Source organism: Pontibacter mucosus (assembly GCF_003054055.1).
Lineage (GTDB): Bacteria > Bacteroidota > Bacteroidia > Cytophagales > Hymenobacteraceae > Pontibacter > Pontibacter mucosus.
On the sequence record NZ_QBKI01000012.1, the window covers coordinates 1 to 57,671 of the forward strand.

At 53.1% G+C, this 57,671-nt stretch carries 53 protein-coding genes and 1 tRNA gene (1 of these 54 running past the window's edge); 28 read left to right on the forward strand and 26 right to left on the reverse strand.

Going from position 1 to position 57,671, the window contains the following annotated elements; genetic code table 11:
- Positions 1-136: 136 nt before the first annotated feature.
- Together C8N40_RS19395 and C8N40_RS19400 are read right to left on the reverse strand one after the other, a co-directional pair.
- Complete coding sequence (locus C8N40_RS19395; RefSeq protein WP_108213477.1) at positions 137-622, reverse strand: hypothetical protein; 486 nt, start codon at positions 620-622, stop codon at positions 137-139.
- Positions 623-630: 8 nt separating this feature from the next.
- On the reverse strand, positions 631-1,932 hold the full coding sequence (locus C8N40_RS19400; RefSeq protein ID WP_108213478.1) for a DUF5690 family protein: 1,302 nt from the start codon (positions 1,930-1,932) through the stop codon (positions 631-633).
- A 513-nt stretch (positions 1,933-2,445) separates the two neighbouring features.
- On the opposite strand from C8N40_RS19400, the gene C8N40_RS19410 reads away from it, so the two are divergent.
- From C8N40_RS19410 to C8N40_RS19420, 3 genes are all read left to right on the forward strand, one after another.
- Entirely contained in the window at positions 2,446-2,946 is a 501-nt protein-coding gene (locus C8N40_RS19410; RefSeq protein WP_108213480.1) for a DUF421 domain-containing protein, read from the forward strand.
- A gap of 74 nt (positions 2,947-3,020) precedes the next feature.
- Positions 3,021-3,356, forward strand: a complete 336-nt coding sequence (locus C8N40_RS19415) for a 4a-hydroxytetrahydrobiopterin dehydratase (protein ID WP_245905190.1) — start codon at positions 3,021-3,023, stop codon at positions 3,354-3,356.
- Between the two features lie 340 nt (positions 3,357-3,696).
- Positions 3,697-4,269, forward strand: a complete 573-nt coding sequence (locus C8N40_RS19420; protein ID WP_108213481.1) for an NADPH-dependent FMN reductase — start codon at positions 3,697-3,699, stop codon at positions 4,267-4,269.
- On the opposite strand, the gene C8N40_RS19425 is transcribed toward C8N40_RS19420, so the two are convergent.
- From C8N40_RS19425 to C8N40_RS22485, 8 genes are all read right to left on the reverse strand, one after another.
- Positions 4,262-5,218: an adenylate/guanylate cyclase domain-containing protein gene (locus C8N40_RS19425; protein WP_108213482.1), complete on the reverse strand. Its 957-nt coding sequence runs from the start codon at positions 5,216-5,218 to the stop codon at positions 4,262-4,264. The genes C8N40_RS19420 and C8N40_RS19425 overlap by 8 nt on opposite strands.
- Positions 5,219-5,252: 34 nt before the next feature.
- A complete protein-coding gene (locus C8N40_RS19430; RefSeq protein ID WP_108213483.1) occupies positions 5,253-5,534 on the reverse strand; it encodes a GNAT family N-acetyltransferase in 282 nt (93 codons plus the stop codon).
- A 16-nt stretch (positions 5,535-5,550) separates the two neighbouring features.
- Positions 5,551-6,174: an alpha/beta hydrolase gene (locus C8N40_RS19435; protein WP_108213484.1), complete on the reverse strand. Its 624-nt coding sequence runs from the start codon at positions 6,172-6,174 to the stop codon at positions 5,551-5,553.
- Between the two features lie 27 nt (positions 6,175-6,201).
- Positions 6,202-6,567, reverse strand: coding sequence for a cupin domain-containing protein (locus tag C8N40_RS19440; RefSeq protein WP_245905191.1), 366 nt, complete (start codon positions 6,565-6,567; stop codon positions 6,202-6,204).
- A gap of 376 nt (positions 6,568-6,943) precedes the next feature.
- Complete coding sequence (locus C8N40_RS19445; RefSeq protein ID WP_108213485.1) at positions 6,944-7,879, reverse strand: ring-cleaving dioxygenase; 936 nt, start codon at positions 7,877-7,879, stop codon at positions 6,944-6,946.
- 264 nt (positions 7,880-8,143) lie between these two features.
- Entirely contained in the window at positions 8,144-8,683 is a 540-nt protein-coding gene (locus tag C8N40_RS19450) for a YceI family protein (RefSeq protein ID WP_108213486.1), read from the reverse strand.
- A 263-nt stretch (positions 8,684-8,946) separates the two neighbouring features.
- On the reverse strand, positions 8,947-9,876 hold the full coding sequence (locus tag C8N40_RS19455; protein WP_108213487.1) for a lytic transglycosylase domain-containing protein: 930 nt from the start codon (positions 9,874-9,876) through the stop codon (positions 8,947-8,949).
- A 703-nt stretch (positions 9,877-10,579) separates the two neighbouring features.
- A complete protein-coding gene (locus C8N40_RS22485) occupies positions 10,580-10,807 on the reverse strand; it encodes a hypothetical protein (protein ID WP_146173607.1) in 228 nt (75 codons plus the stop codon).
- Positions 10,808-10,856: 49 nt separating this feature from the next.
- On the opposite strand from C8N40_RS22485, the gene cls reads away from it, so the two are divergent.
- Positions 10,857-12,329, forward strand: coding sequence for a cardiolipin synthase (gene cls, locus C8N40_RS19460; protein ID WP_211318150.1), 1,473 nt, complete (start codon positions 10,857-10,859; stop codon positions 12,327-12,329).
- Positions 12,330-12,991: 662 nt separating this feature from the next.
- On the opposite strand, the gene C8N40_RS23000 is transcribed toward cls, so the two are convergent.
- The 3 genes from C8N40_RS23000 to C8N40_RS22830 form a co-directional block, all read right to left on the reverse strand.
- On the reverse strand, positions 12,992-13,150 hold the full coding sequence (locus tag C8N40_RS23000; RefSeq protein ID WP_211318106.1) for a hypothetical protein: 159 nt from the start codon (positions 13,148-13,150) through the stop codon (positions 12,992-12,994).
- Positions 13,151-13,289: 139 nt separating this feature from the next.
- Positions 13,290-14,312: a rod shape-determining protein gene (locus C8N40_RS19465; RefSeq protein WP_108213488.1), complete on the reverse strand. Its 1,023-nt coding sequence runs from the start codon at positions 14,310-14,312 to the stop codon at positions 13,290-13,292.
- A gap of 273 nt (positions 14,313-14,585) precedes the next feature.
- Complete coding sequence (locus C8N40_RS22830) at positions 14,586-14,726, reverse strand: hypothetical protein (RefSeq protein WP_211318151.1); 141 nt, start codon at positions 14,724-14,726, stop codon at positions 14,586-14,588.
- 295 nt (positions 14,727-15,021) lie between these two features.
- Here C8N40_RS22830 and C8N40_RS19470 point away from each other — a divergent pair, with 295 nt between their 5' ends.
- Positions 15,022-16,245, forward strand: coding sequence for a serine hydrolase domain-containing protein (locus C8N40_RS19470; protein ID WP_245905192.1), 1,224 nt, complete (start codon positions 15,022-15,024; stop codon positions 16,243-16,245).
- Between the two features lie 645 nt (positions 16,246-16,890).
- Here C8N40_RS19470 and C8N40_RS22835 read toward each other — a convergent pair.
- Positions 16,891-17,067: a hypothetical protein gene (locus tag C8N40_RS22835; RefSeq protein WP_170114162.1), complete on the reverse strand. Its 177-nt coding sequence runs from the start codon at positions 17,065-17,067 to the stop codon at positions 16,891-16,893.
- Between the two features lie 315 nt (positions 17,068-17,382).
- Here C8N40_RS22835 and C8N40_RS19480 point away from each other — a divergent pair, with 315 nt between their 5' ends.
- Positions 17,383-19,506 carry a glycoside hydrolase family 97 protein gene (locus C8N40_RS19480; RefSeq protein ID WP_108213594.1) on the forward strand — a complete coding sequence of 708 codons (2,124 nt, stop codon included), beginning with the start codon at positions 17,383-17,385 and terminating at the stop codon, positions 19,504-19,506.
- Between the two features lie 347 nt (positions 19,507-19,853).
- Here C8N40_RS19480 and C8N40_RS19485 read toward each other — a convergent pair whose 3' ends face one another.
- Together C8N40_RS19485 and C8N40_RS19490 are read right to left on the reverse strand one after the other, a co-directional pair.
- On the reverse strand, positions 19,854-20,450 hold the full coding sequence (locus C8N40_RS19485) for a hypothetical protein (RefSeq protein WP_108213491.1): 597 nt from the start codon (positions 20,448-20,450) through the stop codon (positions 19,854-19,856).
- Positions 20,451-20,589: 139 nt separating this feature from the next.
- Positions 20,590-21,414, reverse strand: coding sequence for an MBL fold metallo-hydrolase (locus C8N40_RS19490; protein WP_108213492.1), 825 nt, complete (start codon positions 21,412-21,414; stop codon positions 20,590-20,592).
- 283 nt (positions 21,415-21,697) lie between these two features.
- Between C8N40_RS19490 and C8N40_RS19495 the strand changes: the two genes are divergently transcribed.
- A complete protein-coding gene (locus tag C8N40_RS19495; protein ID WP_108213493.1) occupies positions 21,698-22,696 on the forward strand; it encodes a hypothetical protein in 999 nt (332 codons plus the stop codon).
- Positions 22,697-23,400: 704 nt separating this feature from the next.
- Here the strand turns inward: C8N40_RS19495 and C8N40_RS19500 are convergent.
- The 3 genes from C8N40_RS19500 to C8N40_RS19510 all read right to left on the reverse strand — a co-directional run bounded on the left by C8N40_RS19500 (position 23,401) and on the right by C8N40_RS19510 (position 24,947).
- Entirely contained in the window at positions 23,401-24,123 is a 723-nt protein-coding gene (locus tag C8N40_RS19500; RefSeq protein ID WP_108213494.1) for an SIMPL domain-containing protein, read from the reverse strand.
- A 144-nt stretch (positions 24,124-24,267) separates the two neighbouring features.
- Complete coding sequence (locus C8N40_RS19505) at positions 24,268-24,603, reverse strand: hypothetical protein (RefSeq protein ID WP_108213595.1); 336 nt, start codon at positions 24,601-24,603, stop codon at positions 24,268-24,270.
- A gap of 68 nt (positions 24,604-24,671) precedes the next feature.
- Entirely contained in the window at positions 24,672-24,947 is a 276-nt protein-coding gene (locus C8N40_RS19510; protein WP_108213495.1) for a hypothetical protein, read from the reverse strand.
- A 203-nt stretch (positions 24,948-25,150) separates the two neighbouring features.
- On the opposite strand from C8N40_RS19510, the gene C8N40_RS19515 reads away from it, so the two are divergent.
- Positions 25,151-25,225, forward strand: a tRNA-Glu gene (locus C8N40_RS19515).
- A gap of 407 nt (positions 25,226-25,632) precedes the next feature.
- The gene (locus tag C8N40_RS19520; RefSeq protein WP_108213496.1) at positions 25,633-26,619 is read left to right on the forward strand and encodes a DUF1259 domain-containing protein; all 987 of its coding nucleotides are present in this window, start codon (positions 25,633-25,635) and stop codon (positions 26,617-26,619) included.
- Between the two features lie 9 nt (positions 26,620-26,628).
- On the opposite strand, the gene chrA is transcribed toward C8N40_RS19520, so the two are convergent.
- Positions 26,629-27,798 (reverse strand): chromate efflux transporter, encoded by a 1,170-nt coding sequence (gene chrA, locus C8N40_RS19525; protein WP_108213497.1) that lies wholly within the window; start codon positions 27,796-27,798, stop codon positions 26,629-26,631.
- 432 nt (positions 27,799-28,230) lie between these two features.
- Between chrA and C8N40_RS19530 the strand changes: the two genes are divergently transcribed.
- Entirely contained in the window at positions 28,231-29,484 is a 1,254-nt protein-coding gene (locus C8N40_RS19530; protein ID WP_108213498.1) for an amidohydrolase family protein, read from the forward strand.
- A gap of 61 nt (positions 29,485-29,545) precedes the next feature.
- Here C8N40_RS19530 and C8N40_RS19535 read toward each other — a convergent pair whose 3' ends face one another.
- Both C8N40_RS19535 and C8N40_RS19540 read right to left on the reverse strand, forming a co-directional pair.
- Complete coding sequence (locus C8N40_RS19535) at positions 29,546-31,195, reverse strand: DUF4091 domain-containing protein (protein WP_245905193.1); 1,650 nt, start codon at positions 31,193-31,195, stop codon at positions 29,546-29,548.
- Positions 31,196-31,274: 79 nt separating this feature from the next.
- Positions 31,275-32,120: a glycoside hydrolase family 16 protein gene (locus tag C8N40_RS19540; RefSeq protein ID WP_108213499.1), complete on the reverse strand. Its 846-nt coding sequence runs from the start codon at positions 32,118-32,120 to the stop codon at positions 31,275-31,277.
- Positions 32,121-32,477: 357 nt separating this feature from the next.
- On the opposite strand from C8N40_RS19540, the gene C8N40_RS19545 reads away from it, so the two are divergent.
- Positions 32,478-34,358 (forward strand): gamma-glutamyltransferase family protein, encoded by a 1,881-nt coding sequence (locus tag C8N40_RS19545; protein ID WP_108213500.1) that lies wholly within the window; start codon positions 32,478-32,480, stop codon positions 34,356-34,358.
- Positions 34,359-34,659: 301 nt separating this feature from the next.
- Here the strand turns inward: C8N40_RS19545 and C8N40_RS22840 are convergent, their stop codons facing one another.
- A complete protein-coding gene (locus C8N40_RS22840; protein WP_170114163.1) occupies positions 34,660-34,818 on the reverse strand; it encodes a hypothetical protein in 159 nt (52 codons plus the stop codon).
- Positions 34,819-35,018: 200 nt separating this feature from the next.
- On the opposite strand from C8N40_RS22840, the gene C8N40_RS19550 reads away from it, so the two are divergent.
- Positions 35,019-36,278 carry a PQQ-dependent sugar dehydrogenase gene (locus tag C8N40_RS19550; RefSeq protein ID WP_108213501.1) on the forward strand — a complete coding sequence of 420 codons (1,260 nt, stop codon included), beginning with the start codon at positions 35,019-35,021 and terminating at the stop codon, positions 36,276-36,278.
- A gap of 104 nt (positions 36,279-36,382) precedes the next feature.
- Here C8N40_RS19550 and C8N40_RS19555 read toward each other — a convergent pair whose 3' ends face one another.
- Positions 36,383-37,015: a DUF2911 domain-containing protein gene (locus tag C8N40_RS19555; protein ID WP_108213502.1), complete on the reverse strand. Its 633-nt coding sequence runs from the start codon at positions 37,013-37,015 to the stop codon at positions 36,383-36,385.
- A 368-nt stretch (positions 37,016-37,383) separates the two neighbouring features.
- Here C8N40_RS19555 and C8N40_RS19560 point away from each other — a divergent pair, with 368 nt between their 5' ends.
- From C8N40_RS19560 to rsgA, 4 genes are all read left to right on the forward strand, one after another.
- Positions 37,384-39,486, forward strand: a complete 2,103-nt coding sequence (locus C8N40_RS19560) for a copper-translocating P-type ATPase (protein WP_108213503.1) — start codon at positions 37,384-37,386, stop codon at positions 39,484-39,486.
- Between the two features lie 169 nt (positions 39,487-39,655).
- Positions 39,656-40,054: a hypothetical protein gene (locus tag C8N40_RS19565; protein WP_146173608.1), complete on the forward strand. Its 399-nt coding sequence runs from the start codon at positions 39,656-39,658 to the stop codon at positions 40,052-40,054.
- 82 nt (positions 40,055-40,136) lie between these two features.
- Positions 40,137-40,406: a hypothetical protein gene (locus tag C8N40_RS19570; protein WP_108213505.1), complete on the forward strand. Its 270-nt coding sequence runs from the start codon at positions 40,137-40,139 to the stop codon at positions 40,404-40,406.
- A 32-nt stretch (positions 40,407-40,438) separates the two neighbouring features.
- Complete coding sequence (rsgA, locus tag C8N40_RS19575; protein ID WP_108213506.1) at positions 40,439-41,506, forward strand: ribosome small subunit-dependent GTPase A; 1,068 nt, start codon at positions 40,439-40,441, stop codon at positions 41,504-41,506.
- Between the two features lie 42 nt (positions 41,507-41,548).
- Here rsgA and C8N40_RS19580 read toward each other — a convergent pair whose 3' ends face one another.
- Positions 41,549-42,361, reverse strand: coding sequence for a PepSY domain-containing protein (locus C8N40_RS19580; RefSeq protein WP_108213507.1), 813 nt, complete (start codon positions 42,359-42,361; stop codon positions 41,549-41,551).
- 245 nt (positions 42,362-42,606) lie between these two features.
- Between C8N40_RS19580 and gndA the strand changes: the two genes are divergently transcribed.
- From gndA to C8N40_RS19620, 7 genes are all read left to right on the forward strand, one after another.
- Positions 42,607-44,028 carry an NADP-dependent phosphogluconate dehydrogenase gene (gndA, locus tag C8N40_RS19590; RefSeq protein ID WP_108213509.1) on the forward strand — a complete coding sequence of 474 codons (1,422 nt, stop codon included), beginning with the start codon at positions 42,607-42,609 and terminating at the stop codon, positions 44,026-44,028.
- Between the two features lie 112 nt (positions 44,029-44,140).
- Entirely contained in the window at positions 44,141-45,649 is a 1,509-nt protein-coding gene (zwf, locus tag C8N40_RS19595; RefSeq protein ID WP_108213510.1) for a glucose-6-phosphate dehydrogenase, read from the forward strand.
- A 21-nt stretch (positions 45,650-45,670) separates the two neighbouring features.
- On the forward strand, positions 45,671-46,402 hold the full coding sequence (pgl, locus tag C8N40_RS19600) for a 6-phosphogluconolactonase (RefSeq protein ID WP_108213511.1): 732 nt from the start codon (positions 45,671-45,673) through the stop codon (positions 46,400-46,402).
- A 913-nt stretch (positions 46,403-47,315) separates the two neighbouring features.
- Positions 47,316-48,122, forward strand: a complete 807-nt coding sequence (locus C8N40_RS19605) for a membrane or secreted protein (protein ID WP_108213512.1) — start codon at positions 47,316-47,318, stop codon at positions 48,120-48,122.
- 164 nt (positions 48,123-48,286) lie between these two features.
- Entirely contained in the window at positions 48,287-48,478 is a 192-nt protein-coding gene (locus C8N40_RS19610; RefSeq protein WP_092104110.1) for a cold-shock protein, read from the forward strand.
- 196 nt (positions 48,479-48,674) lie between these two features.
- On the forward strand, positions 48,675-48,878 hold the full coding sequence (locus C8N40_RS19615) for a hypothetical protein (RefSeq protein WP_108213513.1): 204 nt from the start codon (positions 48,675-48,677) through the stop codon (positions 48,876-48,878).
- Between the two features lie 4 nt (positions 48,879-48,882).
- Positions 48,883-49,620: a PRC-barrel domain-containing protein gene (locus tag C8N40_RS19620; RefSeq protein WP_108213514.1), complete on the forward strand. Its 738-nt coding sequence runs from the start codon at positions 48,883-48,885 to the stop codon at positions 49,618-49,620.
- A gap of 816 nt (positions 49,621-50,436) precedes the next feature.
- Here the strand turns inward: C8N40_RS19620 and ppsA are convergent.
- Positions 50,437-52,872, reverse strand: coding sequence for a phosphoenolpyruvate synthase (gene ppsA, locus C8N40_RS19630; RefSeq protein ID WP_108213516.1), 2,436 nt, complete (start codon positions 52,870-52,872; stop codon positions 50,437-50,439).
- A 360-nt stretch (positions 52,873-53,232) separates the two neighbouring features.
- Here ppsA and C8N40_RS19640 point away from each other — a divergent pair, with 360 nt between their 5' ends.
- From C8N40_RS19640 to C8N40_RS19660, 5 genes are all read left to right on the forward strand, one after another.
- Positions 53,233-54,579 (forward strand): MBL fold metallo-hydrolase, encoded by a 1,347-nt coding sequence (locus tag C8N40_RS19640; RefSeq protein ID WP_108213518.1) that lies wholly within the window; start codon positions 53,233-53,235, stop codon positions 54,577-54,579.
- Positions 54,580-54,839: 260 nt separating this feature from the next.
- A complete protein-coding gene (locus C8N40_RS19645) occupies positions 54,840-55,496 on the forward strand; it encodes a Crp/Fnr family transcriptional regulator (RefSeq protein WP_108213519.1) in 657 nt (218 codons plus the stop codon).
- 369 nt (positions 55,497-55,865) lie between these two features.
- Positions 55,866-56,708: a sulfite exporter TauE/SafE family protein gene (locus C8N40_RS19650; RefSeq protein WP_108213520.1), complete on the forward strand. Its 843-nt coding sequence runs from the start codon at positions 55,866-55,868 to the stop codon at positions 56,706-56,708.
- A gap of 180 nt (positions 56,709-56,888) precedes the next feature.
- Positions 56,889-57,248 carry a hypothetical protein gene (locus C8N40_RS19655; protein WP_108213521.1) on the forward strand — a complete coding sequence of 120 codons (360 nt, stop codon included), beginning with the start codon at positions 56,889-56,891 and terminating at the stop codon, positions 57,246-57,248.
- A 266-nt stretch (positions 57,249-57,514) separates the two neighbouring features.
- Positions 57,515-57,671: the start of a TlpA family protein disulfide reductase gene (locus C8N40_RS19660; protein WP_170114164.1), read on the forward strand. The gene runs 479 nt beyond the window's last position; only the first 157 of its 636 coding nucleotides appear in the window; it begins with the start codon at positions 57,515-57,517; its stop codon lies beyond the right edge, outside the window.

The window sequence follows — 57,671 nt, forward strand, 5'->3', positions numbered from 1 at the left end:
TACTTATACTTATACTTATACTTATACTTATACTTATACTTATACTTATACTTATACTTATACTTATACTTATACTTATACTTATACTTATACTTTGCCGTGGCGTAGCAACCTCTAAAGTATGGTTTTGTTGAGGTTACTTTAATATCAGTTCCCTTGTCAGTAGAGTAAGCTTGTCCCCTGCCTTTTCCTGCAAAGCTAACAGGAAGTTATCAAGCTCCCCGTTTCTCCTTAGCTCCGTCAGGGGGTAAGACTTCTTAAAAGCCTCAGCCCTGATTACAAGAACAAAATCCCTTTGCACCGATTTGTAAAGTAATATCCCTCCGAAACACAGAAGCCCGAAAACCAGAAAGATGAGGTATCCTAAAGCCTTACCTCCCCTGAAGCCCAATTGGGCATCCATGACATTCAGAGGACTGAACATATTGGCTATGTAGAACCCCGCCGCAATTAATCCAACACCCATGACACCAACAGCGACAGGGTTGTTCACCAGGCTGCCTCTACGAATCTGCAGCTCAGCAATTTCGTCGTAGGAGAACTTTCTGTAAGCATACCTGCTTCTGAGAAGGGCTATACCGGCATCATCCACTCTAAGCTCGGCTGTCTCGTATTTTTTCATGCCTATACTTATACTTGCACCACTTTGGCAGTGCTCACAGGGTTGATTTTGTGCCTTTCATACTTCCTCCCGAAATAAACCATAGAGAAAACGGTCAGCAGTATACCTACGGCCGAGAGGCCCACCACACTGTTGGAGAAGAAGGTGACCCAGTTTAACTGCACCCGGAAGATCTCTTTGCTGAACAACACCCCTACGCTGCCCACATACCCGAAAGAGTCCGCCAGGTAAATCAGAAAGCCAACGTTTCCGGTAAATTTAAAAGTAGAAATGAGGCGGTCGAAGAACACGGCGTTGAAAGGGATGTAAACCATGTATAAGCCGAGTCCCACCAGCATCATCCACCAGATGGGCGTAATGGATGCAGCGGTAAAGAGTAAAGTGGACACGCCGGCAATCGTAAATCCTATCAGTATAAAAACATGCGCCGTTTGCAGTGCTTTGTAATTGTTTTTGATGAGCACCATGCTGCCGATCAACACCAAAATGATGAGCGTGATGGGCGTTTCAGTTTTCGAGAAAATGGCCGGCTGATCGAAATACCCCAGCTCTTTCCACATTTCGGCGCTGAAATTATCGCGGATGTCCCGGAAGATGGTTGCAAAGCAGTAGATGAGCACACAGGCCACAATGCCGGCAAAAAACTCTTTCACGAAGCCTTTCCTGTCTGCTTCGGTCATGACGGTTCGGGCGGCCCTGTGCTGGATGTCTTCTTGACTTGGCGGCGGGATTTGCTCCATCAGAAATACAAAAAGCAGGAGCGGCAGCGCGAACACCAGGCCAGTATAAAACGGCACCCAGAACTCCGATACCCCAAACTGCACCATCAGCCAGGCTCCCACCGACTTCACAAAACCGGAGGCGAAGATGAAACTGACCGCTAAGGTGGCCCCAATGAAATCGGTGCTTCTGCGGCCCTCCACATAGGAGAAAACGACTCCCCAGAGCATGCCCAGCGGAAAACCGTTGATGAAGAGAAAAGCAATGTTGTAAGGCGGCGGCACCAGGGCAAAAAACAGCCAGCTTAGCCAGGAGATACCGGTCAGGATAAGAATCACGCCTCCCCTTCCGGTTCGCCTCAGCTCTGAAATATACTTGATGCCGTAGAACTTGGCCAGCAGGTAACCCAGCACCTGGCTGATAACCAGCAGTGTTTTATAGCTATAGCCGGCTATCTCGAGCCCGTCGAATGTGGCCACCGTAAACGACTTCCGGAAGCCGAAGATCATGGTGTAGGTCAGGAAAACCACTACGGCCGCGTATAGCCCGACCTTTATGTGGCTGCTGTTTTTCTCTAAGGCTTTCGACATGCTTTTGCTACCGGGTATCAGGGTTAAAAATTCACCAATCCTTTAGTAATGTAGTCATTAGCGGTGAAAATCACCTAGTGCTCAAGGATAATTGTTTTGCTATATAGTATACTTTGTGCTATTAAAAGTATAAACCTGCCCTACTCCACTGAGTATCGCTCCACCCTCTCTACTTTGTCATCCTGAAAGGATCTTGGTGGCAATAAGCAAGGGCTTAACCTCTGGTGGCGGGGCCCCTCTTTTTCCACTTGCTGGCGCGGGTACGGATAATTTATTCCTCGTTTGGCAGGGATTAAGCGCACCCCAGGTTTTAGTATACTTCGCGCTATTCAAAGTATAAACCCTACTCCTGCCGCTGCGCTACCACAACCAGGGAAGTATGGAATCTGATTTACGTCGCCTCCGTACATAGGGCAGACTGCACCTGCTGCGGGTGCAGTCGAAAGAAAACACCAGAAAGCCGCCAGCAGTAGTGCCATAGGCTGCGGCACTACCCAAGCGGCTAACCAGAACATGGACATACTGAATATTAATCTCTCTGAGCTTTTAAAAATAGAGGTACCGGTTGCAGAACTGGTGCTAAGGGGATCGGTTTTATACCTGGGCATCTTGCTCCTGCTTCGCGTCATGCCACGCCGTACGGGTGGCGAAATGGCTACGATGGACCTGCTTTTTATCGTGCTGATTGCGGAGGCCACGACACACTCCCTTGGCGGCTACTCGTCTATTACGGAGGGCTTCATTGTAATTCTGACGCTGATTGCCTGGAACTTTACCCTCAACTCCCTGAGCTACTATATTCCGTTTGTAGAAAAGCTCGTGTCGTCCCCGCCGCTGCAGGTAGTCCGGGATGGCAGGTTGCTCCGCCGCAACATGCGCCGCGAGTTTTTGACCGAAGAGGAGTTGCTGGAGCATCTCCGCAGAGAGGGTATAGAAGATATCAAGGACGTCAAGTTTGCCTATGTGGAGGCGGACGGGCATATCAGTTTTATCAGCAAAAAAGGGAGTCGATAAGTAGATACAACCGACCTGGAAAAGTATAAAATAGCCGGCATTAGCGTAAAGAAAATCATACATCCATAAACCAGATGAAAATGACACTTACAGAGAAAAAATGCGTGCCGTGCGAAGGCGGCGTACCTGCCATTGAAGGTGCTGAAATAGAGAATTATACCTGCCAGTTGAAGAGCAAGTGGGATGTGGTGGATGAGAAAATGCTGCGACGCACGTTCACGTTTCCGGACTTTAAATCGGCCATGGCCTTCGCCAACCAGGTAGCCGCTATCGCCGAGGAAGAAGGCCACCACCCTGACCTGCACATTTCTTGGGGCAAGGTGGTCATTGAGCTGTATACCCATGCCATCGGCGGCCTGTCGGAAAACGACTTTATTGTGGCGGCAAAGATAGATGCGGTAGAGAAGTAAGCGGCGGGTTTATACTTTATCACCACCGTTGCACCGAACCCGCCCCTGCCCACTCGAGTTAGCAGGGCTGATTCCTTCTCATCATTTTGTCATCCTGAAAGGATCTTGGTAGCAAAAAGCAGAAGCTTAACCTCCCTTCTACCAAGTTTCTTAACAGAATGACAAATAGTTTGAAGGACCTGTGAGTAGAATGAAACAGCCCTACTCCAGGGAGGGGAATCGAATTACAGTTGCAGAAATTCCCCTCTTGGGTGAGGTTAGAAGTGAGGTTAATCGCAACCTGAACTTTATACTTGCCACAACTTAAAATCTTATTATAAATCACCTAAACACAACCATCATGATAAAAGTAGCAGTAATCATCGGCAGTACGCGGCCGGGCCGGAACGGGGAAGCCGTTGGCAAATGGGTATATGAGATAGCCAAGCAGCGCACCGACGCTACCTATGAACTGATAGACCTGCAGGAAGTAAACCTGCCGCTGCTGGATGAACCCCACTCGCCGGCCATGCAAAAGTATACCAAGCAGCACACCAAGGACTGGTCGGCCCTGATTGAGCCCTTTGATGCCTTCGTGTTTGTGACCGCAGAGTATAACCACGGGGTGCCGGCCGCCCTTAAAAACGCGTTGGATTTTCTGTACAAAGAGTGGAACAACAAGGCCTGCGGGTTTGTGGCCTATGGCAACACAGGCGGCGCCAGATCGGTGGAGCACCTGCGGGCAACGGTGGCCGAGCTGCAGATGGCCGATGTGCGGGAACAAGTGGCCCTGTCGCTTTTCACTGATTTCGAGAACTACAGCGTGTTTAAGCCTGCCGCCTTCCACGAGAAAAAACTGAACAGCCTGCTGGACCAGCTGGTAAGTTGGGGAACGGCCCTGAAGCAGGTGCGCGAGCAGAAAAAGGCTACGTAATTTTGGGCCTGGTGTACTTCGGGATGGCTTCGTAGGGCTTGCCGATTAGCTGTACCTCGTAGGAGTTACTCACGCCCTTCAGCTGCAGGTGGGCGCAGCCGTGGGAGTATGGCGGGTTTTTAAGCAACTTATAGGCCCTCTCCGAGATCACGAAACTGTTGTTCATTTCCTTGGTGGCGGCCTGCAGGCGAGCGGCAATGTTCACCGGGTAGCCCATCACGGTCAGGTTGTTGCTTAGCCCGATGCCCACGTTCCCCACCACCACCTGCCCCACATGCACGCCAATGCCCACTTCAAACGAATGCTGAAAGTATGGCCGCATGTAGGTGTTATTGAAAATCCTGATGTCGTCCAGAATCTTCAGGCCGGCCAGCACCGCCCCCTCGGTGGCCTTTTTGATGGTGGTGTTCAGGCCGAAAACCGCGTACAGGCCATCCCCCGCCGTGTCGATGATCTCTCCCTGGTACTGCGTGATGGCGTTGCGGAAAAGCGCGAAGACACGGCGCATGATATGAATTACATCAAAAGGCAGGTGGGTTTCTATAAACGGCGTGAAGCTGCGGATATCAATAAAGAAAAGGGCCAGCTTGCGCCGCTCGCCGGTAACACGCGTGTTGCTTTCCTCCTTGTTGTTGATGAAGATGTAGCGGTCGGTTTCGTCGCGGATAAGGCGCTGCACCTGCAGGCCCTCCCCCCTGACGTACGCCTGGCAGGCCAGCCGCACGTTGTCCGGGAAATCCCTTACTTTTTTGATGGTGCGCTCGAAGCTGGAGAGCGGACTTAGCTGCTCCTCCCCTTTCAGCACCATGATGCGGCAGGTGGTGCACAGGCCCTTTCCGCCGCAGGCATGGTAGTGCGGTATACCGGCAGCCAGCGACGCGTCCAGTATCGTTTGTCCCTCTTTTACGGGAACCGCTTTCTCACCTTTAAAATCTACCTGAAAGGGCATACGTTCAACCTGATCCGTTTCTATACTTTATACTTCAGCTCTGTTTTACCAACCGCTGGTACTCAGGGTTTTTCTTGAGAAAAGATCGCATGTAAGGGCACAGCGGCACGAGCTGCAGGTTGTGCTCCTCAATATGCTTTAAGGCGAACTGCGTCATGGTGCGGGCCAGGCCGCGGCCTTCCAGCTCTTTGGGCACCTCCGTGTGCAGCACCTTCATCACGCAGGGCAGCAGCTTGTACTCTATAAAGGCGGTTTTCCCCTCCACGGTTGCCTCATAGCGGTGGCGGGCGGGGTTGTCTTTCACTTCCACGTCCATAGCAATTCCTTTCGTTTTATGCCCTAAGTATACCGGCGGCCAGGTCCAGTTCTTCCTGCAGGATGGTGTGCGGGCGCCCCGGGTATATTTTCTTCGTTACCTTGGCGCCAAGCTTCTCCAGCACGGCCACGGTTTCCTCCACCCTGCTCACCGGCACGTGCGGGTCCGGGTCGCCGGTGGTAATGAGCACGGGGGTGCCGGCAAAGTCACCTTTATACCTGCTCTCCTCCAGGCGCTGCCCTATCAGGCCGCCGGTAAAAATGAGCAGGCCGCCATACTTTTTAGCGTGGCGCGCGGCATACTCCGAGGTAAGGCAGGCCCCTTGCGAGAAACCGGCAAAGTATATATCCTCGCTTTTAACGCCTTCGGCTTCTATACTTTTCACCAGCCCGTCCAACTGCTCCAGGGCCGAGTCCAGGGCGGGTTGGTTCTGCTCCTCGGGGGCCATAAAGCTGTAAGGGTACCAGCTGTGGTTGGTGGCCTGCGGGGCCAGAAGGCTGAAGTCCTGCACCGGCAGGTGGTCTGCCAGGCCAAGTATACTTTCGGCGGTGGCGCCCCGGCCGTGCACCAGTATCAGCGCTTTTTTGGCTTCTGTCAGCGGTTTGCCCTTCGTTTTAATATCTTTCTGATGTGTGTACATAATTACTATACTTTAGAGTTGAAAGCCTTACCTGAGTGTAACGAAGACAGAGCTGCGAACGGCTGCTTGCAGGTTGCGGGTTTTGTGCCCTTTGCCGGTGGTGTCCTCCAGCAGCAGCACCTGCCCCGTCTTAAAGCTGCGCTTCTCGCCCAGCGACGTCTCTATCTCTATGCCGCCGTCCAGCAGAAAGAGGTATTGCCGGGCCGGTGCCGTATGAAAGTCGTAATCGTAGGTGGGCACCACTTTCCGGAAGATGATGCTTTCCACCTCCTCCGGATCTGACAAAAACCCGATCTCCCCTTCCGGATTCAGGGGCCTCGTCAGATCCTCGAAGCGGCTGTCGCCGTTCTCGTCGGCGTATACGCGCGTAATGGCAAATGCTTCCATGTTCATACTTTTATACTTTGTAACACTAGTTGCAATGAACCCTCCCCTAGCCCCTCCGAGGAGGCAGGGCTGCTAAGTTCTACTGGAAACTGTCCCCTTGAGGGGACCACAGGGGTGTAAGGCCAGTGGCAGAAATCTTCCCTAAAAGTAAACACCCCTCCAACTCCCCTCAAGGGGAGACTCTAGCTTTTACTATTTTCAACTTTACTCTCATAAATAAGCGCTTTGAGTTAGAACTGACCAGCTATAGTTGGGCCTCCGGTCCAGATGAGTTGAAAACTCAACAGCTTAATAAGCCACAAGTTGAAAACATGAGGCAGAATCAGAGTATGAACCGCCCATGTCTGCAACTGCTTCCTCCCTGCCTCAGGGAACAAAACCTTTAATCCAGTTTCGGAAGCACGGCTTCTAGCTCTGCTCTGCGCGACTCGTACTGCGGTGGCAGCATTAGGTGCGTACCTAACTGATCCCATGGCTCGTCAATGCCAAAACCAGGGTTGTCAGTCGCAATCTCGAACAGCACGCCACCCGGTTCGCGGAAGTAGAGCGAATAGAAGTAGTTGCGGTCTTTCTTGTTGGTGATGTTGTAGCCGAGCCCTGCAATCTTGTCGTGGAACTGCATGAGCACCTCCTCGTTCTTCACCCGGAAAGCGATGTGGTGATTGGTGCCGGCGCCGCCTAAGCCACGCGCTTCGTTGGGCAGTTCCACCAGGTCGATGATGTTGGCCGTGTCCACGGCGTCGGTGGCATAGCGGTAGCGGTTGCCGCTCTGCTCCCGGAAAGTATAGCCGAAGATGTCGGTCAGCACCTGGGCCGTCTTCTCCTTATTTTGCAGCGTCAGCGTCACCCCATGAAAGCCTTTGGTGGCCACGTTGGCTTTCACCTCGTCTGTCTCCCAGGGCGTGCGGTTGTCCGTGTTTTTCGGGATCACCAGCTCCAGCTTCAGCCCGTCCGGGTCCAGAAAGGTCAGGTATTTCTCCCCGAATTTCTCCGAAGGCTTGTTGTAGATAACGTTATACTTCTCAAAGCGCTCTATCCAGAAATCGAAGCTACCCTCGGGCACGGCGTAGGCAATGTTGGTGGCCATGCCGGTACCAGCGCTTCCCCGGCGGGCACCCTCGTGGGGGAAAAAGGTAAGGATGGTACCCGCACTGCCTTTCTCATCCCCGAAGTAGAAATGGTAGGTGCCCGGGTCGTCGAAGTTGACGGTTTTCTTGAGCAGGCGCAGGCCCAGCACGTTGGTATAAAAATCAAGGTTTTGCTTGGCCATGCCGGCTATCGCTGTGATATGATGCAGGCCTAATATGCGGTTTTCCATAAGGTTAGGATTTAAGGGGCTGCAGAAGTATAGATTAAGTATAAATTGCTATAGGGTATCAGTTTATGCAATTGCTACTGTCCTCCTGTAAGGATCTTGTTGGCCGGCAGCATCAGCTTAACCTACCAGGTTCCTTCCAGAATGACCGATGCCTTTTTATACTTCCAGCTGTGCCCGGTTACTTACTCATATAAAAGCAAAGGCCGGTACCTAAGTTATTCAGGTATACGGCCTTTGGTATTTCTTATACAGGTTTGGGCTTACTTAAGATGCCTGCTTTACCAGCTGTATCTCGGCGTGCAGTTTAATCTCGTCGCTCACCACCACGCTGCCGGCTTCTGTCACCGCGTTCCAGGTCAGGCCAAACTCCTTGCGGCTGATTTTGCCATCCACCGTAAAGCCGGCTTTTGTCTGTCCGTAAGGGTCTACCACAATGCCACCGAACTCCACATTTAGCGTTACGGGCTTGGAAACTCCGCGGATACTCAGGTTGCCATGCAGCTTATAGTCCTCGTCCGATACCTTCTCATAGTTAGTGGCCTCGAAACGAACCTGCTGGTGCTGCTCGGCATCAAAAAAGTCGCCTGACTTCAGGTGCGTGTCGCGCTGCTCGTTGTTGGTGCTGATGGAGTCTACTTCGGCGGTGAACACAATGCTCTCGACGCTTTTAAACGTGTCGTCGGGGGTAACCGCCTCTACCTCAAAGCTCTTGAAATAACCGGTCACGGTCGTGATCATCAGGTGCTTTACCTTAAACTGTACTTCGCTGTGCATCGGGTCTGCTACCCATCTTACGTTTGCCATAATATTGTCTTGTTTTTTAGTTGAACTGTTTAGCAGATCATCGCTGACCTATTACAAATGTACGTACATTTAATGTATATACACATGAATAGCACCAAAAGTTTCATTATGCCCACATAAGACACTCATTATCAGTCACATTATTTTTAAAGAAGCTTAAGTACCCAGGGCAAAAAAAGCGCAGCAGGCCGCCCTACACTGGTAGCGCGGCCCGCTGCTAATGGGCATGATAGGGCAAAAAGCGGCGCCCGCCGGAGCTATACTTACATGGCTTCCTGAGGCAGTTGCAGCTCGTATTCTCTTCCTTGCGACACGGTCAGTTTGTAACCTTTTATCCAGGGGTTGTAGAGGCGCAGGGTTTTATAGTTGGTGCCTTGCTCCAGCGCGTAGGCAGGCAGGTCGAGCAGCGTAGAGGTGATTTTAACCGTGCGGGAAGGCAGCGGCTGGTAACCACGTTCTTCCGGCAAATCGAAGTTATACTTGCCCGGGTTGCCCAACACCTCTTTTAAAGCCAGGATGCGGAACACGTAGCGGGAGGTTTCGTCGTTGAGGTAGAGGTCGTAATAAGAGCTTACCCCCTGCCGCTCCAGGGCACGGTCCAGGCCGGCCATACCCCGATTATACGAGGCGGCGGCATTGGTCCAGGAGCCGAAGCGCTCTTTGGCCCTTTTCAGGTATTGCACGGCAGCCAGTGTAGCCTTCTGCGCATGAAAGCGCTCGTCCACCTCGTCGTTCACAATCAGGCCGTAGCCGCGGGCAGTGTCTGGCATCAGTTGCCAAAAGCCCGCCGCCCCTGCTGGTGAGGTAACGTGCCCGAACAAACTCTCGGCCAGAGCCAGGTAAATGAAATCCTCCGGAATGCCGTTCTCCTTCAGCAAGGCGGTAATTTCGGGTACATAGCGCTGCATGCGTTTCAGGCCAAGCAGCGTGGTAGCGTGCAGGTGGGAGTTCACCAACAGTTCCCGGTCCAGCCGCTCGGCCACGTCGGGCACATCCAACGGCACCGGCTCCCCGGCGAAAGACATCGCAGCCGGAACTGGCGGCGAGGTAAAGACCGGTTTCAGTGCATTAGCTTTCGTGTCGGATGCAGCCGCAATGCCTCCTGCGGTCATGATTTGCTGCTGGCTGCACATTTGCACGGCCAGTACGATGATCAGCGTCACCCATACGTATTTCCAGATTTGCTGTGTCATGGCTTCCCCCCTTCTCTCTTTAAAAGTATAACATGTAAACGTCCCCTTTAAATTAGAGAAAAAATGCAAAAACGGCAAAAGTTGATTTGGCAGGAGACGGTAAAGTATGGATTATTTCTAGGGAGTGGTGGGAAAATATACTTTGAATACAGTATAATCTTCCGTAACACCACTATTCCGGGCAAGGCTGTCCGGAACTTCCGCTGCTGCGGACTTCCTGGGTCCGCGTTTCGGCAGTACCGGGTCCAACCACCCCTAACCCCTCCTTGGCTAAGGCGGGGAATTTCTGTTAACGATTACACCCTTGTGAGCGCTGCTCGCAAGCTTCGAACTCCCGTTCCCGCTTGTCCTCAAGGAGAAAGTCTATACTTGTTGCATAGCAAGGGAGGTGGCTATCGAAAGCTACCCAGTTTTTCTGGGAGGCGCCTTGTGAGATCCGGTGCCCGGTAAGGGCAGCCCGAGGTACGAGGGCAGGAGGGAACACAGCGTCGAGCGGGAAAACGAGGCCTCCCGGCCTAGGAGGGCGGAAAGCAGGAGGTGCAACTTTAGGTGTGTGGGAACTAGAGGATGAACGGCCGCTAGGAAGGATAGCTTGTGTCAAGTTGCGGGAAGCGGTGGCTATGAAAGTATAGCCAAAGTATAAAGGGACACGAGCTGCAAGCTCGCGGCAGCGAAAGCAGAAAGTATAAATTAGCAAGTATAGCTAAAGTATAAAGTATAGCAGCAAGTATAGTATGGCTCTGCGAGCCAGTTGGGTTGCAAACCCGCGCCAGCAGATAGAGGGGCCAAAGTATAAAAAGGCACAGGCGGGCGCTCGCGCCAGAAAAGCCTTAAAGTATAAACCAAGTATAAAAGTATAAATCAGTAAGTATAAAGAGCTACAAATCGCGCCAACGAAAGTATAGAGAACCCCACATTTGCCCATCAGCATAAAAAGCCTAACTTTCCTGCTCACTACCGAAAACCAAACGCCGCCTAACATGCAACGCGCGCTCTCTGACATCAACTGGCTTTTAATCGGAGAAACACTTTACCTGGCCATAATTATTCTGGTCTGCCTGCGCATTATTTACGACACCCGCTCCTCCATTAAAACGCTCGCATACCTGCTGCTCGTCATTTTTGTACCGATAGGCGGCATTCTGTTCTATTTCTCGTTTGGCATCAACTACCGCAAGCGTAGCCTGTACTCTAAAAAGCTCATCCAGAACGCGGAGCTAATGAACGAGATCGAACAGAAGATCATCTCCTACTCCAGGCAAAACTTCCGGGAGAGCCCTGCCGAGGTACAGCAGTACAGGCCCCTGGCGCTTTTGCTGGTCAAGGACAACCTCAGCCCCTTAACGGCAGGCAACAAGGTAAAGCTGCTGCTGAACGGCGAGCAGAAGTTTGCCGAAGTGTTCGAAGCCCTGGAGCAGGCCCGGCACCACATCCACCTGGAATACTACATCATCGAGAACGACCACATCGGCAACAAGCTTAAAGAACTGCTAATTCGAAAGGCAAGAGAGGGAGTAATTGTGCGTTTAATTTATGATGACTTTGGCAGCCGACCCATCCGCCGGAAATTCAGGCGCGAGCTGCAGGACGCCGGCGTGGAAGTTTACCCGTTCCATAAAGTCCGTATCCTGCTTCTGGCCAACCGGCTCAACTACCGCAACCACCGCAAGATCATCGTGGTAGATGGCGTAACAGCCTTTGTGGGCGGCATCAACATCAGCGACAGCTACATCAACTACCCCGACCAAAAGCAGAAAACGTACTGGCGCGACACGCACCTGCGCATCGACGGGCCGGGCGCCTTTTACCTGCAGTACCTGTTCTTTACCGACTGGAATTTTTCATCCAAGCGCCACCTGGAGCCGGAGACACAATACTTCCTGCCAACTGAGAGCACACAGGGCGACACCGTGGTACAAATTGCGTCAAGCGGCCCCGATTCCGCCAAGCCCACCATCATGTTCTCCATCCTGCAGGCAATTGCCCTCGCCAAGGAAGAAATCCTGCTTACCACGCCTTACTTCATTCCCGGCGAAAGTATACTGGATGCCATGATGATTGCGGCCATGGGGGGCGTAACGGTAAAACTGCTCGTTCCGGAAAACTCCGATTCCTTTATCGTGGACACGGCAGCCCGGTCGTATTTCGAGAGCCTGCTGGACGTGGGCGTGCAGATTTACCTGTACCGCAAAGGCTTCGTTCACGCCAAAACCCTGGTGGTAGACGGTAACCTGTCGATGGTGGGCACCGCGAACATGGACTACCGCAGCTTTGACCTGAATTTTGAAGTAAACGCCGTAGTCTACGACACCGCTTTTGCCGGAGAACTCCGCCAGGCCTTTTTCCAGGACCTGATACACGCCACCAAGCTGGACGCGGCCACCTGGAAAGCACGCCCAGTATACATCCACCTCATGGAAAAGGTATTTAAGCTGATTTCTCCGCTGTTGTAGCAGGGTTTATTTTGTTTGAGGAGAGCTTTGCAGTGCCGGGGCCAACCTAGTCATCAGAGCCATATTCGAACTCGCTTTTTGGCTTTACTTAAAGACCTCGCGGTGTCCGCAGGTCCCGCAAGTGTCTGGCTGCTGCACTGGGTCCAACCACCTCTTACCCTCAGAGCTGCGCTCGCTACCTTCGAACTCGCGTTCTCGCTAGTCTAAGGCGGGGAGTCTGTGGTTACGCTTGCTAAAGTATAAGTATCATAGTAGCTGGTATAGCGCGGACAGGTCGCGACCTGTCCCTACCATGTATAAACCCACCCCAGCCCCTCCCAGGAGGGGAATTGTCTGCAGGAGACTACACCCTTATTGAGCTTTGCTCGCAAGTTTCGAACTCTCGTTCTCACTTGTCCTCAAGGGGACAATTCAAACTTGTTGCATAGCAAAGGCAGTAGCTATCGAACTATTTCCCAGCCTTTGGGTTGAGCGCCTTCTAGATTTCCGGTGCCGCAGGCAGCCCGAGGTACGAGGGCAGGAAATGTAGACAGCGCGATGCCCGAAGGCGAGGCCTCCCGGCCTTGAGGGCACCAAAGCCAGAGATGCAACAGTAGCTTATGTAAGGCTTGAGGATGAACGGAAGCTAGTAAGAATAGCTTGGTTCAAATGGAAGGAAGCCGTTATGAAAGTATAAAGTATGGGCAAAGTATAAAAGTATGGCCTACGCGGACATGGAAGTCCGCAGCAGAAGTGGTTCCGGATAAGGACATCCGGAACAGCGGAAAGTATAAACCGGCAGATATAAAAGTATAGCCCAAGTATAAAGTATGGCTTTTCAAGCCAGTTGGGTTGCAAACCCAACACCATAGGTAGGCACGGGTTACAAACCCGCGCCAGCGGTGGAAATCAGACGGCTTACACCTTACACCTTCCACCGCTCACCAATAACTACTAACTACTAACTACTAACGAACTCCCCTACCGCATCAGGAACATAAACTTGCCGACGTTCTTCAGGGCGATGCTGGTGCCGTGGACTACAGCCTGCAGCGGATCTTCTACCACGTGCGTGGGCAGCCTTGTTTTGGCGGAAATGCGTTTATCCAGGCCGCGCAGCAAGGCACCGCCGCCCGTCAGGTAAATGCCCTCCTGGTGAATATCAGCGGCCAGCTCCGGCGGCGTAACTTCCAACGTCTTCAGAATAGCTTCCTCAATCTTGCTCAGCGACCTGTCCAGGCAGTGGGCTACGTCGGCATAGGCTACCTCCACCTGTTTGGGCAGGCCCGTGAGCAGGTCGCGGCCTTTCACGAAAATGTTCTCCGGCGCGTCCTGCAGCTCTGGCAGGGCGGCTCCCACCTCTATTTTTATCTTCTCGGCAGTAGCCTGCCCAATCATCATGTTATACTGGCGGCGCATAAAGTGCATGATGTCCGCGTCGAAGTTCTCCCCAGCCACTCTCAGCGAGTGATCGCAGACAATACCGCTCAGGGCGATAACGGCAATTTCGGTGGTACCACCCCCGATGTCCACAATCATGTGGCCGGTTGGCTCCTCCACGTCCAGCCCGATGCCCACGGCAGCGGCCAGGGGCTCATACACCAGGTACAGTTCCTTGGCGCCTGCAATGGTGGCCGCATCGCGGATGGCCCTTTTCTCCACCTCCGTGATACCCGAAGGAACGCAAATCACCATTTTGTAGGAGCCAGCCAGTCGCTTTCTGCCATTAGAGGCCAGCCGCAGCATCCCTTTAATCATGTGCTCCGAGGCACCGAAGTCGGCAATGACTCCATCTTTCAGAGGGCGCACCACGCGGATATCTTCATGCGTCTTCCCCTCCATCTGCAAAGCCTCCCGCCCAATGGCCAGCACCTCCCCCGTGTTGCGGTTAATCGCCACCACCGACGGCTCGTTCACCACCACCTTGCCATCGCGGATAACAAGGCAGTTTGCCGTACCCAAATCAATCGCTACTTCCTCTGTAAAAAAATTAAATAGACTCATTTGCCGTTCGTAATACTTATATATCTGTAATCTGCTGTAGCTGAACCCAAAAGCCGCCTTACTTCGGCATGCGCATCTTTCCCATCCTGTAAAAAATTTGATAGTGAGGCCTGTACTTCTATCCTTTTGGTTTGACAAAACATCCAAGCTAAAAGCAGCTGTGACGCAGTATTTTACCGAAACCATTAGCAAGTAAAAGGCTGGCATGGGAGAAGGCGTGATGCAGGCAAGCTGTTACCCGCTACACTTAGGTTCGGCCGGAGTGGTTCCGGCTTACCTGTTGAAGTCCTTGTGGGCGGTATAGAACGGAAGGCAGTAACCGTTCAGCATATCGCTTTGGGAGATGTGGTGCGACGATGCGACAAAGCCGGTAAGCGGTTTGGGTATCGAATTGATAAAGATATTGTAAGGCACCACAGCTGTATGTAAAAGAAGCCCTAAATTACCAGCTGCGCGCCATAAAAGCAACAGCGCAGCGGCTTGCTAAAGTTAAATTTATTTAATACTGTCATAGCCTCTCTGTTGCCGCCTCGGCCTGCAATATGGGCGGTTGCTCTGCGTTATGGCTTCAGTTATTACTATTATCCTACATTTTTTAAACTTGTCCTGAAAAAGCCTGGATTGCCAGATTTTAAGGGGGCGTTTTTATGCATAAGCCTTATATTTAGGCCGGAAGTTTTGTTGGTATTGGTGTATGAACCCTTTCAGAGTGCAATTTAAGTTTCGCTGGTGCCTGGTGGCATCGCTGGCCTTTCTCCCTTTTTTCGGCTGCCAGGAAGCCGGGCAGGACAACCTGCACGCCCACGGGGTAGAAACGGCGAAGGACGAAGGCAGGCAACGCGTGCCGGTGCCCGCCTGGTTTACTCCTGACAGCGCCAGCAAACTGGGCCATCACCTCGACTCTATCTTTACGTACCTGCACAAGCGCAAAGGTTTAAACGGCACCGTGCTCGTTACCAAGTATGACGAGGTGGTGTATACCGGCGCTTTCGGCTACGGCGACTTCCGCAGTAAGGACTCGCTCCACACGCAGTCTGTGTTTCAGCTGGCCTCCGTATCGAAGCAGTTTACCGCCATGGCCGTGATGATGCTGCAGGAGCAGGGCAAGCTGCAGTACGACGACAGCGTGCAGCAGCACATCCCCGACTTTCCCTACCACGGCATCACCATCCGCCAGCTGCTCACGCACCGCTCCGGCTTATCGAATTATACATACTTCAGCGATGAGCTCTGGCACGACCGCAAGGTGCCGATTTACAACGACGATGTGCTCAAGATTATGGCCGAGCACCGGCCTAACCCCTATTTCCGCCCTGACGCGCGCTTCGACTACAGCAACACCGGCTATTTTCTGCTGGCCTCCATCGTAGAGCGTGCCTCGGGTATGCCATTTTCCGAGTTTCTGCAGCAGCGCATCTTCAAGCCCCTGCAGATGACGAATACCTTTACCTTTAGCGACAGCCTGGTGTATGGTAACAAGCTGGTGGTTCCGGGGCACACGGGCGGCAGGCGCAAAAGGTGGCCCGACTACCTCGACACCGTGCTCGGTGACAAAGGCATGTACTCTACCGTGGAAGACCTGTATAAGTGGGACCAGGCCCTGTACACGAACAAGCTCGTGAAGCAGGAAACCCTGGAAAAGGCTTTTACCGGCTCCCGCCAGGAAAGGAAAAAAGACGAGGACTACGGCTTTGGCTGGCGCATCAAGCAGGTGCCCAACGGCGATACGGTCGTTTACCACGGCGGCCTGTGGCATGGCTACGCCACTTACCTCTTAAGAAACCCCAACGACCACAGCGCCCTGATTATACTGAGCAATGTGCCCAACGGCAGTTTCCGCTACCTTAGGGAGCTGGAGGCCTTCCTCTACCCTACCCGCCCGGAAGACGACAAGCCGGAGGAAAAGATTATTGTGGTGAGCGCGAAGAAGTAGTTTATACTTTAGGGGGCAGATTTATACTTTGCTGAGAATTAATCGCAGAGTGACTTTTCCAAACTGTATGTCATCCCGCAGGGATCTTGGTAGCGGATAGCGTAGGCTTAACCTCCCTTCTACCAAGTTTCTTTACAGAATGACAGATGTCTATAGCGCGAGCGTCTACGCTCGTGCTTATTATAGGAGTGGCCTCTGGCCGCTTCATCTGATACAAAAGGAGCCAGAGGGCCCACGATTCCAGGTCACGAGCGAGGACGCTCGCGCCATAAAATTTATACGCTCACCTGCTCTTTCGGATTTGCAATCCGAAAGTATGGTAACTGCGGATTTGCAATCCGCAGAAGCAGAGGCAGGAGTTACTGGCTAGCATGCGGATTGCAAATCCGCAAATAAAAAAGCTCCGGATTACAAATCCGGAGCAGCAGTTTAGGGACTGTCCCCTTGAGGGGACTTTAGGGGTGTTTACACCTGCTGATTTTTCATACCTTCAAAGAAGAACTGCCCTGCTTCGTAGCTTTACACCCCTGTAGTCCCCTCAAGGGGACAATCTCCTGTACTTGCTGGCAGACTTGGTACAGAGGATTACCATACACAAAAGATAGGGACGAGATAAATGGGGACTCTCACACCACGGTAAATCCTTTACTCTTTTTTACTGCGGATGGCCCCGTACAGCACCGGGCTGAAAAAGCGCAGGTTCTCCAGCACACATACCATACTGTAAAACTTATCGGGGTTTATCTCCTGCTCCTGGGCCATTGCCTCGATAATGGCATCCAGGGCCTGGGTATAATTGGCTTGAAATTCTTCTTCCGTCATGCGTGCTTTAAAGTATGGCTCCTGCCAGATAACCCCTAATTTATACTTTTAATTTCATTTCTCCTGATGGAAATGCCTTGCCTATACTTTGCCACGCCACAGGTATAAACTGGTAATCAGGCGGAAGCGGGCGGAACAATTTATCTTGACCGCAGTAGGGATAAAATGCACTTGTCCCGGCTACTATAAAAGTGCAGGCAGCCATACCTGCCACCAAAGTATAAAAACCTATCAGCTTTTATTGATTAACCCGTAAACATGAACCTTACACAAAACACAAAACGCGTCCGGAAACCGCGCCGGACGGTGCGCAGCATGTTCCTGCTGCTGTTTCTGGGCACCTTCGCCACTTTGGTGCAGGCCCAGACCCTTACCTCCCCGGACAAGAACCTGACCATGCAGTTCGAGCTGACCGGTAAAGGAGAGCCTACCTACCAGCTTACCTACAAAAAGAAGCCCGTTATCAAACAGAGCAAACTAGGAATTGCCACGCACGATGTACCTGCTTTTCTGGAGGGATTTAAGGTAGTGAACACCCAGCAGAACACCTTGGATGAAACCTGGAAACCACTCTGGGGCGAGGAAAGCAGCATCCGCAACCATTACAACGAGCTGCTGGTAACGCTGGAGCAGCAGGAGCCAAAAGGCCGCCAGATCCAGCTCCGCTTCCGCCTCTTCAACGACGGGCTGGGCTTCCGCTACGAGTTTCCGCAGCAGGAGCAGCTTAACTACTTCATCATCAAGGAGGAGCACACCGAGTTTAACCTCACCGGCGACCACAAAATCTTCTGGATCCGGGGCGACTACAACACGAACGAGTACGCCTACACTACTTCCCGCATCTCCGAAATCCCAAACCTGATTGAGAAGGCCACGCACGACGTGCACGCGCAGTTCCCCATCGATACGCTGTCGGTACAAACGCCGTCCATGATGAAAACGGCTGACGGGCTCTACATCAACATCCACGAGGCCGCGCTGGTAAACTACCCGGCCATGCACCTGAACGTGGACCCGAAAAACTTCCGCTTCAGCTCACACCTGACGCCTGACGCGGTGGGCAACAAGGGCTACATGCAAACCGAGACGCAGACCCCGTGGCGCACCATCGTGGTAAGCGACAAAGCCGCCGACATCCTGGCCTCGCGCCTGATCCTGAACCTGAACGAGCCGACCAAGTATGAGGATGTGTCGTGGATCAGGCCGATGAAGTATATCGGGGTGTGGTGGGAGTACTTTGTGAGCGGCAAAAGCTCCTGGGCCTACAGTACCGAAACCAACGTGAAGCTGACCGACGACTTCACGAAGTTCACCCCGAACGGGCGCCACGGCGCCAACAACGAAAACGTACGCCGTCACATCGATTTTGCTGCCAAGCACGGTTTCGACGCGGTGCTGGTGGAAGGCTGGAACATAGGCTGGGAAGACTGGTTCGGCAACTGGAAAGAAGAGGTATTCGACTTTGTAACCCCCTACCCGGATTTTGATGTGAAGGCGCTGAACGAGTATGCCCACTCCAAAGGTGTGCAACTGATGATGCACCACGAAACGTCGGCCTCTGCCACCAACTATGAGCGCCGCCTCGACACGGCTTTCCAGTTTATGAACAAGTATGGCTACGACGCCGTGAAGACCGGTTACGTGGGCAAGATTATACCGCGCGGCGAGCAGCACGACGGCCAGTGGATGGTAAACCACTACATCCATGTGGCCAACACGGCCGCAAAGTATAAAATCATGATTAACAGCCACGAAGCCGTTCGCCCGACAGGCCTTCACCGCACCTACCCGAACTGGATTGCCCAGGAATCGGCGCGCGGAACAGAGTTTGAGGCCATGGGCGGCCTGGCCCCCGACCATACGACCATCCTGCCCTTCACCCGCCTGATGGGTGGCCCGATGGACTATACGCCGGGTATTTTCCAGACGGACATGTCGATCTACGGCGGCAACCAGCGCGTAAATACCACGCTGGTAAAGCAACTGGCCTACTACGTCACCATGTACAGCCCGCTGCAAATGGCCGCTGATTTGCCCGAGAACTACGAGCGTTTCCCGGATGCTTTCCAGTTTATCAAAGACGTGGCCCTGGACTGGGATAAAACGCATATTCTGGAGGCCGAGCCCGGCGATTACATCACCATCGCCCGTAAGGCAAAGGGCCGGAACGAGTGGTACATAGGCGGCATCACCGACGAAAACGCACGCACCGCCACGGTAGACTTCAGCTTCCTGCCCAAAGGCAAGGACTACATTGCCACCATCTATGCCGATGCCAAAGACGCCAGCTGGAACAAGAACCCGCAAAAGTATACCATCCGCAAAGTGCGCGTAAACGCTAAAAGCACGCTGAAGCAGCACCTGGCTCCGGGCGGCGGCGTAGCGATAAGTATAAAAGAAGGCGACCGCAGCGAGCTGAGAGGCTTGAAGAAGTTGTAGAAAGTATAAAATCAAGTATAAAAAAGGCGCTGCTCCACTACAGGGGCTGCGCCTTTTTTGTTCCTATCCATTTTGTCATTCTGGAAGGAACTTGTGGGCAAGATGCAAGTAGCCTTGGCCTTGGCGCAATATCCCTTTCAGAAGAAAAGCTCCCTTACTGCTGCTCCGGATTTATAATCCGGAGCTTTTCAATTGCGGATTTACAATCCGCCTGCATTGCCCGTAGCTCGTACCGTTGCAGATTACAAATCCGCGGTTATATACTTTCGGATTGCAAATCCGAAAGAGCGTGTAGGGCTACCCCAATACGAAGCACGAGCGAGTGAGCTCGCGCTATGACACTTAATCTACTTGCGGGGCGGATTGATCATGATGTGCGCGCCGTGGGTGCCGGGATGCATGATCCAGGGCATGGCCGGGGCATCCGGTTTCAGAGGCAGGCCGGTACTCTCGGCGGTAGCATACGGAATGTACACCACGTAGCGCAGGTAACCGTCTTTCACCTCGCCTGTCGCCGCATTAAATGCGTTGGCATCAGCCGTATACACAAACAGCGTGGTGGGCTCCTTCGGCATTTTCAGTTTACCGCTTTTGGTTTCAGCCTCCCTGGTCTTGAAGACCTCTTCGGTGCTTTTGCCGGCCTGCCTCAACTCGCGGCCGCGTGCCATAAAGGGCTCCAGGCTTTTGTGGTAGCAGGATACCGAAAGCCCCTCCTGTTTCGGGTCGTCGGCGAGGCAAATGAGTTCATTGGTGCCCTTGCGCAGCAGGACGAATTTGCCATTGGCGTCGTAGCCATAGACGGCAGTGCCATCGCGCTTCTCGGCTGGCGCAGCCAGCAAGGCGGCTTTTATCTGAGCCTCTTTCGATGGCACCTGCTGCTTTGTCTGCGCCGTGGCCCCGATGCTGCACATGGCCAGCAGGAGCAGGGTAAATGCTATCTTCATCGTTTAAGGATTTTAGGTGAATAGGCAGTCTTGGCCATACTTCTGATTATCTGAAGTATAACTTCTTGTACCTAACGTACTTCCTGACTTAAAGATAGGATTTTTAAAGTATAAAGTAGCTAGAGACTTAAGCTACTGCCTATACAAGCGCATCGAAGAGGCTTATCTGCTTGCCGATGTTTTTAGGCCGCACCGCCTCCCCGCTAATAGTATATACCGGTGTTTCCTCGAAACGGGAGGCCACAATCACTTCTGTTCCGTCGGCGTGCAGCGAAAACAGCTCTTTTACCAGTTGCGGGTTATTGTTGTCTTTGGAAAGATGCGAGAGCAGCACGTGGCTCATGAAATCGGGTTTGTAGGCCGTGAACAGGTTCAGGGCTTGCCTGTTGGATAAATGGCCTCTGCCCCCGCGGATGCGGTTCTTCAGGTAGTAGGGGTAATGTCCTTTTTCCAGCAGTCCTTCATCGTAATTCGCCTCCAGAAAAGCCGCATGGCATAGCTGGAAATGCTCGATCACATGGTTGCAGGGAGCACCAATATCAGTAAACACGCCCACATTTATACTTTGCTGCGACACAATGAAGCTGTGTGGATCGCGGGCATCGTGAAACTTAGGGAAGGCCTTCACTTCCAGTTGCCCCACCTTCATTACCTCAAAGGCCTCAAAATGCTGCACCTGCACGCCCGTAAAATCCAGCCGGCAATTGTAGAGCGTACCCGGTGTGATGTACACCGGCAGGTTATACTTGCGGGCCAGCACCGGGATCCCCTTGATATGGTCGGAGTGCTCATGCGACACAAAGATGGCCTTTACCTTGCTCATGTGCAGCCCCAGGCGCTTCATGCGTCGCTCCGTTTCACGGCACGAAATGCCGGCATCCACCAGCACGGCCTCACGGTCGTTGCCGATGTAATAACAGTTGCCATTGCTGCCAGAGTTAAGGGAGGTAATTTGTAAATGCATGCGAATGCAAAGTTCGCACTTTTTCTGCTACCGTTCAAAAAGTTAGAGAGTTTGGGAGTTAAAGAGTTTAGGAGTTGTAGAGACGCAATACGTTGCGTCTTTTTAGTTAGAAAGTTAAAAAGTTAGAGGGTTAGAAAGTTTGGGAGCTAGCTTAAAGCTAATAACGAACAACTATCCACCAATAACGAGTATCGAATAACTACTAACGGACAACCAGCAAGTGACAACAAACTTCTCAACTCCCCCGGGGTTATGTATCTTTGCAGGAACAACCAGAAGCGCTATGAGAGACCTTACCCTATATGACCCGTTTGAGCGAATGCAGTTTACCGACACCAACTGCTTCTTGTGCGGCACGATCATCACGACCGAGCACCGTGCCCCTGTATTTGGGGAGTGGCTCCAGCAAAAGTATAACCTGAAGCAGAAAGAGCTCCTGATGCTCGATAAAAGTATAACCACCTTCGGCCAGCTAAGCATCCCCTGCTGCGATCGCTGCCATACCCACTACCTGATGCCTCTGGAGCATGAAGTGGAGCAGGCGGCAGCCAAAGGGCTGGAGGGGCTCCGGGCACTTCCGCCCCAGCGCCTGTTCCAGTGGATCGGCAAAATGTACTACGGCTCTTTGGTAACGGAGCTGATAAAAGAGGCAAACCCGCTGGTAATGCCACAGTACGCCGTGAGCGAAGACCCGGCCATGCTGGGCAAGTTCCGCTCGTTTTTTCAGGTGCTGCAGTCGCTGCGGGTGCCCATGGAGTTTTCCGATTTCCTGCCTTGTTCGCTTTTCCTGCTGGAAGTAAGCCCTACCGAGGATGAGCTGCCATTTGAGTACCAAGACGAGCTGAAAACCATGGCCTTCAGTATAAAGCTTGGCCCGGTGGCTATCATCTGCACCCTCCTGGACAACGGCATCATCAAAAAGGCCTTGGGCCGTCTGCTGCAAGCCACCGAGGGCAAGCAGCTGCACCCTATCCAGCTGGCCGAGTTTAAGGCCCGTGTATTTTATGCCGCCTATATCTTCAATGTGGTGCCGGAGTACTTTATCCGCCCGGTAAAGCCCGAAGCCGACCACCTGGTGCTCGACACGCTCATAGACGACGTAACCAACGAGATTTTTAACCCCTGGGAGATGCCGGCCTACGCCCACATGCTGGAGGAAATGCTCAAGCCCTGGAGCATCCGTGAGCGGCAAATCCTTCAGGACCCGCAACGCCCCCTGAGCTTCCTGCTGGATGAAAACAACCAGTTCAAGCAGATGGAGCGGTATGAGAAAATAGGCTAAAGGGTTATCGCCAAGTATTTTCGGGGAGGTGTTTTACCTCCCCGAGCTTTTTCATTTGAATAGGTATTTTCTGCAGAACCGGGTCCAACCACCCCTACCCCTCCTAGGCCAAGGAGGGGAGTCTGTAACTGCTTCGGCTAAAGTATAAATTTTATAGTCTCGGTTCTCGCGCGGAAAGGTCGCGACCTGTCCCAACAAAGTATAAACCCACCCCGGCCCCTCCGAGGAGGGGAATTATACTTGCCTCGTTCCCTGTCATCTCGACCATCGGGAGAGATCTGGTTAAAATTCTTCTCTTCAGATCTCTCCCAAAGGTCGAGATGACAGCAGAGGCAAGGGCTATCGAACCTGTTCCCAGCCTTTGGGTTGAGCGCCTCGAGAGGTTCCGGTGACGAGCGAAGCGAGGCAGCCCGAGGTACGAGGGCAGGAAGCGAAAGCAGCGCGATGCCCTTATCGAGGGCCCCTACCCCCAAGGCGAGGCCTCCCGGCCTAGGAGGGAGCCAAAGCCAGAGGTGCAACGATAGGTTTGTTGGAACTAGAGGATGAGCGGTGGCTAGAGAGGATAGCTTGCTTCAAGTGGAAGGAAGCGGCGGCTAATAGTGGCACAAGCGGACGCTTGCGCCAGCGTAAGTATAAATCCCCAGCTAATAAAAAAGGCAGAGCCCCACGCAGACCCCACCTTTTTAATCCTAAATTAAAAACACTTACTCAATCACAAAACTCACATCCACATTCGAAGTGATTACTACTTCCCCTCCGGCAATAGTGGGTCCACCGGAAGCGTCATAAGCAGCAGATTCCATCATCGCCATTTTATACATGGGTCGCGGTCCGCCGCCATTGCTGCTCTCACTGATGGAGTAAGCACGGCCTACCTTAGCCCCTAGCTCAGAGGTTAGCTGTGTTGCTTTTGCCTTTGCATTGGCTACCGCTTTCTTGCGTGCCTCTGCTTTATACTTTTCGATTTCGGAGTCAGATACCCGGAAGTTTACCCCGTTCACATGGTTTACCCCTACACCATAGATGCCGGACAGCAGCTCATCAAACTTGTCTAACTTCTTCACCAGCACGGTCATATTTTTCTGGGCCATGTAAAAATCCGGTGTGGTGCGGCCATACTCCCCACTGCTGTAGATAGGTTGCAGCGTTACATACGATGTCTGGATATGGCGGGCATCCACTCCCTGCTTTTTAAGGTAGTTGATGATGGCCGCAGCCTTTTTATCCGTTTCCTTTCGCGCCTCGTCCAGCGTTTTGCCTCGCGTTTCCACGCCCAGGTTTACCACAACCTCGTTGGGCTGCACCCTTACCTCGCCAATGCCACTAACGTTTACCAAAGGAGGCAGCACCTGTGCCTGCTGGGCCTGCACCGTGAAAGCCGAAATAAAGAACAGGCTCATCAACAGGATCAGATTCATTTTTTTCATAGTAATAGCGTTTAAGTTGAAAATATAAAAGTATAGCTGAATGCTATATAGAGCCTATCTTCAAACCACATGCCAAAAGTATAGCGGCCATAAAAAAACCCTTAACCAAACAGGCCAAGGGTTTATGTTTACAAATAAGGCAGATTAATCCTCGGAATACTCAAACTCATCGTGCCCGCTGCTGTAGCGCGCTATCAGAATGGCACCAAGCGTCAGGGCTCCTGTAGCCAGAATGAGCTGCGTGGTGGTCATGCGCCGGGTGGCTTTCACGATAATGTGGCCCAGGTCCTGCATCAGGTCAGGCAGCTTCTCGTGTCGGCCCTGAAACACATGCATAGCCGACTCTACCGTTCTGGACATGTCGTGCGGCTGCAGCAGCTGCATCATACCGGGCTCCTGCTTCTTCTGTCCGCCTTTCTGCTGATTGCTATGCTTATTTTCGTTCGAGTTGCTTTGGTTTTGCGACGTATTATTATCCATAGTTTTCATAGGTTTAAAGATTGATACAGGTGTATACGGCGCAAGGGCAAAAAGTATACTTTCTGGCCCTAATGCTGCGGCCTGCCGCCGTGCTGCACCATCAGCTCGTCCATGCGGGCCTGCAGCGTGTCCTCGCTCACCATCATACTCGCCGGGAAGCCCACGCTCAACCCCTCCAGTTTCAATACTTCTGAATCGGGGCTGTAGTCATACTTGCCCGACACGCCTTTCTCGCTGAAACTGCCACTATTGGCCTGCAGTTTTATGCCATAGGTCTGCAACTTGTTTTTCAGCTGTTCGAAAGCCTCAGGTTTAATGCCTTCGTATTGTAGGTTCTTCGCCATTTGTTGGAGTAGTTTAGAATTTCAGAATAGGTTAATTGTAACGCAAGAAGGCACTATTAGTTAACATTTGCCAGTGGCAGCGCACGACCAAAAATTTTTTAAATTGATAATCAGCCATATGCCCTGTGCCTTCAAAAAGTTTTTACAGGGGCTATTGCAGTAAAGAAAACGAGCGCTATATTTGCACCACAATCAGACAGAACGGCCCGTTCGTCTAGGGGTTAGGACGCCAGATTTTCATTCTGGTAACAGGGGTTCGATTCCCCTACGGGCTACCAAAGCCGCTTCAGCTAAAACTGGAGCGGCTTTTTTGTGCACTTAGGCCGCTATCCAGATATTGAGATTACACTTTATAATCTTCCCTCACCCATTTTTCGTCTTACTTAGCTAAGAAGGAAACTACAAGTATATCTGGTCTACTGCCACAGGGTATGCCATTTTCTGAACAGCTTCAACTTTTCAAGCTCAACTTGTATTCCTGTTCACATACTCAACTCAAATTTTAATCCGCATTTCAATTTGCCAGATGGCTTCGAGAGATGCTTTAGTTAGACTTTGCAGCCGCCGCCATTCTTGCTCGGGCCGCTTCTTATCCATGCAGCCGTTTTACAGAAAAACAGAAGTATAACTATCTGATACCCTGCTTCTTCCTTATCTATTTTCTTGCTTAGGAGGTATAATGAGTATGAAAGAACATCTAACCCGCAGGCAAGTGTTACAGGCGACAGCTCTTCTTGGAAGTGCTTCGCTCCTCGGTTTCCGTGTTTCACTGGCAACCCCTGTCAAAGAGAAAACACCTCCCTTAACTCCCGAAGAGATTACTGCTATAGAGACGGCACTCGGGAAGAAGGGGACCTACAAGGAAGCGGAGGCCACTCATACGACCCCTCTTCCCCGCAATGATCTGAAGGTTAGCATCCGGGGAGAGCCGGTGCCCATCGCTTTTGGCTTTGGCGGTTGGGTTTCAATTAAAAGAACGGTGGATGGCAAGACAGCCATGCTCATGAGCGACACGGTGCTGCTGCAGGAGGAGGTTAACCCACTTATTTCCGCAGCGCACGCCAACGGCCTGGAGGTGAGCGCGATTCACAACCATTTCTTCTACGAAGAGCCCCGCATTTTCTACATGCACCTGCACGGCATGGGTACTCCGGCTGAGCTAGCCAGTAAATTTGCGGCCACTATCCGCGAAAGCAAGCTCTCTCCAGCCAACCAGCCTAAAGCCGCTGACACAGCTACACCTGCCACAGGCAAGCAAAACTTCGATTTGCCAGCCTTAGATGCCATCGTAAAGTATACCGGGACTGTGAACGGCCCTACCTGCAAATACACTGTGGGGCGGGAGGATGTAACCATTATGGCGATGGGAGCCGAGATGACGCCATCCATAGGGTTAAACTCCTGGGCCTCTTTTGCCGGGAACCAACAGAAAGCCCACATTGCAGGTGATATTGCCATGCTGGAGACGGAAGTAAACCCGGTCATCAAAGCCCTGCGACAGCACAACCTTGAGGTGGTGGCCGTGCACCACCACATGCTCGGCGATGACCCGCACATCATCTTTCTGCATTACTATGGCCTGGGACCAGCCCCTGCCCTCGCGCAAGGCTTTCGGGCAGCCCTAAATGAACTGGGAAAACACGGGAAAGCTATGGATCATGGCAAGCACTAATTCAGAAATTCACCCTACCAGGCGCCATGCTATACCGAGCAAACCTGCTCCCAGAATGACAAATACGACCGTGAACTTTGATTTTATGCGGTACAGGACCAGCATGGACAGAGCAAAGACCAGTAGGGTAAACCCATCGGTGATGGTAGACCAGAACAGCTGCAGGGCAGTGACCGCGATCAGTCCAATTACCCCCGCCGTCACGCCGTCCAGAAAGCTGTGCAAAGCCGTATTGGTGATCACCTTCTCCACCAAGCCATGCCCTAACAAGGTAAAAGAGAAAGCCGGAAGAAAGATGGCAAAGGTCATGATGACTGTTCCGAGCCAGCCGGCCCCAAAGTATCCTACAAAAGTAGAAAAGATGATCAAAGGTGCGGGAAGTATACCGGACAGAGCGATGCCATCCAGAAACTGCCTGTTCGTGAGCCATCCTTGCTGCATGACGGCATCCTGCTGAATAAAAGGGATAACGGTATAAGCACCGCCGAAGGTCAACAGGCCTGCTTTCAATCCAGCCCAGAAAACCGCCACAGGCGACTGCTCCGTAACGGCGGGGTTGGCTTCGGCTACGGTTGCCGGTTGCTGCAGCTCCCCCCAGAGCGGGTTGAACAACAGCACGCAGGCAACAGCCAACATGATGCCACTCAGCGCCACGAGCTTTATGTTGCCTTTCATCCAGAAGACGTAGGCTGTGCCTGCCAGGGGAAGCACCACAAAGAACCCCACGCCACAGACATAAGCCATGAAAGCTGCGGCCGCTATCACAAACAATTTCTGGTTGACGAGGGCATGTTTGCCAATGCGGTGCACAGCAGCAAAGATCAGGGCAATCACCGCAGCCTGAAAGCCAATGAAAACAGCTTGTACCAGGGGAGAACTGATGCCGATGCTCACGTAAAGCCAGGTGAGCAGGAGCATCAGCAGAAAACCAGGTAGCATAAAGCCAAGCCCGGCCAGGAAGCCCCCTACTCTGCCACCGGCTACCATACCAAAATACACGCACAGTTCATGTGCCTCCGGTCCTGGCAAAACCTGGTAGACCGCCAAAGCGCGGTTAAACCGTTCGTGGGTAATCCACTTTTCTTCCTCTACCAGTTCCCGCTTGAGCATGGCAATCTGGGCTACCGGTCCGCCCCAGGCAAGAAACCCGAACTTCAGGAAGCGCAGGAATATTTGCATGTTGGTTTGATGAATAGCTGGTATAGCCGGGACTTCTTGCATATGGTTAAAATTAACACGTGAGCAACCAAAAATGTCATGTACCTCAGGTAGCGGAGCATCAGGAATATGCCAAAGGCAGCCAGCAAACACCACAGGCTATTTACCATGACGAACCAAGCCTACTAGCCCTATTTACCTCACCCTCAACTTACTATAATACGTCAGCAGCCAGCTTTTAATCAGTAATAATGATAAGCATCTTGCGAACGCTGCGGCAGTTTTGCCTCATCTGCTCCGCGTCACCCACGTCATACTAAAAATGAGCATGTAGGTAACAATTGAATGTCCCGTAACCTGTGCCCGCCCTTGAAAAGGCAGCCATATAACTTCTAGCTCAAGTTCTTGTTAGATTAAGTTGAAGGAACACAAAGAGTAAAGGAGATTCGATTTATGAGAAAGTATATCAATGCAACCATCTACGGCAACCCGGAATCCCGTGAGATTCTAGTGGAGAACGGTCGTTTTAAGGCAATCGGGAATGATTTAGGCAATGCCGGTGAAGTGGTTGATTTGGGAGGCCGTTTGGTGTTGCCTCCTTACGTTGACCCGCACTTACACCTGGACTATATCTTCTCCGGACTGGGCGAGGGGAACGCGAACGTGTCGGGTACGCTGTTTGAGGGTATCCGGCGGTGGAGTGAGAACAAGAAATCCTTGACAGAAGAAATTGTGCGTGAGCGGGCGATTAAGGGCATCCAGAAAGAGCTGAGCCATGGGGTTCAGTTCATCCGCACGCATGTGGACATCACCGACCCTAACCTGACGGGGATGAAGGCCCTGATCAAGCTGCGGGAGGAATTAAAGGATATCGTGACGCTGCAACTGGTGGCGTTTCCTCAGGAAGGCTTCTTCCGGTATAAAGGGGCAGAACAGCTGATGGAAAAAGCCCTCGAAATGGGAGCCGATGTGGCTGGCGGCATCCCGCATTTTGAAATTTCTTATGAGCACGGCGTGGAGTCGCTAAGGCGAATTGTGGATTTGGCCATCAAGTATAAAGTCATGATTGACATCCATTGCGATGAAAACGACGACCCCAACAGCCGCTTCCTGGAAGTGCTGAACGCGCTGGTGCTGGAGAAAGACTATGGCTCCTACACCACGGCAAGCCACACCTGCAGCTTTGGCTCGGTAGAGAACAGCTACGCCAATAAGATGCTGGGCTTGTTCAGGGAGTCTCAGATCAACTTCATTTCCTGCCCCACCGAAAACGCGCATTTGCAGGGCCGTGGGGATACTTACCCGAAACGCCGTGGCCTCACCAGGGTAAAAGAGCTGCTGGAAAATGGAAACCACGTCGCGTTTGCACAAGACTCCATTGCCGATTACTGGTACCCGCTGGGGAACGGGAATATGATGAACATTTTGGACAACGGCATTCACCTGGCCCATTACACCCACATTGATGAAATGAATAAAGCATTCGACCTGATCACTTACCACGGGGCACACATTATGAGGGTAAGCGATAAATATGGCATTGAAGCGGGCAAACCGGCCAACTTTATCGTGCTGGATGCACAGGATGCCTACGAAGCCATCCGGGAGCGTGCCGAAGTGCTGGCCTCCATCCGGAACGGGGAATACCTGTTTAAGCGCGAGCCACGAAAAAATGAGCTAGCGATAGAGTTCCTACAGCAGTCTTAAAACGCTTTAAGAACCCAACCACCAGCTCATTCCACAGCTTATAAAGTATAGGTTTTATACTTTACAGCCTGTTCAGCGCACTTTTGGCCTTTGTTACCATCTGTGCAGCAGGCGTAGATTTTAATTTTTCCAGCTCAAAATCGGCTAAAATTTTGTCAAGCTCCGCAAGTTTAACCTGGTTGCCTGTGCGGGTAAATTCCTCGCGGAGCAGGCGCACTTTCTCAAAATCCTGAATCCCCTCCACCAGCTTCTCGAAACGGACGGACGTCAGCGGGCCAGGGTAGGCCAGGTAGGTATCGCCGGCCGGCCAGGTTCTGAACCTGCTGTCCTGAAGCGGGTTGGCCACCCAACTGTTGTAAGCCCAGCGCAGGTAGCCGGTAAAGCCCTCTGCCGCCGCATACCACCCGATCCAGGTTTGCTCTGCCGGGGGCGAAAAGGTGAAGAAGTTGGGGAAGGCCTCCTCGCAGCTGGTATAATACGTGCTGGGCTTGCCGCTGCTTTTGCGCTGTTCCAACACCTGATCGCCATACTTCCACATGGAGGCGATGCTGTAGTCATATATGTCCTGCTCAATCTCCGGGTGGTACACCCCGGCCAGGGCTACTTTCCACTCCGGATCTGTTTCCTTCAGCAGGCGGATAACGGCCTGCATGTCGGCCAACGGTCGTTCGTCCATGGCGATGGCGGTGATAGAGAACCAGCCTTTTTCCTTCAGGTGACGGGCAAAGTCCTTGAGCATGCTGCCCCAGAAGGCGTCATACTCCGACGTGCCGGTCTTGCCTGTGAAGACCGTGTCCTTTCCAGTGCTTTCATCAAAGTATGGAAAGGACATCTTCCAGGGCACCATAGAGTAACAGTTGATGCGCGCCTTAATCCCGGTAGACATCACAAAGGAGACATACTCGTCAAAACGGCTGTAGTCGTAGGTCCAGCTACCATCTTTGCGCTTAATCCACTTGATCAGGCTTGGGAAATCGTCGTAGGTCTGGTGGCCCCAGGGCTCGTCGATGATGCTGGCCGTAATAGCTTTCTGGCCGGCGTTGGCCAGCATGGTATAGTAGGGCCGCATGAGGTCATAGTGCTGCTGGCTCCAGAGCGGCACATCGTGCACGCGGGCTACGGCAGCCGGGTGCTGCCACAGGTCCAGGTCGAAGGACCACTCGCTCGGCGCCGGTAACTCCCGTTCTTGTACGTTCACCGTCACGCGCAGCTTGTAGGTCTTGTCTGCCTTTACGGTCACCGTTCCTTTATAGGTGCCCGCCGCTGCCTGACGGGGAACGGCTATACTTAGCCAGACAGGCTGCACCGTGTTTGCCGCCATCGCTGTCGCCGGGACTGGTTCAATCGGGTCTGCCACCAGCGAGGAGTCAAAGTCAGTTGTCTTGCGGTAGCCGCAGCCCTTGCCAAACTCATCGGTCATGACATAGCGCAAAAAGCCTGTGGTAATCTTGTCCGAGGCAATGCGGTTTCCTTTTCCATCCTTCAGGTCCGACACGCTCACCCGAACCTGCGGCACCTCGCGGCGCGCCCACACCAGCAGTTGGGTGTGCACCTTCTCCCCTTTCCAGGCCGTTGTTTCCCAGGTCTTCTGTTGCGTCAGAGTGGGTACCTGATCCTGGGCGTAGCGGGTGTCGCTGTCAGCGAAGCTTACGCTAACGGGCTTTTTCAAGGAGGTCCAGGAACCGGCTAACTGTTGGGCTTTTGCAGGCATAGTACCCAGCAATACTAGCGTAAAGAGGAGTAGTAGAGAGCTTATTGATTTCATCTGAAGTAGGAGCTTTTCGTATGGATTATCGTTTTTGGTAGACTCTTACATAATCGACCACATACTGCTGCGGCAGTACCTTGTCATCAACCGGGCCAGGCCAGTCAGCCCCCATGGCCAGGTTTATCAGCAGGTAAAAGGGCTTGCGGAAAGGATTGTCGGCCCCCTCCCCCGCCATGTTGAGTGAGAAAGTATGGTATGGCTGGTCGTCGAAGAAAATAGTAATCTTCTCCTCATCCCACTCCATGGCATACACATGGAATTCGGTGTGCAGGTTTTCCCCAGTAGTTTTTCCACCGTTGGAAGTACTTCGATGGGGCGGAGTACCCGGGTAGTGTACTGTGCCATGGATCTGCCCCGGCTGACTGCCGATAAATTCCAGTACATCAATTTCGCCGCAGTAGGGCCAACCTACCTCGCTCCGGTTCACCCCCATCATCCAGATAGCCGGCCATATCCCGCCTCCCTGAGGTAATTTGGCACGCACTTCCACGCGGCCATACTTCCAGCTTGCCCTGCCCAGGGTATTGATGCTGGCAGAAGTATACTGCGCTACAGCATCTTGCTTTTTCCAATCCTCCGCATGTGGTGCATAAGCCGCGTTAGGGTAGGTTTCTTTTCTGCCCGTGATGGTTAACACGCCATCCTGCACCCAAACATTCTCTTTGCGTGCGTCGGTATAATATTGCTTTTCCTGATTTCGGATATGCCCTACTTCATATCCCCATTTCTTAGGATCGGGCAGGCCTTTGTAACGAAATTCATCCTGCCACACCAGTTTCCAGCCTTTCTTCCTGGTCTGCGCAGCGGCAGGCTGCCAGATGCCGGCAAAAAGTAGCAGGGCAATAAAAAGGGGGAATGTTTTTGTCATACTCTGAAAGTATTGTTGCGTGGTAATACAAACCGAAAGCACTACTACGAACGCAGCAGCAGATTTTATTTGAAGGGGTCCAAACGCTTTTTTCAACCATTCCCCTCTCTATTCAAAGGCCCTGGGTTTAAGGTGTTAGATCCGCGCCCCTATATGTATAATGTGTGAAAATAAGCAATGTTATCGTAAACGCAAGTATAAATCATACTTTACGGCTGTTGGTTTGAAGTTTTCCGCAACCGCACACTTCGCCTCACGCAGCGGCTGCCTGCTGTAGTACAGCTCGAAATTTATGCAGCGCCACAAAGTATAAAAGCTGATTATACTTACCTTTAGTAGGATAACTCCTATACTTTTATGCGAAAACTCCTGACCTTATACTTGCTGCTTGGAGCCATACTTGCTGCCCAGGCCCAGCAAACCCAGAAGCCCGTGCTGCACGGCAAAAACTGGATGGCCATTACCGGAAAACCCCTGGCCGCCACGGCCGGCGCCATGACTTTCCAGAAAGGCGGAAACGCGGTGGATGCAGCCTGTGCCATGCTGGCGGCTACCTGCACCATGTGGGACGTGCTGAGTTGGGGCGGCGAAACGCAGGCGCTCCTCTACAACCCCAAAACTAAAAAGGTCATCGCCATCAACGCCATGGGCGTAGCCCCGACCGGCGCCACGCCGGAGTTCTTCAAAAGCAAAGGCTATAATTTCCCGCCGGAGTATGGCCCCCTGGCGGCCACCACACCCGGCACGCCGGGCGGACTGCTGCACATGCTGGCCAACTACGGCACCCTGAGCCTGGAGGAAGTACTGGCCCCTGCCATGGAACTGGCCGCCGGCTACCCCATCGAGGCCCAGACCGCCAACAGCATCGAACGCGGGAAAGAGAGGATAAAGCAGTGGCCGTACAGCAAGAAAGTTTTTCTGACTCATTTAGGTGAAGAAAGAGAAGCTCCAGAGGCCGGTGAAATCTTTGTGCAGCAAGACCTGCTCCAGACCCTCACCAAACTGGTGGAAGCCGAACGGGCTGCCTTGAAAAAAGGCAAGAGCCGCAAAGAGGCGATTATGGCAGCTTACGACCGGTTCTACAAAGGTGATATCGCCAAAGAGTTTGTGCGCGGCAGCAAAGAGCAGGGCGGCTTGATTACGATGAAGGATCTGGCCAACTGGAAGCCCCTGGAGGAAGAACCGCTGGTGGTGAACTACAAAGGCATCGACGTGTACAAACTGCAGCAGTGGACCCAGGGGCCGAGCCTGCTGCAGGCGCTCAACATCCTCGAAAACTTCGACCTTAAAAGTATGGGCTACAACAGTTCCAGGTACATCCACACGGTTTACCAAAGTATGAGCCTGGCCTTTGCCGACCGCGACTTCTACTACGGCGACCCCTACGTTGCACCGCAGGAGCCTATGAAAGGACTGCTGAGCAAGGACTACGCCAGGCAGCGCGCCGCCCTGATACATTATGAGAAAAACGACGCCAAAATCGGTCCCGGCGACCCCTACCCTTTCGAGGGAAAGAAAAACCCATACCTGAAGCTCCTGAAAGAAAGAGGTTTTGAGTTTGACACCACCCGCCGCAACTTTGCCCCAACGCACGACCTGCGCAACGGCTCCTCGATGGTAGAGTATCAGGACAGGTTATGGCGCGGCACCACCACCATTGAGGCCGCAGACAAAGAAGGCTGGGTGGTGTCGATTACGCCGAGTGGCGGCTGGCTACCGGCATGCATTGCCGGCAACACCGGCATTGGCATGAGCCAGCGCATGCAAAGCTTTGTGCTGGATGAGCAGCTGAACCCCTTTAATGTGGTGGAACCAGGCAAGCGCCCAAGAGTGACCTTAACCCCATCCATGGCCCTGAAAGATGGCAAGCCATTCTTGTCCTTTGCCGTGCAGGGCGGCGACACGCAGGAGCAGAACCTGCTGCAGTTCTTCCTCAACGTGGTGGAGTTTGGCATGAACGTCCAGCAGGCAGCCGAGGCGGCCAACTTCAACACCAACCAGCTCTGGCTCTCGCTGGGCGGCAGCAAAACCGAAGACCGCCAGCCCAAGCCGGGCCATATCCTGCTGCACGACAGCACCCCGGAGGAAGTGCGCGAGCAGCTGAAGAAAATGGGCTATACATTGGATTTCGACGACCGCACCAGCGGCCCGATCAACGCGATTTATTTTGACTGGAAACACAATAGCCTCTGGGGCGGCTCCAGCAACCACGGCGAGGATTACGGCATCGGCTGGTAAGTATAACTCCCAGTTACCACATTGAAAGTATAAATGGCTATCAAAGTATAGGCCGACAATTGATTTGAACAGCTTTTTAACAGCAGCACCTCAGGTTAGCCTTTTGTACTCTCCTGAGGTTCTGCTGTTTTATACTTTGGAGATGGTGTAAACCCACCCCTGCCCCTCCGAGGAGGGGAATTCCTGTATATGTAATTTGATTCCCCTCCCTGGAGGGGTTAGGGGTGGGTTAAGCGCATCTTTGATTTTATACTTTCTCAAATCCCCTCCTGTCCTTCATACTTCTCCGAAGCCCTTTGGCTTAAAGTACATCACCGTTGAAAGCCGGAATGATGTTGGTTTTGCGGTTCCCCAGCAGGTGCATCTTCAGGTCATAAATCGTAAAGGGGCTGCCTGAATCTATCTCATAAATATTGGTGCTGCTGATGCCCATGCCATCCAGCATGGGCATCAGCAGCATATTCCATACTTAGACCCCCCAAAGCCAAACCGGAAGTATAATAGTATGGCTATAGAGTTCCGCTCCAATTGACTGCATCGATTTGCAATACTTTATCCGATCATAAAGTACTGCTACCTGATCTTCTTAAACTTTGTGCAGGACTAAGCAGTAAAATCAATTTTAATCGATATCACGCCCATTCATAAAGGAAATCCCCCATGAGCCTAGCTAAAAAATCATTTATACCGTTTGCGCTGCTTGCATTGGTTGCTGCCGGCTGCGGCGAGGAACGCACTACTGACAAAGAAGCCAGCACACCACCCCAAACAGACCAGAGCGATTGCCAGCCACTTGAAACACGCGCTCCTAGTGATCCGAATCAGAAGCCAACTTTCCCGGAACAAACCCGCGCCTGTGCTGTCAAGTCAGATGTAGCCCTCGATGTGCAGGTGCTAACCAAAGGGCTCGCCAAGCCCTGGGCGGTGGAGCCGCTTCCTAACGGGGATTTGCTCGTAACGGAGAAGCCCGGCCGTTTGCGCATCGTCTCGGCCAGCGGCCAGGTCGGCAAGCCCATCACCGGGGTGCCGAAAGTAGACGCGCGTGGTCAGGGAGGCTTGCTGGATGTGGCCCTGAGCCCGAACTTTGCCTCAGACCGCACCATTTACTGGAGCTTTACCGAACCGCGCAAAGGCGGGAACGCCACCAGCGTAGCGCGCGGCGTGCTCTCGCAGGACAGGAGCCGGCTGGATCAGGTACGGGTCATTTTCCAGGCGCTGCCCACCTATGACGGCACCATGCACTACGGCTCCCGCATCAATTTTGACAAGGATGGCATGCTGCTGGTGACGCTCGGCGAGCGTTCAGACCTGAAGATACGGCCACAGGCCCAGCACATGGACAGCCACATGGGCAAGATAGTACGCATCACACCGGAGGGTAAGGCGCCAAATGACAATCCTTTCGTTGGCCAGAAAGGCGCCTTGCCGGAAATATGGACCGTTGGGCACCGCAACGTGCAGGCTGCTGCCGTAGATGGTGAGGGAAGGCTGTGGGTCGTGGAAATGGGGCCTAAGGGAGGCGACGAGCTGAACCTGATTGAAAAAGGCAAAAATTACGGCTGGCCGCTGGTAACTTTTGGCACAGAGTATTCGGGCAGTCCCGTGCCAAATGCCGTGACAACCCGCGAGGGCTTTGTGGATCCGGTGTATTACTGGGATCCTGTGATAGCCCCCTCCGGCGCGCAGTTCTACAGCGGTGACGCCTTTCCGGAATGGCGCGGCAACCTTTTTGTGGGCGGCATGAAAGAGACGCGATTGGTACGCCTGGTGATTGAGAATGGTCGTGTCACAGGCGAAGAACACCTGCTCGCCGACCGGGGCCAGCGCATTCGCGACGTGAAGCAGGGACCGGACGGAGCGCTGTACGTGGTGACAGACCAGGAAAACGGCGAGCTCTGGAAGATAACGCCGCAGCGTTAGTAACTATACCTCCCAGCCACAGGAAAAATGCATTCTCACAAAAAAGGACAGGCCCTGCAGCCTGTCCTTTTTTATGTCGCCCAGATTGCTTTGTGATTCTTTAATTATGCTTGCTCGATGGGCAGCGACAGGCGTAGCTTTTCCCAGGAGATGATAAGCGCCCCTTTGCTATCTGTTTCTGATTGAAAGTGGTATCGCAGGCGCTCCTGGTGCTGGTCTGTCGTATCGGGCTTCACAGTGAAGCGCAGCACATCTTCCTTCTCCGAGTAATCGTCCGCCAGGTGCTGCTCCCACTTTTTATTGATGATGATGGTCCACTCGTCCTGCCCCGGAATGGTGAACAGGGCATATTTTCCCGCAGGTAAATACTTTCCGCCTATGGTAATATCCTTATCCGTAGTCAGGCTGGTAGCCGAGTGAGCCCCAGTTACCCACACCTGGTTATAGGCCACGAGTCCGCCCCAAATCACACGCCCACGCACGGCCGGGGAGTGATAGTGGAGCGTCAGGTGCGCGTTCCCTACCATACCATGCGCCTCGGCTTTGAGGCTGCCTTTGAGCGTATCGGGCTCCGCCTGCTCCTGTATGGCCAGGCTGTTTTCTTCTTCCACCGCCCCGGCATGCGCGGCATGACTGGTTTCTTCGACCGTAGCTTCCTGCTCCCGTTCTGGCTGGCTGCAATAGGTCAAGGTAAAACTTAGAAGTGCGGCCGCAACTAGCGTAAATTGCTGTTTCATGTATAGAAGGTGTGTGCTTTCAGGTCTACAGGGTGTCTGTGCCTTCAAAAAGTAAAGCTATAAAATGCGCCGGAAATATTGTTATTTTCGGCTATTATTTACTCCCCCAGCAGTCAGGATGGGCAATAGGCCGCCTCATACCCTGCTTACCATATTCCACAGCGCATGTACCTGTTGTTGGCCAGCCTAGTTCCGGCTTCCTTTGTGTGCTGCTCCCGATAAATTATGTAACTTCTTTTTGATTTTTTGAAACACCCCTTTAAGATGAATATGGTACTATTGCGCATAGCTGCCTTGCGTTTATACTTTGTCTCCTTTTAAGCAGACAGCTAATTAACAAAGGTTTAATCCCTCTAAATAATAAAAGTATGAACCACGAGCATCACCACCACAACCATCACCCCCGAACCGAGAAGGGCCAGGCAACAGAGCGGCTGGAGGAGCAGGCGCTGCATGGCCACGAGCAGGCCATGCACAGCGATACCTCGGGCCACCCGCCGCACGGTGACCATGGCGTGCACGGCCACGACCACCACCGCATGATGATAGAGGATTTTAAAAAGCGCTTCTGGGTGTCGCTGGTGCTGTCGGTGCCTGTCATCGTCCTCAGTCCGATGGTGCAGCACATCCTGGGCTTCTCGCTGGATATTCCCTACAGTATGTACATCGCCTTTATACTTTCCTCCGTCATCTATTTCTATGGCGGCTGGCCTTTCCTTACTGGTCTGGCCGAAGAGGTGAAGAAGGCTGCTCCGGGCATGATGACGCTGATCGGGGTAGCCATTACGGTGGCCTACCTCTACAGCACGGCCATCGTGTTCGGCCTGCAGGGCATGGACTTCTTCTGGGAGCTGGCCACACTGATTGTAATCATGCTGCTGGGCCACTGGATTGAGATGAAGTCGGTGCTGGGGGCCTCTAAGGCGCTGGAACTGCTGGTAAGCATGATGCCCGCCGAGGCCATGCTCCTCCGCGACGGAGAGACAGTAAAAGTACGCATCGAGGAACTGCAGAAGGGCGATCTGATACTGGTGAAGCCGGGCGAGAAAGTGCCTGCTGACGGCGTGGTGGAAGACGGCGAGAGCCACCTGAACGAGAGTATGCTGACCGGCGAGAGCAAGCCGGTGAAAAAATCCAAAGGCGAAAAAGTGATTGGCGGCTCCATTAACGGCAACGGGGCACTGCGGGTGCGGGTGGAATTCACAGGAAAGGAGAGCTACCTCAACAAGGTGATTAACCTGGTGCAGGAGGCGCAGAAAACCAAGTCCGAGACGCAGCGGCTGGCCGACAGGGCCGCCAAATGGCTGACCTACGTGGCGCTGACCGCCGGCTTTGGCACCTTTGCCGTGTGGCTTATACTTGGGCAGGACCTGGCCTTTGCATTGGAGCGGATGGTGACGGTGATGGTTATTTCCTGTCCGCACGCGCTGGGGCTGGCCGTGCCGCTGGTGGTGGCCATTTCCACGGCCGTGTCGGCCAACAACGGCCTGCTCATCCGCAACCGCACCGCCTTCGAGAACTCCCGCAAAATCACTACCGTCATCTTCGATAAGACCGGCACCCTGACCCAGGGTTCCCATGAGATTGCCTCCCTCGTGGTTTTTGACAAAGCCATGGACGAGCGGGAAATGCTGCGCCTGGCAGCTGGCGTGGAGCAGAACTCGGAGCACTTCATCGCGCAAAGCATACTGCGCCGGGCAAAGGACGAAAGTATAACTGTGCCGGCTTCACAGGCATTCAACTACCTGCCGGGAAAAGGCTTGGAAGGTACGGTGGAAGGAAAGGACGTGAAGGTGGTGGGCCCGAACTACATCCGCGAGTTCAACATTCCCGTGCCCGCCAGCCAGGCAGAGGAAGGCGTGGAGACGGTGGTGTATGTGCTGGTGGAGGACAAGCCGGTTGGCTACATCGCCATGCGCGACCAGATCCGGGAAGAGTCGGCCGGGGCCATACGGGTGCTGAAGGAGAACGGCATCAAAAACCTGCTGCTCACCGGCGACAACGAGCGCGTGGCCAAGAGCGTGAGCGACCAGCTGCAGATGGACGGCTTCCTGGCCAACGTGCTGCCCCACCAGAAGCAGGAGAAGGTGAAGGAACTGCAGGCTAAAGGTGAGTTCGTGGCCATGACGGGCGACGGCGTGAACGACGCCCCTGCCCTGGCGCAGGCCGATGTGGGTATCGCCGTGGGGTCAGGCACCGACGTGGCCGCCGAAACCGCCGACATCATCCTGGTAAACAGCAACCCGCGGGACATCGCCTCGCTTATACTTTTCGGCAAGGCCACCTACCGCAAAATGATTCAGAACCTGATCTGGGCCACAGGCTACAACGTTATCGCGTTGCCGCTGGCCGCAGGCGTGCTCTACCACCAGGGCATTATGGTATCGCCGGCCGTGGGCGCCGCGCTCATGAGCCTGAGCACCGTGATAGTGGCCATCAACGCGCAATTGCTGCGCAGGGAGATAAAGTAAAGCCGGCTATACTTTGAGGAAAGGAAGAGACTATACTTTCTGGCGTGCGTAAGTATAACCATATCACAACCAAGAACTTACAGCCATGAAAAACTTGAAAATATCTTTCATTTTTCTGTTTGCGTTAGCAGCAAGCAGTTGCCAGCAGCAGGCTAGCGTGCAGGAAGTCATGGAATCCGAATCACAGCGCAAGCAAGTATACGCCACCATCATGGATAACCCCGAGATGCGCCAGGAGATGATGCAGGCGATGCGCGCACACCCGCAGGGCGGCATGATGATGCGGGGTGGCCGGATGGGCCGGGGCCCGATGATGGGAGACACCACCATGATGATGAGCGACACGGCCAGGATGGGTGGCATGAGCCGGGAAAACATGCGCACGTTGATGCAGCAAATGATAGCAGCCTGCGCCGAAGACTCGGCCAACTGCAACCAGATGGCGCAGATGATGACACAGCACCGCCAGATGATGCAGGGCATGATGCACCAAATGCGCCAGAAAGGTATGATGGGTGAAAACTGTTACCAGCAGGTGATGAAGAATATGAGCCAAACCACCAAGTAACATTCCCGTTACTCTGCTAAAGAAGCGCCTCTGCCGCGAAAAGAGACTTCGGGGTGCTTCTCTAATAAAACAAATTTTAAACATGACCGATGTAAGTACAGAGCACCCCGACAGACTTCCTGCAGTGGAGCTTGTGGAGCAGGGGCGTAAGATAGTGTTCCATAAAGACTGCCTGGGAGATGTGAAAGTGAGCCGCAGCATAAACAATGGTCCGTGGGATGTTCTGACGGACCAGGCAAGGTCGCCATACTTAGACCACGAGGAGTTTCCGGCTGGCACGCATTTACGCTATGAGGTGGAGATGGAACAGGATAACGAACGGAAGAAGTATGAACTGGAAGTGATGCTTTGAATGCCGCCAGTCCTCCTTATACCCCCGCCGCTATGAAACCAGAAGACCTAGGCTATAACGAGTCGCTCGAAAAATACAGGGTTGAGCATAACCTGGGTGGCTTTGAGGCAGGCAGAGTGGTGGCAGCGCATAAAGAGCGCTACATCGTGAGGACTGCCGAGGGTGAGTTTGAGGCAGAGATTACCGGCCACCTGCGCTTTACGGCCAAAACCCGCGAAGATTTCCCTGCTGTTGGCGACTGGGTTGCAGTTTCTCCCTTCGACTCCGGCCTTGCCATTATCCATGCTATACTTCCGAGGTCGTCTGTTCTAAAGAGGCAGGCAGTGGGCAGCTCAGCCGAGGTGCAGGTTATCGCCGCCAACATCGACTACGCCTTCCTGGTACAGGCCGTAGACCGCGACTTTAACGTGAACAGGCTGGAGCGCTACCTTACCATCTGTCACGCCTCAAACGTACAGCCTATTATTGTGCTCACCAAAACCGATTTGATCGACCGCACACGCCTGGAAGGTATCATCCAAAGTATAAAAGCGCGCATCAAAGATGTTCCGGTCATAGCCATCAGTAACGAGACGCGGAGCGGATTTAAGGAGCTGCAGGCATTTATCAGGAAAGGCAAGACCTATTGTTTGCTGGGCTCCTCGGGTGTAGGTAAATCAAGCTTGCTGAACAACCTGTCGGGCAGAGGTATCATGCGGACAGATGCCATTAGCCGGAGCACCAGCAAAGGCAGGCACGTCACAACTCACCGGGAGGTGGTTTTGCTGGAAAGTGGCGGAATTCTCATCGACAACCCGGGAATGCGGGAAGTAGGTATAGCGGACAGCTCCGGAGGACTGGAAACCACTTTTGAAAGTATAGCGCAGCTGGCGCAGAAGTGTAAATTTAAAGACTGCACCCATACCGCTGAGGCGGGTTGCGCAGTGCTGGCAGCCGTGGAAGCCGGCGAAATAGACAGGGCCTCTTATGAAAATTACATGAAAATGGCCCGTGAAAAGTCTCACTTCGAAGCAACGGTGGCAGAGCGCAGGAAGAAAGACAAGGCTTTCGGCAAGATGATCCGGAACATCAAGAAAGACATCCGAAAAAGGGAGGAATAGCGACCTCCCGAATGCCCCTCTCACCTCCCCGAGATTAGAAAATCAGTTTGCCTTCAGTGTACCTCTCTTTACTTTTCTGACGGACGGAGAAGAAACAAAGTATAAAACAAAGCCGGAAACTACGGTAAACAGACCAAAGATTGAGAACGCCTTCAGCAGCACGTTGCCGAAGTTGTCGCGTCCCGCATAGTCCATGGTGTGCAGCATCCAGAGGAAGTCGAACACGCGCCACTGGTTATGGCGTATGGATTGAAAAGTACCCAGTTCTGCCGCGACATAGACCGTGCTGTTGCCTGGCTGGCTGAAGGTAATGGCCCAGGCTGGCAGCGGCTTGCCCCGGTACTCGTGGTGGCTGCCCACCTCCGTCAGGTACTCCACCCCTTCCACCTGCTGCGGATTCGTTACATGTCCTTTGGCGACAAGTATAGCTTCTTCTTTGGTGAGAGGCTGCAGGAACTCACCGCTTTCGGCGTTCGCCAGCTGCACCTTCAGGTTGGAGGAAGTATGGCCGTTTCCATGTCCACTTGCTTCATGCCCCGCATGGTCCATGGCACCGGAAAAATAGAGCACCTGGTAGGCAGGTACCCCGGCAATCTCCACCAATTGCACCGACATCACCGAATCCAGACCACCGCTAGCTTTGAGCTTGTCCAGCACCACCTGCGGCGACACTAGGTTTATACTTGCCGGGAAGTGGCCCCGCTCCGCCCGCAGGTGGTCGCCGTGTACCTTGTCCAGGTCGTTCCAGCTAAAGTATAACCCGCCCAGAGTCCAGAGGAAGAACTGCACGCCCAGCAAAAGGCCCAGGTAGCGGTGCGATTTGCGGATATAGTAGTGATTGCTTTTGAGCTTCATACACCTAAATATAAGCAAATCCCTCAGACCAAAACATCCCTCCCGAAAAAGTATAAACCATACTTTCCTGAGAGCTTTTCAGGAAACGGCACACACACATTAGCGGCGATTATGATGTATAGATATTTTTTATGTTGTAGCTTTACCATGCAAAACGTGCTTACCTGCAAGATTGCCACTAACTCTAGGTAGGTGGGTACGGCCATGGTAAGTATAAAATCTCAAAATCAACACATTACCTGCATATGAGCAACGCGCAATACGAATTCGGAATGGTTGGCCTGGGCGTCATGGGCCGGAACCTGGCACTGAACATGGCCGATCACCAGGTTGCGGTGATTGGCCTGGACCTGGACCCTGTGAAAGCGGCCGCCCTCGAGACGGAGGCCGGCGAAGGCAAACCAGTAAGAGGGACGACCTCAGCCGAAGAGTTTGTGCAATCTATTCGCAGACCACGCGCGCTCATGCTGCTGGTACCAGCCGGCAGACCGGTAGATGCCGCCATAGCCAGCCTGCTACCCCTGCTCGAGCCGGGCGACATCATCGTGGATGGGGGTAACTCCTACTTCCCCGACACGGACCGCCGCGTAACGGAGCTGGCCGAAAAAGGCATCCACTTCTTCGGCATGGGCATCTCGGGTGGTGAGAAGGGCGCCCGCTTTGGCCCCAGCATGATGCCGGGCGGCAACCGCGAGGCCTATGAACGCCTGCGCCCAACTTTTGAGGCCGTAGCGGCCAAAGTGAACGGTGAGCCTTGCGTAAGCTACCTGGGCAACGGCTCGGCGGGCAACTACGTGAAAATGGTGCACAACGGCATCGAGTACGCTATCATGCAGCTTATCGCCGAGACCTACGACCTGCTCAAGCGCGGTTTTAACTTCTCGGATGAGCAACTGCAGAGCCTTTTTGAGCAGTGGAACCAGACAGAGCTGCAGTCTTTCCTGATTGAGATTACGGGCGAGATACTGAAGCAGAAAGACGAGTTTACCGGCAAGCCGCTGGTAAGTATGATTTCCGACAGGGCCCGCTCCAAGGGCACCGGCAAATGGACATCCCAGAATGCGATGGACCTGCAGGTGCCGGTGCCCTCCATCGATATGGCCGTGCTCATGCGCGACATGTCAAAGTATAAGGAAGAGCGCGTGGCAGCGGCCAAATTGCTGCCAAATCCTACTTCTGATGCTGCTACTACCGTAAACCAGGAAGAGCTGGTGAACCAGGTGCGAAACGCCTTCTATTTCGCCATGATGGTGACCTATGCCCAGGGGATGGCACAGTTGCGCGTGGCCTCGGAGGCGTACAACTATGGCCTGCAGATGCAGGAAGTGGCCAAAATATGGCGCGGCGGCTGCATTATCCGGGCGGTTTGTCTGGAGGATTTCCGCCAGGCTTACGAGAAGGACGTCAACCTGCCCAACTTGCTGCTCGACCCAAAAATTGGCCAGGACCTGCTGGAGCGCCAGCAGGACACCAGAGCTATACTTAAACTGACCATCGACAAGGGCATTCCGATGCCTGCCTTTATGGCTTCGCTCAGCTACTTTGACGCCTACCGTAGCGAAACGCTGCCCACCAACCTTATCCAGGCGCAGCGCGATTATTTCGGGGCGCATACTTACGAGCGCGTAGACCGTGAAGGCATTTTCCATACACAATGGGGCGAGTAAGCGCGGCACAAGAGATTAAGAACACAGCTCAACATTCATACTTTAAATTGCATAACAGCGGACGGCCGGGAAAGAAGGCTGCTCTGCAATAGAACAAATACGCATCACTTCAATGAAAGAAACCCAAAAAACGGCACCTACCATTGCGGTTATATTCGGTGGTACAGGAGATCTGGCAAAACGCAAACTCATCCCCGCCTTCTACAACCTGTTTCTGGATGGCTGGCTGCCCGAGCAGTTTGCCGTGATTGGCCTGGGACGCTCTGAGTCTACCGACTGTGAGTACCAGCAGCACCTGCACGACGGCCTGGGCCTGTTCTCGCGCAGCGGGAAACCCAATGACGCACAGTGGGAGTCTTTTCAGAAATCCATTTACTACCTCTCCGCAGAGATTAACGACCAAGCCTCTTACCAGCAGCTGGCCGATAAAATAGAAGGCATAGAGGCCTTGTGGGGCACCCGCGCCAACCGGCTTTTCTATCTGTCGGTGTCGCCCCGCTTCATTGAGCCGATTACCATAAACCTGGGCCTGGTAGGCATTGCCAGTGACCCGGAGCACGACCGCATTGTGGTGGAGAAACCTTTCGGACACGATCTGCAGTCGGCCAGGGAGCTGAACCAGTTGCTTACCCGTACCTTCCAGGAGTCGCAGATCTACCGCATCGACCATTACCTGGGCAAAGAGACCGTGCAAAACATCCTGGCCTTCCGCTTCGCCAACGCCCTTTTCGAGCCGCTCTGGAACCGCAACTACATCGAGTATGTGCAGATAACTGTGGCCGAGGAAGTAGGCGTGGAAGATCGCGGGGGTTACTACGAAAGCGCCGGCGCCCTGCGCGACATGATTCAGAACCACCTGTTGCAGCTGCTCTGCATGGTCGCCATGGAGCCGCCTATCTCGTTCGAGGCCGAGGAAATCCGAAACCGCAAGGTAGACGTGCTGCACGCCATCCGCCGCCTTTCGCGCGAGGAGGTGGGCAAATATGCCGTGCGCGGGCAGTATGGCCCCGGCTGGCTGAAGGGCGAGCAGGTGCCGGGTTACCGCCAGGAGCCGGGCGTGGACCCGAACTCTAAAATAGAGACCTACGCCGCCATTAAATTTTACCTGGACAACTGGCGCTGGCAGGGCGTGCCGTTCTACCTGCGCACCGGCAAGCGCCTGCAGGAGAAATCGACCTCCATCACGGTGCAGTTCCGCTCCGTGCCGCACCTTACCTTCCCGTCGGCTATGTCGGAGAACATCCTGCCAAACCGCCTGATCATCAACATTCAACCCCAGATGGACATCCGCCTGCGCTTTATCGCCAAAAAACCAGGCCTGGACATGGCCCTGACACCGGCCGAGATGGTGTTCGACTTCAACGCTTACTCGAACCACTCGCAGTCGCCGGAGGCCTACGAAACGCTGCTGCTGGACGCCATGCAGGGCGATGCCACGCTGTTCATGCGTTCGGATCAGGTAGAGGTGGCCTGGGACGTGATCACGCCGATTCTGGAGACGTGGGAGTCGCGCCCATCGCTGGAGTTCCCGAACTACCGCGCCGGCATGTGGGGTCCGGAGAACGCAGAGGCCCTCATCGCCCGCCAGGGCCATACCTGGACTGTATCCGTTACAGAGTAGAAACAAATTTAGCAACGTACAATGGTTACCATTTTTAAAGATACCAGTTACCTGAGCCAAAAGGCTGCAGAGTTGTTTGTAGAGGCAGCCCAGGAGGCAGTTCAGAAAAATGGCCGCTTTATCGTGGCGCTGACGGGCGGTTCTTCGCCGAAGCAGCTGTACCAGCTCTTGGCGCAGGCTCCTTATAAAGACCAAATGCCGTGGCAGCAGACCTTTATTTTCTGGGGCGACGAGCGCTGGGTACCACTAACTGATGAGCGCAGCAACGCCAAAATGGCCAAGGAACTGCTCTTGGATAAGGTGCCGGTGCCGCAGGAGCAGATCTTCCCGATGTGGGCCGATATGGAGCCGGAAGCTTATGCGCAAAAGTATGAGCAGATTCTCAAAAACCTTTTCAAAGGCCAGGAGCCGGCGTTTGACCTTATACTTTTAGGCATGGGCGATGACGGCCATACGGCCTCCTTGTTCCCGCACACCGAGGTGCTGCAGGAGCAGGAAAAATGGGTAGACGCCTATTACCTGAAGCCACAGTCCATGCACCGCATCACCCTCACAGCCCCGATCATCAACCAGGCCAACCGCATCCTGTTCATGACCTTTGGGGAGAATAAAGCCAAGGCATTATACGAGGTGCTGGAAGGAGAACGTAACCCGCAGGAATATCCCTCACAGCTCATCCAACCCAAACAGGGCGGTGAGATTTACTGGTACGTGGATGACAAAGCAGCTTCTAAGCTGGAGAAGTATAAATAAGGTTTGGAAAGTGGGCTCTTAGAGTATAAAAGGAGATATTATACTTTAAGAGCCCTCCTTCTAATTATCGACAGCCTCTTTGCTAAAGTAGAGAGGCTGTTTTTTTTTAAATACTTTCGATTCTTATCAGGTATGCAATCAAAGTATAAATTGATGCTCAACTAATTTACTTATAATCGCCTTCAGCAGTACCGGGTCCAACCACCCCTACCCCCTCCTTGACCAACGCGGGGAGTCTGTAATTACTTCGGCTAAAGTATGAGCTTTGTAGTGGCTAGAATAGTGCAGACAGGTTGCGACCTGTCCCTACAAGTATAAACCCACCCCCAGCCCCTCCGAGGAGGGGAATTATACTTGCCCTCTTTTTCTGTCATCTCGAACGCAGTGAGAGATCTAACGGGTATTCTAGTCAGATCTCTCCCGAAGGTCGAGATGACAGTAGTGGCCGTAGCTATCGAAATGATTCCCAGCCTTTGGGTTGAGCGCCTTGTGAGATCCGGTGCCCGCTAAGGGCATGCTGAGCGAAGCGAGGCAAGGAGGGAACACAGCGCGATGCCCGAAGGCGAGCCCTCTCGGGCTTGAGAGCTCCAAAGCCAGAGGTGAAACAGTTGGTTCGTGGGGCTGGAGGATGAACATTGGCTAGCAAGAATAGCTTGGTTCAAGCGGAAGGAAGCGGCGGCTAAGAAAGTATAGCGAAGTATAAAGTATAGCCAAAGTGTAAAAGTATAAAGTATGACTTTTCAAGTCAGTCAAGTTGCAAACTTGACCTCATAGTAAGACACAAGTCTGAAGACTTGCGCCATAAGTAGAAGCGGTGGTTAAGCAAGTATGGCCAAAGTATAAAGTATAAATCCCTATATTCAACCAGCGTATTAAAACACCGTTTAACACCTTGAAACTAAAACCTATACCTATGAGCTTTATCCTGACCAACACCTTAAACCTCGCCATTTCCATACTGAGCGCCTGTGCTCCGCAGGCAGCGGCGCAGCCCGAAAGTATACTGGTTCAAACCGGGCAAAAAACACAGCAGCAGGAGCAACTGAAAGGTGCCTGGCAGCTAGGCTCCGGCACCACACAATACGCCACGCTACCTAAAGGAGCAACGGCCGTTGCCATGATGGAAGACGGCTATTTTACCGTGGCCTACTTTGATGAGGCAGGCAAGAAATTCATCGGCACTTACGGCGGCACGTATACGCTCCAAAATGGCAAACTTATCCAGAACCTGGAGTATAACACCCTCGACACGGCAGCGGTAGGCACGACCCATACTCTGAGTTATACTTTGAAAAACGGACAACTGCAGCTGAAAGGCAACAAGGTGCAGCAAACCTGGGCCAGGGCCGATAAAATCACCAACTCCCCGCTGGAAGGCACCTGGCGCATTACCGGCCGTGCTGAAGAGGGCGGTAAGGTAAATCCGATTCATACCACCGGCACAAGGAAAACGCTGAAGATCTTGTCCGGCGACCGCTTCCAGTGGATTGCTTTCGACAGCGGCAATAAGTCGTTCTCCGGCACCGGCGGCGGCACCTATACTGCCGAGAACGGCACCTACACCGAAAACATTGAGTTCTTCTCCCGCGACTCCAGTCGGGTGGGCGCCAGCCTCAGCTTCAATTTTGAGGTGAAAGACGGCAAGTGGCACCACAGCGGCACCAGCAGCACCGGCAAGCCCATCAACGAAGTATGGGAGCGTATCCATACCTTAAAATAGCCTGAGAAAGAACCTCCTTAGGTCGCCAAGATGATAAACTGAAAAATAAAATCGCAGTTTTTTGGCGCCTGGTGTAACTTTATAATTTTTTTATCCTACCTTGTAGAAAATAATGAACAAATACTGCTTACTTATTGTAGTAAGGGTATAATAATCAAATCATCATGAATCAAGGAACAGTAAAATTCTTTAACGCCGAGAAAGGATTCGGCTTTATTAAAGAGACAAATTCAGGTCAGGAGTACTTCGTACACGTTACAGGTTTGATCGACGAGATCAGAGAAAACGATGAAGTTACTTTCGAACTAAAAGAAGGAAGAAAAGGGCTGAACGCCGTTAATGTTAAGCGCGTTTAGTTTTAACATACAGATCATCCTGAAAAAGCCCTGCCATACAGCAGGGCTTTTTTCTTTTCTACCCCTCCCCTCCTGTGGTTTCAGCCCCACATCGCGCTTCGTTTCAACATATATAGCACGATAAGCGTATTACCAACACGACCTTTCTTCTGCCTGCAGAGGCAGGCTGTAACTATGAAAAAAATAACCGATCAAGATGGCTGAAATCAATATAGAACGCAAAAAGAAACCGATGTGGCCCTGGCTGATTCTACTCCTGGTAATTATAGCACTTATTGCCTGGGCGCTGTATGAAATGACCGATGAACCCGCTGAAACGGAGTATGAGGAGGTACCTGCCACGGGCATGGTTTCCCCGCATCCTGACCCGCTGATGACAACCACAAATAACAACGTATAAAACTATGAACGACGAATTTAAGAACGAACGCCTGGTGCCGCTGAGCGCCATGAAAGATTATAAAATTGCCAAGGACAACCCCGATGTGCTGGGATGGCGCGTGATTGGGGCCGACGGCGAAAGCCTGGGCATGGTGCGGGACCTGATTGTTGACCCCCATGCCATGAAGGCCCGCTACCTATCCGTGGTGGCCGACCGCCGGTTCTTCAACACCGGTGACGACCAGCACCTGCTGGTGCCTATCGGGGTGGCCGCCCTGGACAAAAAAGGGAAGCGTGTGTTCATCTCAGCCGTAGACTCCAACACCGTAGGCAGCTACCCGGTTTATACTGGCGGCCCCATCTCGGAAGACTACGAGTACCGCGTGCGCGACACCTTGGCCAGGGCACAGCGCGATACCATCGGCACCCAGCAGGAGCACCGGGCTGAGTTTGACGAGGCGCTCCGCGAGCAGCGAACGCAGCCGTCTACCATTTCGGACGACTTCTACAACGACGCCACCTTCGACGAGAACCGCTTCTATGCCTCAGACCAGGAAGTGTACCGCGAGAAAATCTACTCCACCCGCGACTACGATAAGGAGGACCACACAGTACCGGAAGACCTGCGCACCGAGGAGAGAAGGCCGACATCTGTGGAAGACTCCATTGCGACCATTGAGCGCCTGGAGCACCTGCGCGAGCGCGGCTCTATTACCGAAGAGGAGTTTATACTTCTGAAAAAGCGTGCGCTGAACCTTTAGGTTCACGTAAAGCCATTGGAGAAGCCACATTGCCTCAAGCTGTGTGGCTTCTTTTTTTTTACTTTCCTGTGAGGATATTTACGGCATAGAGCAACGCCAAAATCATGTTTTGAACTCGACAAGCTCGTAGTGATATACTTTATACTTGGGCTATACTTGCTCATTTATACTTTCGCTGGCACGAGCTTGTAGGTCGTGTCTTTTTATACTTTGGCAATACTTCTTATACTTGTCAGCTTATACTTTCCTAGCCACCGCTTCCTTCTATTTGAACCAAGCCATCCTTACTAGCTGCTGTTCATCCTCTAGTTCCCACAAGCGGCTCGTTTCATCTCTAGCATTGGTGCCCTCCTAGGCCGGGAGGGCTCGCCTTCGGGCATCGCGCGGTGTACATTTCCTTTGCTCCGCAATGCCCTTACCGGGCACCGGATCTCACAAGGCGCTCAACCCAAAGGCTGGGAATCATTCGATAGCTGCTGTCTATGCTGTCATCTCGACCTTCGGGAGAGATCTGATTAGGATTCCCGATAGATCTCTCGCGCAGCTCGAGATGACAGGGAAAGTAGTAAGTACAATTCCCCTCTTGGGAGGGATTGGGTTGGGTTTATACTTATAGTGACAGGTCGCAACCTATCCGCGCGAGAACTGGGCTATAACACTTATACTTTAGCCAGAGTAACAACAGGGCTCCCCTCCTTGGATAAGGAGGGGCCAGGGGTGGTTGGAACCGGTACTGCAAAACAAAGTATAAACCAAGGCAACCAGAGGACTTGAGAAAGCACAGGCCCCCAGAACATAATCTATATTTTACCCGCCTTACGCATAAAAATACCCAGCCTGATCGTCGCCCGGCTGTAGTTTCTGCTCTGCCTGCAGCATGTTTTCCAGCCCTTTAAAGAAAGCATCCGGGTTAAAGGAAATACTGTCGATGCCGTGCTCTACCAGAAAGGCGGCGTATTGCGGGTAATCACTTGGGGCCTGGCCGCAGAGGCCGACCTTGGTGCCGGTTTGCTTCGCTTTCTGCAGCGTCATCACAATGAGTTGCTGCACGGCCGCATCAAACGGGGAAAAGATGTCGCTCAGCAAACCCGAGTCACGGTCGGCGCCGAGGGTGAGCTGGGTGAGGTCGTTGGAGCCGATGGAGAAGCCGTCGAAAACCTCAGCAAATTCCTCTGCCAGTAATGCGTTGCTTGGTATCTCCACCATCACATAAATCTCCAGTCCATCACTGCCGCGCTTCAGGCCATACTTTTCCATCAGTGCTATCACCTGCCTGCCCTCCTCTACAGTTCTGCAAAAGGGAACCATGAGCTTCACGTTTGTCAGCCCCATGTCGTGGCGCACCTTCCACATGGCCTGGCACTCCAGTTCGAAGCCTTCCTGGTACAGCGGGTGGTAGTAGCGCGAGGCGCCCCTGAGGCCAATCATCGGGTTAGACTCATCGGGCTCAAACAGCCTGCCGCCCAGTAGGTTTGCATACTCGTTCGACTTAAAATCGCTCATCCGCACAATCACATCCTTCGGGTAAAAAGCGGCTGCAATCACGGCGGTAGCCTCGGCCAGTTTGTCTACAAAGTAATCTTCCTTGTTGGGGTAATGATGCGTGAGCTGTTCTATCTTTTCGCGCACCTGCTGGTCCTCCACCTTTTCGAAATGCTTCAGCGCCATGGGGTGTATCTGGATGGAGTTGTTGATGATGAACTCCATGCGCATCAGGCCCACGCCATCGTTTGGCAGGAACGAGTATTTGAAAGCTTGCTCCGGGTCGCCAAGTATAAGCATGGCCTTGGTGCGCGGCCTGCCAAGCTTGCTCATGTCCGTCTGCTTTTCCTCCCACGCCAGCCTGCCTTCATACACATAGCCTGTTTCGCCGCCCGCCGTGGAGACGGTCACCTCCTGCCCGTCCTGTATGGTTTGGGTGGCGTTGTTGGTGCCAAGTACGGCCACGGCGCCCACCTCGCGGGCTACAATGGCGGCATGGCTGGTGCGCCCGCCCTGCTCGGTCACAATGGCGATGGCTTTCTTCAGAATCGGGTCCCAGTCAGGGTCGGTTTTGCGGGTGACCAGCACCTCGCCCTCCTGCAGCTTGTCTATCTCCTCAGGAGAATGCAGAATGCGGGCAATACCCGACACGATGCGGTTGCTGAGGCCGATGCCCGAGCAAAGCACCTTGCCCTTTTCCTTTAAAGTATACTCGGTGAATAAGGCTTCTTTTTTGCGCTGGCTCTGCACCGTCTCGGGCCTTGCCTGCACGATAAACAGGTCGCCTGACTCGCCGTCTTTGGCCCACTCAATATCCATGGGCTGCTTGTAGTGTTCCTCAATGCGCTTGCCCCATTTGGCCAGCTGCAGCACCTCCGCATCCTGCAGCACATACTGCTCCTGCTTTTCGGGGGGCGTGTCCAGGTTAATGATGGCATCGGTGGGTTTTTGCAGCTCTCCCTCCTGCTTTTCGGCATACACCATGGTTCTGGCCTTGCTGCCCAGCTTGCGCGAGATAATCGGTTGCTTGGCCTTGTCCAGCATCGGCTTGAATACCACGAACTCATCAGTGTTCACGGCGCCCTGCACCACGTTCTCGCCCAGGCCCCAGGAGCCGGAAATAACGACAGCCTGCTCAAAGCCAGTATCCGGATCGAGCGTGAACATCACCCCTGAGCAGGCCAAATCGGCGCGCACCATCACCTGCACCCCCACCGACAAAGCCACCTGCATGTGCTCAAACCCATTGTCCACCCTATACTTGATGGCGCGGTCGGTGAACAGCGAGGCATAGCTGTGGTGGCAGGCTTTGTATAGGTTGTGCAGGCCGCTGACGTTGAGGTAAGTTTCCAGCTGGCCGGCAAAACTGGCGGTGGGCAGGTCTTCGGCGGTGGCGCTGCTGCGCACGGCAAGCGAAATGGTATCACCATAGGTTGAAGTTAAGTTCGCATACCCGCGCTCCACTTCCTGCTGTATCTCTTCCGGAAATGCCGACCCAAGTATAAGCTCCCGGCACTTTCTGCCCACCTCAGCCAGGTTCGAGAATTTATCCGTGTCCAGTTTCCCCAGCACTTCCTCCAGCTGTCCGCGCAGGTTATTGTGGTCGAGGAAGTACCAGTAGGCCTCCGCCGTGGTGGCATAGCCGTCAGGTACCCGTATCCCTTCCGGATTCAGCTGGTTATACATTTCGCCAAGCGAGGCGTTCTTCCCCCCCACCCTGTCCAGGTCCTGGTAACTTATTTCGTTGAACAGCTTGATAAATGGCTCCATGGGTTTGGTCTTTAAGTGCGGTTCGATGGATAATCTACCCCTGTTATTATACTTATTCTTCAACGTTTATACTTTTATCAAGTTTAATAGTGTGTGCATGAAAACCGGAAAGCTGATGAAGATCATCGGACTGCCTGCCATACTTGCTGGGGTGAACGATGATCTTGTTTCAGGAGGCAGAAGAGCAGATTTATTGGAAGTATGATTGCAGAAGCAACTGAAAGTATAAAGTATAAAAATGCCGGGCGGCCCTGTGTGACAAACATCACTGAAGCAGGTATTTTAACACTGTACCTTTGTACTAAAACCGATACGGAAAGTATAAGACAGAACAAAGTATAGAACTTAACCAACCATACCATGAAGATAAAGCAGTTTGAAGACAAAGGCCTGGCGCATTTCTCCTACGCCATCTTAAGCGAGCAGACCCGGGAAGTGATGCTCATAGACCCGGCCCGCGACCCGCAGCCCTACTATGACTACGCCGCAGGGCACGACTCGAAAATCGTGGGCGTTATCGAGACGCACCCGCACGCCGACTTCGTGAGCTCGCACCTGGAAATTCAGCAGCAAACCGGCGCTACCATCTACACCCACAGCCTGGTGGGCGCCGATTACCCGCACCAGGCTTTCGATGAAGGCGCGGAACTGCAGGTGGGCGAGGTAAAGTATAAATCGCTGCATACCCCGGGTCACTCGCCGGATGGCATCAGCATCGTAGTGGAACATGAAGGAAAGGACGTGGCTGTGTTTACGGGTGACACGCTGTTTATCGGTGATGTGGGCCGTCCCGACCTGCGGGAGAGCGCCGGAAACGTAACAGCCAAGCGCGAGGAACTGGCCCGCCAGCTGTACCACAGCACCCGCGAAAAGCTGATGAAACTATCAGACGAGGTGGTGGTATACCCTGCCCACGGCGCCGGCTCTTTGTGCGGGAAGGGCCTGAGCGAGGGCAAGAGCAGCACCATTGGGGCGGAAAAAATGAGCAACTATGCCCTCCGCCAGATGAGCGAAGAGGAATTCGTGCACATTCTGACAGAGGACCAGCCGTTTATACCCAAGTACTTTAGCTACGATGTGGCGCTGAACAAGCAAGGCGCACCAGCCTTTAAGCAAAGTATAGCAGGCGTTAACAGAATGGAGAAGAACTACAAGCCGGAGAAAGGTGCCCTGGTAGTGGATGCCCGCAGCGAAAAAGCATTCAAGCAGGGCCACTACAAAGGCGCGCTCAACATCCAGAACGGCGCCAAATTCGAAACCTGGCTGGGCAGCATTGTGGAGCCTGAGGAGAAATTTTACCTTATGGCCGACAGCGAAGAACAGCTGAACGACGTACTCGCCAAGGCCGCTAAAATAGGCTACGAGCTGCTGATTAAGGGCGCATTTGTGGCAGACAGCGTGCAGGAAGAGAAATCGCCGCTGCTGAAGGTGGAGGAGTTCAGGAAGAACATGAAGAAGTATACCATCGTGGACATACGGAACGAGTCGGAGGTCAAGGGCGGCCAGATTTTCGAGGATGCCATCAACATCCCGCTGCCGCAGCTGCGCGAGCGCGTGGAGGAAGTGCCCGCCGACAAAACGGTGGTAGTGCACTGCGCCGGGGGCTACCGTTCGGCGGCAGGCTTCAGCATCCTGAAGGCCGCCCTGCCCGATACCGAAGTGCTGGACCTGAGCGAGGCGGTGAATGATTTCAATGCTAAAAAATAACCATGAGTTTTTAAAGGCAGAGCGGGCACGGGTAGTGCCTGCTCTGTTGTTTTTATGTGTACCTTCGTTAAGAGCATATTTAAAATTCATCCTTTGCGCTGCAAACTGCTCCGAACGGAACCTGACTTCATGCTTTTCTCGTCACGTAGCCCTGCTATGCGACTTGAAAACCACTTTGTCAGAACCCGTTCGGACCAATTTTCGCTTGCAAAAACGAAATTGAAACATACTCTGAGATACGAGCCTATACGTACCCTACTATGGAAAAACCGGATAAAGACACGGTGCAGCGGCAATTCCCGCACCTGGAGCAGGGCCTGCTGGACGAACTGCTGCAGCAAAGCATCCTGAAAAAGGTGGAAGCCGGCGACGAGGTGATGCGGACCGGACAGTACATCAAATATACCATCCTGCTGCTCAGCGGCCTGCTGAAAGTATACCGCGAAGACGAGGAGGGCAACGAGTTCCTGATGTATTACCTAGAGCCCGGCAATGCCTGCGCCATGTCGATGATGTGCACGGCCCGCAACGAGCAAAGCCAGATAAAGGCAACAGCCGTCACCGACGCAGAGGTTATCCTTGTTCCCTCGCACCTGTCGGAGCTATGGCTGGGCAAGTATAAAACCTGGCACAACTTCGTGATTGCTTCCTATCGCCAGCGCTTCGAGGAACTGCTGCAAACCCTGGACAGCATCGCCTTTAAGGCCCTGGACGAGCGCCTGCTCTTTTACCTGCGCCGCCACGTGAAGGTAAGCGGAAACGAAGTGCGCCTCTCGCACCAGCAGATAGCCGACGAACTCAACAGCTCCCGCGAGGTTATCTCCCGCCTGCTCAAAAAGCTCGAGCAAACCGGCGCCCTTACTCTGCACCGCAACTACCTCGAAATCCACGACCTGGAGAAAGAGATTGGGAGTTAGAGAGTTAATGAGTTAGAGAGTTTAGGAATTAGAGAGTTTGAGAGTTGTAGAGACGCAATTCTTTGCGTCTCTGGAGTTAGAAAGTTAAAAAGTTAGAAGGTTAAAAAGTTTACGGGTGTGTCTATAGATGAAAAGTATACTTTATACTTTTAACGGCATGGTGCAAAAAAATTTCTCCCTGGATTTTCCTCCTTATATGAAATATAGACATTTGCATCTGCAAAGCACCAGATACATCTACCTAGGAAATCAACTTTCTAAATTTCTAACCTTCTAACTTTCTAACTTCCCACCTTCTGTGACATCAGTCACTGAGGCGGGGCTAAAGGTGGGCTACCTTTGTAGCAGTAACTAACTGAACAAAAACGAATGGAAATACTTGGATACGTGGCGGCACTTCTGATCGGGCTCTCACTCGGGCTGATCGGCGGGGGCGGCTCCATCCTGACAGTACCGGTGCTGGTGTACCTTATAGGCCTGAGCCCCGTTATCTCCACGGCGTACTCGTTGTTTATCGTGGGCTTAACCAGCCTGGTAGGCAGCTACAAGTTCTACAAAAAAGGCCTGGTGAGCCTGAAAACAGCCGTAGCCTTTGGCATTCCCTCCATTGTGGCCGTGTACCTGACAAGGCGCTACATTGTGCCGGCCATCCCACACAACATTTTCGCGGTAGGCGACCTGATGGTGACAAAAGACCTGCTGCTGATGCTCCTGTTCGCCGGGCTGATGGTCTTCGCCTCTATCAGCATGATCAGGAAAAAGAAATCGCCGGAGGCGCCTGTGGATGAAAACATAGACACTGCGCCTGAAGTAGCCAGGCCAAACGGCTTCCATCCTGAGCCCAGGTTTAACTACACCGGCATTCTGGCCGAGGGCCTGGTAGTGGGCACGCTCACAGGACTGGTCGGCGCGGGCGGTGGTTTTTTGATCATCCCGGCCCTGGTGCTCTTCAGCAAGCTCGACATGAAAATGGCGGTGGGCACCTCCTTGCTCATCATTGCGGCCAAATCGCTGCTGGGTTTCGTGGGCGACATTTTCAATTACCAGATCGACTGGCTGTTTCTGGGTATCTTCTCCCTTATCTCGATAGCGGGTATATTTGTCGGCTCCTTTGTAGCTGAGAAAATTCATGCTGAGAAACTGAAGACGGCCTTTGGCTGGTTTGTGCTTATCATGGGCTTATACATTATCGGGAAAGAGCTTCTCTTTTAAGTATGGCCAGGGGGGCACTGATAATAAGGTCCCGCGAGGAAAACATAGAACGGTTCAGGAACCGGAACCTGCTTTATGAACGGATAAAGGCGCTGTATATACAGGCATACTTGTGCCAACTGCGCAGTATCCGTAATTTGTAAGCGATTTATGCTTTAAACTTAGCGCACTGTACACCTGATGAAGGGCTATCTGCTTCTGTTTCTGAGTACCACGCTCCTGCTTTTCTCCTTACCGAAGGGCAGCATGCTTTACGGTACCCTCCCTACAGAGCAGGGCACTATTAAGAAAAAGTGCGCGGCAGGCGTTTTGAAGCGGCCATGTACCCGGAAGTGCCTCAGGCACCAAACGCACTCCGAACAGCGGGAAGCAGGCACCGTGCTTACCGACTGCAGCCAAACCTATTTTGCTGTACTGAACGCAGGGCAACAGCCGCTGCAGCTTCCCTCGGCAAGTGCGCTTGTCAGCACACTGAACCCTGTCAGAAAGCCGCTCTCGCCCTGCCTCAAGATAGAACCAGATCCGCCACAGATCGCTTGAGTTTACCCCGCAAACAGGAAAGCCTCCCTGATATAACTGTTGCCGCTACGCAGGCTATACTTGCTGGAAAATCCTTCCTGCATCACCCGGGGTTTATTCATACAGCCACACGGATTTACGCTTTGCGGCTGGAAAAACACAAGCATAGTGGTATATCTTTTCTACAGTTTAACATACTAGTTTTTTGGAGCCAATGCTACGCACAGCCTGCAGTAGCAGCGCCACAGAGGAGTTGAGCTGAAAGTATAATTCATCAAAGAGAAATAATGAGCAAATCTAAATTTTCAATAAAGCAAATCCCTAGCTGGGCCTGGATGCTTGGCGTTTTCGGGATTCTATACTTTACCGGGCTGCACACCGAGGCTATTGGGCAGGTGCAGCGCCTGCTGCTGGCCACTGGCATCCGCAATGCCGAGGTGCCGG

Bases quoted from the DNA above. Each gene is read 5' to 3' on its own strand.
- C8N40_RS19395 (WP_108213477.1), bottom strand. From the start codon at position 622: ATGAAAAAATACGAGACAGCCGAGCTTAGAGTGGATGATGCCGGTATA.
- C8N40_RS19400 (WP_108213478.1), bottom strand. From the start codon at position 1,932: ATGTCGAAAGCCTTAGAGAAAAACAGCAGCCACATAAAGGTCGGGCTA.
- C8N40_RS19410 (WP_108213480.1), top strand. From the start codon at position 2,446: ATGGACATACTGAATATTAATCTCTCTGAGCTTTTAAAAATAGAGGTA.
- C8N40_RS19415 (WP_245905190.1), top strand. From the start codon at position 3,021: ATGAAAATGACACTTACAGAGAAAAAATGCGTGCCGTGCGAAGGCGGC.
- C8N40_RS19420 (WP_108213481.1), top strand. From the start codon at position 3,697: ATGATAAAAGTAGCAGTAATCATCGGCAGTACGCGGCCGGGCCGGAAC.
- C8N40_RS19425 (WP_108213482.1), bottom strand. From the start codon at position 5,218: ATGCCCTTTCAGGTAGATTTTAAAGGTGAGAAAGCGGTTCCCGTAAAA.
- C8N40_RS19430 (WP_108213483.1), bottom strand. From the start codon at position 5,534: ATGGACGTGGAAGTGAAAGACAACCCCGCCCGCCACCGCTATGAGGCA.
- C8N40_RS19435 (WP_108213484.1), bottom strand. From the start codon at position 6,174: ATGTACACACATCAGAAAGATATTAAAACGAAGGGCAAACCGCTGACA.
- C8N40_RS19440 (WP_245905191.1), bottom strand. From the start codon at position 6,567: ATGAACATGGAAGCATTTGCCATTACGCGCGTATACGCCGACGAGAAC.
- C8N40_RS19445 (WP_108213485.1), bottom strand. From the start codon at position 7,879: ATGGAAAACCGCATATTAGGCCTGCATCATATCACAGCGATAGCCGGC.
- C8N40_RS19450 (WP_108213486.1), bottom strand. From the start codon at position 8,683: ATGGCAAACGTAAGATGGGTAGCAGACCCGATGCACAGCGAAGTACAG.
- C8N40_RS19455 (WP_108213487.1), bottom strand. From the start codon at position 9,876: ATGACACAGCAAATCTGGAAATACGTATGGGTGACGCTGATCATCGTA.
- C8N40_RS22485 (WP_146173607.1), bottom strand. From the start codon at position 10,807: ATGCTGATGGGCAAATGTGGGGTTCTCTATACTTTCGTTGGCGCGATT.
- cls (WP_211318150.1), top strand. From the start codon at position 10,857: ATGCAACGCGCGCTCTCTGACATCAACTGGCTTTTAATCGGAGAAACA.
- C8N40_RS19465 (WP_108213488.1), bottom strand. From the start codon at position 14,312: ATGAGTCTATTTAATTTTTTTACAGAGGAAGTAGCGATTGATTTGGGT.
- C8N40_RS22835 (WP_170114162.1), bottom strand. From the start codon at position 17,067: ATGACGGAAGAAGAATTTCAAGCCAATTATACCCAGGCCCTGGATGCC.
- C8N40_RS19480 (WP_108213594.1), top strand. From the start codon at position 17,383: ATGTTCCTGCTGCTGTTTCTGGGCACCTTCGCCACTTTGGTGCAGGCC.
- C8N40_RS19485 (WP_108213491.1), bottom strand. From the start codon at position 20,450: ATGAAGATAGCATTTACCCTGCTCCTGCTGGCCATGTGCAGCATCGGG.
- C8N40_RS19490 (WP_108213492.1), bottom strand. From the start codon at position 21,414: ATGCATTTACAAATTACCTCCCTTAACTCTGGCAGCAATGGCAACTGT.
- C8N40_RS19495 (WP_108213493.1), top strand. From the start codon at position 21,698: ATGAGAGACCTTACCCTATATGACCCGTTTGAGCGAATGCAGTTTACC.
- C8N40_RS19500 (WP_108213494.1), bottom strand. From the start codon at position 24,123: ATGAAAAAAATGAATCTGATCCTGTTGATGAGCCTGTTCTTTATTTCG.
- C8N40_RS19505 (WP_108213595.1), bottom strand. From the start codon at position 24,603: ATGGATAATAATACGTCGCAAAACCAAAGCAACTCGAACGAAAATAAG.
- C8N40_RS19510 (WP_108213495.1), bottom strand. From the start codon at position 24,947: ATGGCGAAGAACCTACAATACGAAGGCATTAAACCTGAGGCTTTCGAA.
- C8N40_RS19520 (WP_108213496.1), top strand. From the start codon at position 25,633: ATGAAAGAACATCTAACCCGCAGGCAAGTGTTACAGGCGACAGCTCTT.
- chrA (WP_108213497.1), bottom strand. From the start codon at position 27,798: ATGCAAATATTCCTGCGCTTCCTGAAGTTCGGGTTTCTTGCCTGGGGC.
- C8N40_RS19530 (WP_108213498.1), top strand. From the start codon at position 28,231: ATGAGAAAGTATATCAATGCAACCATCTACGGCAACCCGGAATCCCGT.
- C8N40_RS19535 (WP_245905193.1), bottom strand. From the start codon at position 31,195: ATGCCTGCAAAAGCCCAACAGTTAGCCGGTTCCTGGACCTCCTTGAAA.
- C8N40_RS19540 (WP_108213499.1), bottom strand. From the start codon at position 32,120: ATGACAAAAACATTCCCCCTTTTTATTGCCCTGCTACTTTTTGCCGGC.
- C8N40_RS19545 (WP_108213500.1), top strand. From the start codon at position 32,478: ATGCGAAAACTCCTGACCTTATACTTGCTGCTTGGAGCCATACTTGCT.
- C8N40_RS22840 (WP_170114163.1), bottom strand. From the start codon at position 34,818: ATGCTGCTGATGCCCATGCTGGATGGCATGGGCATCAGCAGCACCAAT.
- C8N40_RS19550 (WP_108213501.1), top strand. From the start codon at position 35,019: ATGAGCCTAGCTAAAAAATCATTTATACCGTTTGCGCTGCTTGCATTG.
- C8N40_RS19555 (WP_108213502.1), bottom strand. From the start codon at position 37,015: ATGAAACAGCAATTTACGCTAGTTGCGGCCGCACTTCTAAGTTTTACC.
- C8N40_RS19560 (WP_108213503.1), top strand. From the start codon at position 37,384: ATGAACCACGAGCATCACCACCACAACCATCACCCCCGAACCGAGAAG.
- C8N40_RS19565 (WP_146173608.1), top strand. From the start codon at position 39,656: ATGGAATCCGAATCACAGCGCAAGCAAGTATACGCCACCATCATGGAT.
- C8N40_RS19570 (WP_108213505.1), top strand. From the start codon at position 40,137: ATGACCGATGTAAGTACAGAGCACCCCGACAGACTTCCTGCAGTGGAG.
- rsgA (WP_108213506.1), top strand. From the start codon at position 40,439: ATGAAACCAGAAGACCTAGGCTATAACGAGTCGCTCGAAAAATACAGG.
- C8N40_RS19580 (WP_108213507.1), bottom strand. From the start codon at position 42,361: ATGAAGCTCAAAAGCAATCACTACTATATCCGCAAATCGCACCGCTAC.
- gndA (WP_108213509.1), top strand. From the start codon at position 42,607: ATGAGCAACGCGCAATACGAATTCGGAATGGTTGGCCTGGGCGTCATG.
- zwf (WP_108213510.1), top strand. From the start codon at position 44,141: ATGAAAGAAACCCAAAAAACGGCACCTACCATTGCGGTTATATTCGGT.
- pgl (WP_108213511.1), top strand. From the start codon at position 45,671: ATGGTTACCATTTTTAAAGATACCAGTTACCTGAGCCAAAAGGCTGCA.
- C8N40_RS19605 (WP_108213512.1), top strand. From the start codon at position 47,316: ATGAGCTTTATCCTGACCAACACCTTAAACCTCGCCATTTCCATACTG.
- C8N40_RS19610 (WP_092104110.1), top strand. From the start codon at position 48,287: ATGAATCAAGGAACAGTAAAATTCTTTAACGCCGAGAAAGGATTCGGC.
- C8N40_RS19615 (WP_108213513.1), top strand. From the start codon at position 48,675: ATGGCTGAAATCAATATAGAACGCAAAAAGAAACCGATGTGGCCCTGG.
- C8N40_RS19620 (WP_108213514.1), top strand. From the start codon at position 48,883: ATGAACGACGAATTTAAGAACGAACGCCTGGTGCCGCTGAGCGCCATG.
- ppsA (WP_108213516.1), bottom strand. From the start codon at position 52,872: ATGGAGCCATTTATCAAGCTGTTCAACGAAATAAGTTACCAGGACCTG.
- C8N40_RS19640 (WP_108213518.1), top strand. From the start codon at position 53,233: ATGAAGATAAAGCAGTTTGAAGACAAAGGCCTGGCGCATTTCTCCTAC.
- C8N40_RS19645 (WP_108213519.1), top strand. From the start codon at position 54,840: ATGGAAAAACCGGATAAAGACACGGTGCAGCGGCAATTCCCGCACCTG.
- C8N40_RS19650 (WP_108213520.1), top strand. From the start codon at position 55,866: ATGGAAATACTTGGATACGTGGCGGCACTTCTGATCGGGCTCTCACTC.
- C8N40_RS19655 (WP_108213521.1), top strand. From the start codon at position 56,889: ATGAAGGGCTATCTGCTTCTGTTTCTGAGTACCACGCTCCTGCTTTTC.